The 44,644-nt window shown below is 35.2% G+C and carries 47 protein-coding genes, 1 tRNA gene and 1 pseudogene; 21 read left to right on the top strand and 28 right to left on the bottom strand.

All coding sequences use genetic code 11. The annotated features are described in order from the left end of the window. The first annotated feature begins 130 nt into the window (after nt 1–130). Both JF259_RS15375 and JF259_RS15380 read left to right on the top strand, forming a co-directional pair. The gene (locus JF259_RS15375; protein WP_199116598.1) at nt 131–592 is read left to right on the top strand and encodes a hypothetical protein; all 462 of its coding nucleotides are present in this window, start codon (nt 131–133) and stop codon (nt 590–592) included. A gap of 614 nt (nt 593–1,206) precedes the next feature. After that, nucleotides 1,207–1,875, top strand: coding sequence for an ATP-binding cassette domain-containing protein (locus tag JF259_RS15380; protein ID WP_199116599.1), 669 nt, complete (start codon nt 1,207–1,209; stop codon nt 1,873–1,875). A gap of 98 nt (nt 1,876–1,973) precedes the next feature. Here JF259_RS15380 and JF259_RS15385 read toward each other — a convergent pair whose 3' ends face one another. After that, nucleotides 1,974–2,768, bottom strand: coding sequence for a universal stress protein (locus JF259_RS15385; RefSeq protein ID WP_199116600.1), 795 nt, complete (start codon nt 2,766–2,768; stop codon nt 1,974–1,976). Nucleotides 2,769–2,828: 60 nt separating this feature from the next. Here JF259_RS15385 and JF259_RS15390 point away from each other — a divergent pair, with 60 nt between their 5' ends. From JF259_RS15390 to JF259_RS15400, 3 genes are read left to right on the top strand one after another with little or no spacing between them, the layout of a single operon-like run. Further along, complete coding sequence (locus tag JF259_RS15390; protein ID WP_199116601.1) at nt 2,829–3,329, top strand: GNAT family N-acetyltransferase; 501 nt, start codon at nt 2,829–2,831, stop codon at nt 3,327–3,329. After that, nucleotides 3,326–4,660, top strand: a complete 1,335-nt coding sequence (locus tag JF259_RS15395) for an MATE family efflux transporter (protein WP_199116602.1) — start codon at nt 3,326–3,328, stop codon at nt 4,658–4,660. The genes JF259_RS15390 and JF259_RS15395 overlap by 4 nt, the downstream gene beginning before the upstream one ends. A 25-nt stretch (nt 4,661–4,685) precedes the next feature. Continuing rightward, on the top strand, nt 4,686–4,856 hold the full coding sequence (locus JF259_RS15400; RefSeq protein ID WP_199116603.1) for a hypothetical protein: 171 nt from the start codon (nt 4,686–4,688) through the stop codon (nt 4,854–4,856). 114 nt (nt 4,857–4,970) lie between these two features. Here the strand turns inward: JF259_RS15400 and JF259_RS15405 are convergent, their stop codons facing one another. After that, nucleotides 4,971–5,612, bottom strand: a complete 642-nt coding sequence (locus tag JF259_RS15405) for a 2OG-Fe(II) oxygenase (protein ID WP_199116604.1) — start codon at nt 5,610–5,612, stop codon at nt 4,971–4,973. A 111-nt stretch (nt 5,613–5,723) separates the two neighbouring features. On the opposite strand from JF259_RS15405, the gene JF259_RS15410 reads away from it, so the two are divergent. Together JF259_RS15410 and JF259_RS15415 are read left to right on the top strand one after the other, a co-directional pair. Further along, nucleotides 5,724–6,176: a 6-pyruvoyl trahydropterin synthase family protein gene (locus JF259_RS15410; protein ID WP_199116605.1), complete on the top strand. Its 453-nt coding sequence runs from the start codon at nt 5,724–5,726 to the stop codon at nt 6,174–6,176. Between the two features lie 329 nt (nt 6,177–6,505). Then, nucleotides 6,506–7,258, top strand: coding sequence for a UDP-2,3-diacylglucosamine diphosphatase (locus JF259_RS15415; protein ID WP_199116606.1), 753 nt, complete (start codon nt 6,506–6,508; stop codon nt 7,256–7,258). Here the strand turns inward: JF259_RS15415 and JF259_RS15420 are convergent. Genes JF259_RS15420 through JF259_RS15435 form a run of 4 tightly spaced genes read right to left on the bottom strand, consistent with a single transcriptional unit; the run spans nt 7,255 to nt 12,604 of the window. Continuing rightward, complete coding sequence (locus JF259_RS15420; RefSeq protein ID WP_199116607.1) at nt 7,255–8,523, bottom strand: MFS transporter; 1,269 nt, start codon at nt 8,521–8,523, stop codon at nt 7,255–7,257. The genes JF259_RS15415 and JF259_RS15420 overlap by 4 nt on opposite strands. A 47-nt stretch (nt 8,524–8,570) precedes the next feature. Further along, on the bottom strand, nt 8,571–10,262 hold the full coding sequence (gene recJ, locus JF259_RS15425; protein WP_199116608.1) for a single-stranded-DNA-specific exonuclease RecJ: 1,692 nt from the start codon (nt 10,260–10,262) through the stop codon (nt 8,571–8,573). A 3-nt stretch (nt 10,263–10,265) separates the two neighbouring features. Continuing rightward, nucleotides 10,266–12,170, bottom strand: a complete 1,905-nt coding sequence (locus JF259_RS15430; protein WP_199116609.1) for a peptide-N-glycosidase F-related protein — start codon at nt 12,168–12,170, stop codon at nt 10,266–10,268. Nucleotides 12,171–12,184: 14 nt separating this feature from the next. Continuing rightward, the gene (locus tag JF259_RS15435; protein ID WP_199116610.1) at nt 12,185–12,604 is read right to left on the bottom strand and encodes an OsmC family protein; all 420 of its coding nucleotides are present in this window, start codon (nt 12,602–12,604) and stop codon (nt 12,185–12,187) included. Between the two features lie 58 nt (nt 12,605–12,662). On the opposite strand from JF259_RS15435, the gene JF259_RS15440 reads away from it, so the two are divergent. After that, entirely contained in the window at nt 12,663–13,253 is a 591-nt protein-coding gene (locus tag JF259_RS15440; protein WP_199116611.1) for a carboxymuconolactone decarboxylase family protein, read from the top strand. A 265-nt stretch (nt 13,254–13,518) separates the two neighbouring features. Here JF259_RS15440 and JF259_RS15445 read toward each other — a convergent pair whose 3' ends face one another. Genes JF259_RS15445 through JF259_RS15470 form a run of 6 tightly spaced genes read right to left on the bottom strand, consistent with a single transcriptional unit; the run spans nt 13,519 to nt 17,954 of the window. After that, nucleotides 13,519–14,091 carry a uracil-DNA glycosylase family protein gene (locus tag JF259_RS15445; RefSeq protein ID WP_199116612.1) on the bottom strand — a complete coding sequence of 191 codons (573 nt, stop codon included), beginning with the start codon at nt 14,089–14,091 and terminating at the stop codon, nt 13,519–13,521. Between the two features lie 21 nt (nt 14,092–14,112). Then, nucleotides 14,113–15,213 carry an alkaline phosphatase gene (locus JF259_RS15450; protein ID WP_199116613.1) on the bottom strand — a complete coding sequence of 367 codons (1,101 nt, stop codon included), beginning with the start codon at nt 15,211–15,213 and terminating at the stop codon, nt 14,113–14,115. Between the two features lie 18 nt (nt 15,214–15,231). Then, nucleotides 15,232–15,576 carry a HopJ type III effector protein gene (locus JF259_RS15455; RefSeq protein WP_199116614.1) on the bottom strand — a complete coding sequence of 115 codons (345 nt, stop codon included), beginning with the start codon at nt 15,574–15,576 and terminating at the stop codon, nt 15,232–15,234. Nucleotides 15,577–15,583: 7 nt separating this feature from the next. Next, nucleotides 15,584–16,534, bottom strand: coding sequence for an alpha/beta hydrolase (locus JF259_RS15460; RefSeq protein ID WP_233164327.1), 951 nt, complete (start codon nt 16,532–16,534; stop codon nt 15,584–15,586). Continuing rightward, a complete protein-coding gene (gene rsmI / locus JF259_RS15465; protein ID WP_199116615.1) occupies nt 16,534–17,211 on the bottom strand; it encodes a 16S rRNA (cytidine(1402)-2'-O)-methyltransferase in 678 nt (225 codons plus the stop codon). Before rsmI ends, JF259_RS15460 begins: the two co-directional genes overlap by 1 nt. A 2-nt stretch (nt 17,212–17,213) precedes the next feature. After that, nucleotides 17,214–17,954, bottom strand: coding sequence for a hypothetical protein (locus JF259_RS15470; RefSeq protein WP_199116616.1), 741 nt, complete (start codon nt 17,952–17,954; stop codon nt 17,214–17,216). A gap of 107 nt (nt 17,955–18,061) precedes the next feature. On the opposite strand from JF259_RS15470, the gene JF259_RS15475 reads away from it, so the two are divergent. From JF259_RS15475 to JF259_RS15490, 4 genes are all read left to right on the top strand, one after another. Then, nucleotides 18,062–18,709 (top strand): thymidine kinase, encoded by a 648-nt coding sequence (locus tag JF259_RS15475; protein WP_199116617.1) that lies wholly within the window; start codon nt 18,062–18,064, stop codon nt 18,707–18,709. Further along, complete coding sequence (gene alr, locus JF259_RS15480) at nt 18,702–19,808, top strand: alanine racemase (RefSeq protein WP_199116643.1); 1,107 nt, start codon at nt 18,702–18,704, stop codon at nt 19,806–19,808. The genes JF259_RS15475 and alr overlap by 8 nt, the downstream gene beginning before the upstream one ends. A gap of 71 nt (nt 19,809–19,879) precedes the next feature. Continuing rightward, entirely contained in the window at nt 19,880–20,281 is a 402-nt protein-coding gene (gene mscL, locus JF259_RS15485; RefSeq protein WP_199116618.1) for a large conductance mechanosensitive channel protein MscL, read from the top strand. 280 nt (nt 20,282–20,561) lie between these two features. After that, nucleotides 20,562–21,551 (top strand): aspartate-semialdehyde dehydrogenase, encoded by a 990-nt coding sequence (locus tag JF259_RS15490; protein WP_199116619.1) that lies wholly within the window; start codon nt 20,562–20,564, stop codon nt 21,549–21,551. A gap of 144 nt (nt 21,552–21,695) precedes the next feature. On the opposite strand, the gene JF259_RS15495 is transcribed toward JF259_RS15490, so the two are convergent. The 3 genes from JF259_RS15495 to JF259_RS15505 form a co-directional block, all read right to left on the bottom strand. Continuing rightward, a complete protein-coding gene (locus tag JF259_RS15495; RefSeq protein WP_199116620.1) occupies nt 21,696–22,778 on the bottom strand; it encodes an acyltransferase family protein in 1,083 nt (360 codons plus the stop codon). A 226-nt stretch (nt 22,779–23,004) separates the two neighbouring features. After that, complete coding sequence (locus tag JF259_RS15500) at nt 23,005–23,481, bottom strand: LexA family protein (protein ID WP_394370604.1); 477 nt, start codon at nt 23,479–23,481, stop codon at nt 23,005–23,007. 41 nt (nt 23,482–23,522) lie between these two features. Then, nucleotides 23,523–24,779 (bottom strand): Y-family DNA polymerase, encoded by a 1,257-nt coding sequence (locus tag JF259_RS15505; protein ID WP_199116621.1) that lies wholly within the window; start codon nt 24,777–24,779, stop codon nt 23,523–23,525. 36 nt (nt 24,780–24,815) lie between these two features. On the opposite strand from JF259_RS15505, the gene JF259_RS15510 reads away from it, so the two are divergent. The 7 genes and pseudogenes from JF259_RS15510 to JF259_RS15540 all read left to right on the top strand — a co-directional run. Beyond that, nucleotides 24,816–25,970: an aminotransferase class I/II-fold pyridoxal phosphate-dependent enzyme gene (locus tag JF259_RS15510; RefSeq protein WP_199116622.1), complete on the top strand. Its 1,155-nt coding sequence runs from the start codon at nt 24,816–24,818 to the stop codon at nt 25,968–25,970. A 66-nt stretch (nt 25,971–26,036) separates the two neighbouring features. Further along, the gene (bioD, locus tag JF259_RS15515) at nt 26,037–26,663 is read left to right on the top strand and encodes a dethiobiotin synthase (protein ID WP_199116623.1); all 627 of its coding nucleotides are present in this window, start codon (nt 26,037–26,039) and stop codon (nt 26,661–26,663) included. Further along, on the top strand, nt 26,660–27,925 hold the full coding sequence (gene bioA, locus JF259_RS15520; protein ID WP_199116624.1) for an adenosylmethionine--8-amino-7-oxononanoate transaminase: 1,266 nt from the start codon (nt 26,660–26,662) through the stop codon (nt 27,923–27,925). The genes bioD and bioA overlap by 4 nt, the downstream gene beginning before the upstream one ends. Nucleotides 27,926–27,946: 21 nt before the next feature. Continuing rightward, nucleotides 27,947–29,104 carry a beta-ketoacyl synthase N-terminal-like domain-containing protein gene (locus tag JF259_RS15525; RefSeq protein WP_199116625.1) on the top strand — a complete coding sequence of 386 codons (1,158 nt, stop codon included), beginning with the start codon at nt 27,947–27,949 and terminating at the stop codon, nt 29,102–29,104. Between the two features lie 218 nt (nt 29,105–29,322). Then, entirely contained in the window at nt 29,323–29,955 is a 633-nt protein-coding gene (locus JF259_RS15530) for a hypothetical protein (RefSeq protein ID WP_199116626.1), read from the top strand. Then, complete coding sequence (locus JF259_RS15535) at nt 29,924–31,336, top strand: flotillin family protein (RefSeq protein ID WP_199116627.1); 1,413 nt, start codon at nt 29,924–29,926, stop codon at nt 31,334–31,336. Before JF259_RS15530 ends, JF259_RS15535 begins: the two co-directional genes overlap by 32 nt. A 22-nt stretch (nt 31,337–31,358) precedes the next feature. Then, nucleotides 31,359–31,907: pseudogene (locus JF259_RS15540) on the top strand (beta-ketoacyl synthase N-terminal-like domain-containing protein); the annotation flags it as partial. Here JF259_RS15540 and JF259_RS15545 read toward each other — a convergent pair. Beyond that, nucleotides 31,879–33,084, bottom strand: a complete 1,206-nt coding sequence (locus JF259_RS15545) for an ABC transporter permease (protein ID WP_199116629.1) — start codon at nt 33,082–33,084, stop codon at nt 31,879–31,881. The pseudogene JF259_RS15540 and the gene JF259_RS15545 sit on opposite strands and share 29 nt — an antisense overlap. Beyond that, on the bottom strand, nt 33,085–33,480 hold the full coding sequence (gene rbfA, locus JF259_RS15550; RefSeq protein ID WP_199116630.1) for a 30S ribosome-binding factor RbfA: 396 nt from the start codon (nt 33,478–33,480) through the stop codon (nt 33,085–33,087). Between the two features lie 185 nt (nt 33,481–33,665). Here rbfA and mce point away from each other — a divergent pair, with 185 nt between their 5' ends. Continuing rightward, nucleotides 33,666–34,067 carry a methylmalonyl-CoA epimerase gene (mce, locus tag JF259_RS15555; protein WP_199116631.1) on the top strand — a complete coding sequence of 134 codons (402 nt, stop codon included), beginning with the start codon at nt 33,666–33,668 and terminating at the stop codon, nt 34,065–34,067. Nucleotides 34,068–34,121: 54 nt separating this feature from the next. Next, nucleotides 34,122–34,195: transfer RNA gene (locus tag JF259_RS15560), tRNA-Ile, on the top strand. Between the two features lie 217 nt (nt 34,196–34,412). On the opposite strand, the gene JF259_RS15565 is transcribed toward JF259_RS15560, so the two are convergent. The 11 genes from JF259_RS15565 to JF259_RS15615 form a co-directional block, all read right to left on the bottom strand. Beyond that, entirely contained in the window at nt 34,413–34,895 is a 483-nt protein-coding gene (locus JF259_RS15565) for a hypothetical protein (RefSeq protein WP_199116632.1), read from the bottom strand. Beyond that, on the bottom strand, nt 34,895–35,800 hold the full coding sequence (locus JF259_RS15570; protein WP_199116633.1) for a hypothetical protein: 906 nt from the start codon (nt 35,798–35,800) through the stop codon (nt 34,895–34,897). Before JF259_RS15570 ends, JF259_RS15565 begins: the two co-directional genes overlap by 1 nt. 20 nt (nt 35,801–35,820) lie before the next feature. After that, nucleotides 35,821–36,909 (bottom strand): DNA cytosine methyltransferase, encoded by a 1,089-nt coding sequence (locus JF259_RS15575; RefSeq protein WP_199116634.1) that lies wholly within the window; start codon nt 36,907–36,909, stop codon nt 35,821–35,823. Continuing rightward, nucleotides 36,896–37,936, bottom strand: coding sequence for an adenine-specific methyltransferase EcoRI family protein (locus JF259_RS15580; protein ID WP_199116635.1), 1,041 nt, complete (start codon nt 37,934–37,936; stop codon nt 36,896–36,898). Before JF259_RS15580 ends, JF259_RS15575 begins: the two co-directional genes overlap by 14 nt. Nucleotides 37,937–38,201: 265 nt before the next feature. Then, nucleotides 38,202–39,044, bottom strand: coding sequence for a rolling circle replication-associated protein (locus tag JF259_RS15585; RefSeq protein WP_199116636.1), 843 nt, complete (start codon nt 39,042–39,044; stop codon nt 38,202–38,204). An 89-nt stretch (nt 39,045–39,133) separates the two neighbouring features. Further along, nucleotides 39,134–39,349 (bottom strand): hypothetical protein, encoded by a 216-nt coding sequence (locus JF259_RS15590; protein ID WP_199116637.1) that lies wholly within the window; start codon nt 39,347–39,349, stop codon nt 39,134–39,136. Next, nucleotides 39,343–39,654 (bottom strand): helix-turn-helix domain-containing protein, encoded by a 312-nt coding sequence (locus JF259_RS15595; protein WP_199116638.1) that lies wholly within the window; start codon nt 39,652–39,654, stop codon nt 39,343–39,345. Before JF259_RS15595 ends, JF259_RS15590 begins: the two co-directional genes overlap by 7 nt. A 153-nt stretch (nt 39,655–39,807) precedes the next feature. Further along, nucleotides 39,808–41,037: a site-specific integrase gene (locus JF259_RS15600; RefSeq protein WP_199116639.1), complete on the bottom strand. Its 1,230-nt coding sequence runs from the start codon at nt 41,035–41,037 to the stop codon at nt 39,808–39,810. 9 nt (nt 41,038–41,046) lie between these two features. Next, nucleotides 41,047–41,757, bottom strand: coding sequence for a uracil-DNA glycosylase family protein (locus JF259_RS15605; protein WP_199116640.1), 711 nt, complete (start codon nt 41,755–41,757; stop codon nt 41,047–41,049). Between the two features lie 591 nt (nt 41,758–42,348). Beyond that, on the bottom strand, nt 42,349–42,804 hold the full coding sequence (locus tag JF259_RS15610; RefSeq protein WP_233164329.1) for a hypothetical protein: 456 nt from the start codon (nt 42,802–42,804) through the stop codon (nt 42,349–42,351). Nucleotides 42,805–43,301: 497 nt separating this feature from the next. After that, entirely contained in the window at nt 43,302–44,336 is a 1,035-nt protein-coding gene (locus JF259_RS15615; RefSeq protein WP_199116641.1) for a TlpA family protein disulfide reductase, read from the bottom strand. Between the last annotated feature and the right edge of the window lie 308 nt (nt 44,337–44,644).

A 44,644-nucleotide genomic window follows, 5' to 3' on the forward strand; every position in this document is an offset into this window, starting at 1 on the left:
TATATCCACTTTTGACAAAACACCTATAAATGAGTTGTTTATGGAAAATAAAATCAATCAAAAATTCAAAGAACAACCTAATTTATTCAATAACAATGAATTATAAACGCATCACTACTATAGTTCTGTTATGAATAATTTCCAACAAGAAATAACTCAGTATACTACAATTTATGATTTAGAAGAGCGTAAAATTCGTGTGTATCATTATCAAAATTTTGACACCTTTATTGAATTGGATCTAACCCAAGAGCTCAAGAAAGGAGAACATAAATTAATAATTCCAGAATTATTCCCAAAAAACACAAAGGGACACCAATATTACCAGATGTATAATGATGCTGATGCGGTTGTTAAGCACTATGAATCACTTTGGGAGAATGGAACTAATATAAAGGATGACAAAGCTAAAAAGGTTTTAGAACAAAGAATAACTCATGCCATAACTTATATAGCAACGGATTGGGCATACACAAAAAAGAATAATGAAGGAGCAATTAAAATTTATAAGCTAATAATCAAACTTTTTCCAGAAAATCAGGATGCAAAGAAAATATTAGAAAAATTCCTTGAAACTCAGGGAAAGGATTAAACACAATTAGAAATAAACATTAAAGATTTTATGAATGGAAAAAAATTGGATAATAACAATAGCTATAGTCATATTTTTGATGATGAATTTTCTTTTTTATAAAACTCTTAATGGTTATGTAAAAGAAGAATTTGGTAAAAAGATGTGGAAGATTTGGGGAAACAAAGTTTATTTCTGGCAAAGCTCCATATTTGTTAGTACGGCAAGTACGGTTTTAATAATGTACCTTTTAAAATGGTTGAATGTTTTGACTTTTTAGAAAAACAGGGTTAAAACAGACCTAACCTGTTATCGAGTTTTTAAGACAAAGCATCGTCCAATATGTAATTTACATGTATAGCAAAGCAATTTTTAAATACTTCATAGATATAAATATATTCAATGTCCCCTTTAGTTTGGTTATCGGATTAATATCTGGTGTTTTTTGGAGTATCGTTATTTTTTCCTCCGTGGGTATTTTAATAGGTTCTCTAGGCTATCAAACTTTTAAAAAGAACGAATATTACGCCTATTACAACCTTGGGTTTACAAAAGCTGCTCTTTTAAAAAAAGTATGGATGTTCAATACGATAATCTCTCTTTTGCTCTTTCTAATCTCACTAATGTTCAGATAAATGGATACCTTAAAAGTAACCAACATTAACAAATCATACGGAAAGAATACCGTTTTAAAGAACGTTGAACTTGATTGTAAAATAGGCGAGATTATTGGGATATTTGGCCGTAACGGAACAGGAAAATCAACATTGTTAAAATTAATATTCGGAACGGTAAAAGCCGATACTATCCTTATAAAAATAAATTCAGATAACTTTTTACAAAAAGAAATAATCCCCTCAAAAAAGATAGGCTATCTACCACAAGACTCTTTTTTACCAAAGGAACGGAAAGTAAGAGAAATAATCCCTATGTTCTTTCCTAATGGAGATGACCAAGACGCTGTTTTTTATGCTCCTCGAGTATCAAGTTTTGAAAAAACAAAAGTTGGAAAACTATCATTAGGGCAATTACGCTATCTTGAATTATTAATAATTGGAAACCTAGATCATCCTTTCTTATTGTTGGACGAGCCATTTTCAATGATCGAACCGATTTATAAAGATGTAATTAAGGATTTATTACTAAAGCTTAAGAAATCAAAAAGTATAATTCTAACAGACCATTACTACGATGATGTGCTAGACATAACAGATAAAAATTTCGTTATAAAAGATGCCGAAAAAATTGAAATAATAGATAAGGACGACCTAATAAAATATGAATATTTGAGGTCGAACGAATAACAATATTTTAGATTACCAAAAACTGAATCAACAACCTAACAGTATTAATAAGACTCATTTTAGAGCTAAGGATCATATTTTAAGCCTTACTCCTTACGCTATTTAAGCCCCCTTAAAACCAAAACAGGTATATTACTTGAAAAATCCTTTTTCTTAATAACATTCTTTTCCCATTTTTTGGTAAAGAATCCGCGCTTTCTTCTTACCACACATAGCAAGTCTGGATCATGAGATTCATAATGCTGTAAAACACCTTGAAACGTAGTAGCATTCTCTGTTTTAGTAATACTACTCACAATACCTTCCAAATCTTCATTAAGCTCAAAATCACCATCATTGTAATACGGTGTCTTTACCAACAACAGACTTATTTCTGCTTTGAAACTATCCCTTACGTCAATTAAGGGCATTAAAGCATTTTCCTTTTTAATAATGGCCGATTTTACAGCCAGTAATATACTGTTTATAGGTTTAAACACATAACCCTCTGGTACAATGAGTGCCGGGATTTGTGTTTGCTTTATAATCTTTCCAGACGTTTTTCCTAAAAACACGTCCTCTTTTACAGAGTTTGTTCTGGGCTCCAACAACATTAAATCAATATCGGCGGCCTTACATGCCAACTCCAAAGTATCTACCAACTTTCCTTTTAAGGTCTTTACGATTACATCAACCGATTTACAGTTTACCTGAGCAATTAACTCATTTAAATTCTTTAAACTTTCACGTTCAATGATCTTATCGACATTAACCATAGTTCCTGCCTTGGCATAAACATTATAAACCTGAACAACAAAAAGCTTTGCGCCAACTGCTTCAGCAAAATCTATGGCATATTGCAAATGACTTACTGCATTTTTGGACGACCCTACTGGAACTAGGATATTCTTCATTTAAAACGAATTAAATACTACTTTTATAAAAAATTTCTTAGGCAAAAATACGCATTAAAAATGATTCGCAAAGGGACGTCAGATGATATTCATGCAATTATAAACATTACAGCAGCATGTGCCACGCATATGATCAATAATCATATTTACCAATGGAATGCCTCGTATCCCAATAAAGAAGGCTTTAAAAAAGATGTAACACGAGGAGAATTATATGTTATGGAAGTTGATACCAAAGTAATAGCTTGCATAACCCTATCCGACCTTATGGATGCTGTTTACCTTCCTGTTTCATGGCTCACTCCAAACAAAAATAACCTATATGTTCACAGACTGGCTGTCCACCCAGAACACCAAGGTAAGGGGCATGCACAAAAATTAATGGACTTCGCCAAAACCTTTGCTATAAAAAATAATTATAGCTCTATAAGATTAGACACGTTCTCACAGAACCCCAAAAACTTAAATTTTTACGAACTTCGCGGCTTTAAACGATTGGAGAAAATTTTCTTTCCCAATCAAAGTCATCATCCTTTTTATTGCTACGAACTTGTACTGTGAATACAACTATAAACCTAAAACAGATAAATAAACTCGCTATTCCGGCATTAATTGCAGGAATATCCGAGCCCGTTCTATCGCTTACCGATGCTGCTATTGTGGGGAACATACCCCATAATGCTACCGAATCGTTGGCAGCAGTGGGTATTGTAACAACATTTTTATCAATGCTTATCTGGGTATTAGGGCAAACACGAAGTGCTATATCTTCTATCGTCTCACAATACGTTGGAGCCGACCAACTCCATAAAATAAAAAACCTACCAGCTCAGGCTATTTTTATTGTTACGAGCTTAAGTCTTTTCATTATACTAAGCACTTTTCCTTTTTCGGCAAGCATCTTTAAACTTTACAATGCATCTGGACTCATTTTAGATTATAGCGTCGATTATTACAAAATACGGGTAATGGGCTTCCCTTTTACACTGTTTACCATTGGTGTTTTTGGTGCTTTTAGAGGGTTGCAAAACACCTATTATCCTATGGTTATTGCTATAATCGGATCGATTACAAACATAATTTTAGACGTTGTTTTGGTCTATGGCGTTGAAGACATAATACCTCCCTTGCACATTAAAGGGGCTGCCTATGCCAGTGTTATTGCCCAAATACTGATGGCGCTTTGTTCAGCTTATTATTTACTTACTAAAACACCCATTCCATTAAAACTAAGCTTTCCCTTTAACAAGGAAATTAACCGCTTTTTATTAATGATTCTTAACTTGTTTGTTCGTACCATAGCCCTAAACGTTACCCTTTACTATGCTAGTGCTTTTGCAACTAGTTATGGTGCTAGCTATATTGCTGCCTATACCATTGCCATTAACTTGTGGTTCCTTGGTGCTTTTATTATTGATGGTTATGCTAGTGCCGGAAACATTATGTCTGGTAAACTATATGGTGGAAAAACCTATAAAACCCTCATTGAGTTGAGCAATAAATTAATAAAATATGGCATTGTTGTCGGACTCATACTAGCAGTAACAGGAGGCGTACTGTATTATCCTATAGGCCATATTTTTACTAAGGACACAGCCGTATTAAGAGAGTTTCAAGCCATTTTCTGGATTGTACTGGCCATGCAACCGCTCTGTGCACTAGCATTTATTTTCGATGGGATTTTTAAAGGCCTTGGCAAAATGAGATACTTGCGTAATGTACTATTGTTTTCAACATTTGTTGTATTTGTACCCATCCTGTTTTTCTTAGACTCTATAGACTATAAGCTCTATGCCATTTTTATTGCACTTACCTTTTGGATTATAGCTAGAGGTATTCCCTTAATCGTAAAATTTAGGAAAATATTTATTCCGCTATCCCAAAACAATTAACTTTGTTCCATAGCAAAAAGCCAGTATGAACCTATTATTCACCATACTCCAAGAAGTAAATATTGAAGAAAAAATACGCAACGCCCCCAACACAAGTTATGAGATTGGTGTTTTTATAGGCACGATGCTACCCTTTATAATTCTTGTAGTATTGGCGTATTTAATTTATTATTACAACAAAAAAAAGAATCAATAAACACCTTTGTATGGATATCATGTCATTTGTTAGCGGAAACGGTCTATTTCTTGTATTGGCCATCATTTTAATTGTCGTATACATAGTAAACAGAATTAGAAAACGATAATCCCATTATCTGGTTTTTAACCAACCCGTTATACTTAGCCGCTCCATGTTTACTGGTTTTACTTCATGCTCTATAAGCTGACTTTCAAAAATAACCACGCGCCCCGGAAACGGGTAGATCACTTTTTCTGTTTGCTTTCCATTAGCGTCTAAATACAATACCAGTTCACCTCCATTTTCTGGTTGCCAGTCCTCATCATTAAAATAACACACAAACGATAGTTTGCGCCTGTCGTCATTTTGAAAGGTATCGATGTGTCTTTTATAATAAGTGCCGGGCGGGTAAATAGCATAATGAAACTCTTTTTGTAGAATTCCTAAAAAACATGTACGGTTTAGATAGTTGACCAATTCGTTTATTTTGTTAAAAAATAAACTTTCTGCCACATTAGGCTTATTTTCGTCAATCCATAAGATCACATCGCCACGTACCGATTTAACAATGGTTTCATTAATCTTATTGCCTATAGCCGCCTTTTTAAAAACGTCTGCTTCATACTTTTCTAAAAGAGATTGTCTTAAGGAAAGAATAACTTCGGGAGTGAAGAAATCTTCAACAATACTAAATTGTTGCTTGGCTATGTCTGATATGATTTGCTCATACTTCGGATTTTCAACAAAATCGATCGCCTCAAAAAGGTTATTCATAGCTTAAACACAATAAACTATATGTCCATCACAGACAAAAGTGCGCAAATGTAATCTAAAATCGAATTGCTTTTACAAAATGAATATCTTTGTACCGAAAATATTTAACCCATGAGCAACATTCGCATAACAAAACAATTTTCTTTTGAAACCGGACATGCCCTATACGGATATGACGGCAAGTGCAAAAATGTACACGGTCACAGCTACAAACTGTCAGTAACGGTTATTGGCACCCCAATTACGGACAAAACCAATGTAAAATATGGGATGGTGATAGATTTTAGTGACCTAAAAAAAATCGTAAAAGAAGAAATCGTAAATGTTTTCGACCATGCGACCGTTTTTAATAAAAACACACCGCACATCGAACTTGCCAAAGAACTGGAAGATCGCGGTCATAATGTTATGTTGGTAGATTACCAGCCTACCAGCGAAATGATGATCATCGATTTTGCAAAGAAGATAAAAAACCGTTTACCAGAGCATATAGACCTGCACTCGCTAAAACTTCAAGAAACAGAAACCTCGTTTGCAGAGTGGTTTGCTTACGATAACATTTAGGGCATTACCCAACACGTTGGGAAGGGCTAGTAGTTTAGCCGAAGGGCATATATTTAATTTGTCAACTTATAGAACACTTTGATGAACTCAGCATAACACCTCAGTCAACAAATCAAAAAGGCTTTTTGGGGCTTCATAGCTAGGGTACTTGACGGGAAAAAGTATAAGTGCTTGTTTTTGTATAAGTTTAAACCGTTACTATATCTTTTTCAACTGCAAACTGTAACCGTGACTTTCCTTGTAACTTCCGTCTTCAGGCTTCCTACTCCAAACTTTTCACTTTTCACTCATAGCTTCTGTCTTATGGCTAAAAAAACTATATTTACACCATGCAAATTCCGACGGAAAAAAAAATATACTTTGCCTCAGACAATCACCTAGGCGCTCCAACAAAAGAGGCTTCACTGCCTCGCGAAAAGAAATTTGTTGCTTGGTTAGATGAAATTAAAGATGATGCCGCTGCTATTTTTTTGCTTGGAGACCTATTCGATTTTTGGTTTGAGTACAAAACAGTCGTCCCTAAAGGTTTTACCAGAACACTGGGCAAACTGGCTGAAATTAGTGATGCTGGTATCCCTATTTATTATTTTGTAGGCAATCACGATCTTTGGATGGATGGTTATTTTGAAGAAGAACTCAATATCCCGGTTTACCACAAGCCCAAAGAATTTACATTTAACGACAGTACTTTTTTTATTGGTCATGGTGACGGCTTGGGTCCAGGGGACAAAGGTTACAAACGCATGAAAAAAGTGTTTACCAATCCTTTTAGTAAATGGTTGTTTCGTTGGTTGCATCCCGATTTGGGTGTGCGTTTAGCCCAATACCTTTCTGTGAAAAATAAATTGATTTCCGGTGATGAAGACATCCATTTTTTGGGCGAAGAGAACGAGTGGCTCGTACAATACTGTAAACGAAAACTAGAAGAAAAACATCGCGATTATTTTGTGTTTGGCCATAGACATTTGCCTTTAAACATAACACTTAACGAAACCTCTAAATACATCAATTTAGGCGATTGGATTTCATATTATACCTATGGCGTCTTTGATGGCAAGAATTTTGAAATCAAGGAATACTAATCTTCCCTTTCGTGTGCTTCGATATCTTTGGTAAGGTCTAATTTCCTAAACGAAGGAGACACAATACCAGTAGTAATTACCGTTAACAAAGTCATTGTCCCTCCAAAAACTACGGCTGTGACAGTTCCCATTAATTTTGCCGTTACCCCACTTTCAAAAGCACCTAGCTCGTTAGAGGATCCGACAAACATAGAATTAACCGAAGCCACTCGCCCACGCATATGATCGGGGGTTTTAATCTGTAAAATTGTTTGTCTTATGACCATCGACACCCCATCTGTAACACCACTAAAGAACAAGGCCAATAGCGATATCCAAAATACAGAAGACAATCCAAAAACGATAATACAAATACCAAACCCAAAAATAGCCAGCAATAATTTCATTCCTGCATGTTTACTAATTGGTAAGTAGGCCGTAACCAACATCGTTAAAAACGCACCAACAGCAGGTGCTGCACGTAATACACCAAACCCCTCGCTTCCTACTTTTAATATATCTTGAGCAAAAACCGGCAATAGCGCAATAGCACCTCCAAATAAAACAGCAACCATGTCTAAGGTCATAGCGCCCAGAATAGCTTTTGTTTTAAATACAAACCGTACACCCGCCTTTAAACTTTCTACTACAGGTTCTCCTATTTTAGGGTTTAAAATGGGTTTCCGCTTAATCTGAAATAAAATAACCAGAGCTAAAATTACCAACCCAAAAACGATACAAAGCGACCAATGAACCCCTAACCAACTAATAAAAAAACCGCCAAAAGCGGGTCCTAATACAGAAGCCATTTGCCAGGTAGAACTATTCCACGTAGCAGCATTGGGGTACACTTTTTTAGGCACTATTAAAGCCACTAGAGAAAAAATGGTCGGCCCAAAAAAAGATCTTAAAAACCCGCCAAAGAAAACTAAAGCATAAATGCCATACAATATGGTTTTACTATGCCAATCGCTTACTAAAACAGGCCAAGTAAGCAAAAATAATCCCATGCTAATTAGCGAAAAAGCCGCAATACACCAAGCAAGTAAATTCCGTTTTTCTTTTTGATCTACAATATGCCCTGCAAAGAGCGCCATGGTAAATGCCGGTATAATCTCCATTAAGCCAATAATACCCAAAGATAAGGGATCCTTGGTTAAACTATACACCTGCCACTCTATAACAATAAACTGCATGGACCAACCAAAAACCAAAACAAAACGCACTAATAAAAAGATATTGAATTCTCTAATACGCAAGGCAGCATAAGGATCTTTTTTATCCATAATAATTTTCTTGTAAGTCAGGTGTTTTCTATTTACCCTAAACAGAATTATGCTTTAATATCCCTTAGCTTGAGTTGAAGCGACACATTACCCTGCCATTCATTTTCATCTACCGAATACACTGCTTTAAACGTCTTTTGTCCAGAAATTAAGGGGTATTTTTCTCCCAACCCAAAACCGATACAAACAATGGGGTTAGCTTCTGGTTGCGCAACAGTAATTCTTAAATGTGTTTTGTCTTCACCTACACATTTCCCGTAACCCGTATCCCTTAAATCTGTTGTTAGAAAAATAGGCGTCATATTACCCGGACCAAAAGGAGCAAACTGTTTTAGGATTCTATAAAACCTTGGTGTGATATCACTTAAATGCAATTCGGAATCAATCTTTATTTCGGGAGTCAACAACCTTTTATCAATGGTTTTTGAAACGGCATCTTCAAAGGCCTGCTTAAAGGCTTCATAGTTAGACTCCTGTAGTGTTAGTCCTGCTGCATACTTATGTCCACCAAATTGCTCAATATGCTCACTACAAGCTTCTAAGGCGTTGTATACATCAAACCCGGAAACCGATCGTGCCGAAGCAGCCAATTTATCACCACTTTTTGTGAACACCAGAGTAGGGCGGTAATAGGTTTCGGTTAATCGAGAAGCCACAATACCAATAACCCCTTTATGCCAAGTTTCATTATAAACAACCGTAGTAAAACGGTCTTGTTCATTTTGAGCTTCAATTTGTTGAAGTGCTTCTTCTGTAATTTGTTTATCGGTTTCACGCCTGTCTAAATTATATGCATCTATTTCTGAGGCCAGCTTTCTTGCGGCAGTAATATCGGTCTCCGTTAATAAGGCCACGGCATAATCTCCATGTTTCATGCGCCCAGCGGCATTGATGCGTGGCGCCACGATAAAAACCACATCGGTAATGGTAAGCGTGTCTTTTTTTATTTGCTCTAAAATAGCATGGATTCCTGGTCTGGGATTACCATTAATTACCTGTAAACCGAAATAAGCCAATACTCTGTTTTCCCCTGTAATGGGAACGATATCGGCACCAACAGCCGTAGCCACCAGATCTAAATATTCGATTAGGTCTTCAATTGTTTTACCTTCTTGTAGAGCCAAAGCCTGAATGAGTTTAAAACCCACGCCACAACCACAAAGTTCTTTATATGGATAATTACAGTCCGAACGTTTGGGATCTAAAACAGCGACTGCATCGGGAATGGTATCTCCAGGACGGTGGTGGTCGCAAATAATAAAATCGATGCCCTTTTCTTTAGCGTATGCAACTTTATCGATAGCCTTTATACCACAGTCTAATGCAACAATGAGCGAAATATCATTATCCGAAGCAAAATCAATACCTTTATATGATATTCCGTAACCCTCTTCGTAGCGATCGGGAATGTACGTCGTCACCTTATCTGTTCTGGTTTTTAAATAAGAAGCCATTAAAGCTACAGATGTAGTGCCATCTACATCATAATCGCCATAAACCATAATGTTTTCATCATTGGCAAGAGCACGTTCAATCCGTGTTGCAGCCTTATCCATATCCTGCATTAAAAACGGATCGTGCAAATGTTCTAAACGCGGCCTAAAAAATGCCTTGGCATCTTCATAAGTTTCAATACCACGCTGTAACAATAAGTTTGCTATACCAGCCTCAACTTGGAGTGCATTCTGCAACGCGTTTATCTTTTGTGTATCTGGCTTTGGTTTAAGCGTCCAACGCATAGATTATTCTTTTAATCGTATTCTGTTTTTATACACTTCCTTCTCGTTCATAAACACCTTGATATAATAGCGTTTTTTTGGCAAATACGATAAATTATAAGTAAGCGGGCCTTTGCTAAAATTATTGTATGTATGTGTCTCCAAGACAATACTTTCATCTTCTTGGTCTACGATAAGTACTTTTACATTCGCCAATTCATTACAAAAATAATCGAGTGTAATAGGCCCATTAGTGCGCGCTGGAAAAACAGCTACAGAAGGTGCGTTGTCCAACTCGTAAAGCATATCATTTCGTACCGCAAAATTATAATTGATGTGGCTACCAAAGTCAGATTTAAACTGCTTAATGGCCATACCAAGGGAATCCAGCAGTTTAACTTCGCCGCGTCCGTCTTTGGCCTTAAACCAAAATTCCAAACCATCACCTTTGGTATCATTAAACTTAAAATTATAATTGCCCGGTTTCAAGGTAATTGTATCTTGGTAGACCGTACCAGGCTTCATATTAGTACTGTCCTTAGCAAAAGCGAGCTCTCCAAAACTATTTTGGATACGATACGTGTTTTGACCAGGTTTATTATTGGTTTTGTAATATACGACTATCGTTTCTGGTAATATATCTGGGCGTTCGTAGTCTGATTCCAATGTATTATCTGTCTTAAAAGCATCTTTTTTTCCATTAGGCCTAGAAAGTGCAACATGAAACTTTGCCTGTGCTTTTTTACTGAACACTTCGGTAGGCAATGTTATGGCTGCCATGTCTCCAAAATTAATGTGCCCCGTCCATTGGTGTTTTTGAGGTTTTTCACCTTCAATAAAATAAGTAATGGCCATTTTCTTTAATGGCTTACTGCCATTGTTCTTTACCGTTATTACTGGCAACCCACCAAAAGGATTCTTTCTACTGTGTTCTAAACGTGTTGATGGCTGGATAATGTCAACCAAGGTCACATCATTTTGTGCATTCGGTTTTTCATATTCTATAACAAATGCCGATAGCAGTTCATTTGCACTAGGCTTTTCGGTTTCGTAAGGCTCCATGTTTATATCGACCGTAAAAGGCTTGCCGGGAGCTGTACTTAATAATACCTCATCGGGTTGTACCAAATATCCGGGACACCAATTGGCCCGATCAAAAATCCAAGTCCCAGCTTGTGGAAACAAGGGGTTATCGCCACACTCCATCCACAAATCCTTATGATCCACAACCTCTCCGTTAAATACGATATCACGATACTTACTACAAAACTCCCCACAGCCATTAGCATCCATACCATGACCTGTTTGATGGATTTTAACCTTAGAGAAATTCGTTTTTGTATTGGCATTAAAAGTTATAGGCACCAAATGGTTTTCAATGGGATCGTCTTTGTAACCATATTTAAAGCTCCCGTCATAAACCTTATGAATCGCTAACGGATTGGCTATTGGTGTACCATAAGTGATCTCGAAGTCAACAGTAACTTTCCATCCTCGTGTTTTATTGTCTTCATAACCTGTATGGATATAATCAATCTCAACATCATCTCTCAAAATCAAACTAAAGTCGGTAACATCAACGCGCCACTCAAACCCCCAATCTTTCTGAAAGAAACCACCATAAGGAGTTAACATGCGTGCAATTTCGTAAACAGTCGAATCGTTTTTTTGACGTGCTTTTATATGATCGACATAATCCCAATCGGCACAACGCATCTTATCAGGACATTCGAACTTTAAATTTAAAATGATACTGCGTATTTCTTTTGACTTTTCTGGAAAAACAGCCAACCTCTTATAGCTGTTACTTCCTTTAGATGGGTCGGTAACAATGGTTTCACCATTATGGGAAACAACATGTACTTTTTGCTGTGCATACCCCAGCCATACAAAGCATATACTAAAAACTAAAACACTTAATTTATGCATTCTAAACAACTTGATTACTTATTAAAAAATGTATTCACCTGTACATCCGCAAATTTCTGGAACATGGCCATAACACCACAATATTTCTCAACGGATAAGTCTACTGCTTTTTGAAGTTTCTTCTCATTTAATGCCGCTCCGTAAAAGTGAAAGTCCATCGTAACTTTATGGTAATATTTTGGATGCTCTTCGGTAAGCTCGGCGGCGATCTCAATATTAAAATCGTCTACCTCCAATTTCATTTTTTTTATGAGAGATCCCACATCTATTCCCGAACAACCTGCCAACGCCGACAACATTAACGCTTTAGGACGATATCCTTCTCCATTGCCATCATTCTCTGGACCTGCATCAATAAACAGATTATGCCCAGATGGATTATTGCTTTCAAACTTCATGTTACCTAACCACTTTGTTGTTATATGATTTGCCATTTTTATTAAATTATTTTTGTTACTTGTGAATTCAAAAATACTACTAAAAAATATAATTATGCCTTTAGTGTCACCTTTATCTGCCGACCACGATTCAGAAACTAAAAAGCTAGCAGAGTTCTTTAATGAAACTTTAGGGTTCTGTCCTAATTCAGTACTTACCATGCAACACCGACCTGCCATTAGCAAAGCGTTTATTAACTTAAACAAAGCCGTTATGACCAACGAAGGCCGGGTAACATCTGCATTAAAACGAATGATTGCCTGGGTTTCGAGCAATGCAACAGGCTGCCGATATTGCCAAGCACATGCCATCCGTGCCGCAGAACGCTATGGCGCCGAGCAGGAACAGTTAGATAACATTTGGGAATACCGCACACACCCATCCTTTAATGAGGCCGAGCGTGCCGCTTTGGATTTTAGCTTGGCTGCATCTCAGGTTCCTAATGCTGTTGACGATACTATTAAAAGGCGTTTATACAAATACTGGAACGAAGGCGAAATTGTAGAAATGCTTGGTGTTATTTCGCTTTTTGGCTATTTAAACCGCTGGAACGATAGTATGGGAACTTCTATTGAAGAGGGTGCCGTAGAAAGTGGAGAGCAATATCTAGGGAAACATGGTTGGGAGAAAGGAAAGCATGAGTAGTGCTATGTTATTGCGAATCTTTCGGCTATCGCTCAAGACAGGCTAAAGTGAAGCAATCTCATGAAACGAGCATTAAGAAATTTTAAAAATTACTTCACAAAAGGAATGTTTAAAATTTTTAATGAGAGAACGAGTGTAAGGAGTGGCTGCACACGTTCTTAATTTTATAATTACAATAAAATCAATTAATTACTAAAATTTAAACGTGTGAAAACAGAGTTGTATTTAAGAGATTACTTCAGTCGTCCCTCCTTCGTAATGACGGCTAATAAATCAACTCTTCTACCTTGCTTCTCAATTTCGGTAAAACCTCTATTTCAAACCAGGGATTTTTACTAAGCCAAAAGCGATTGCGCGGTGAGGGATGTGGTAAAGGCAAATATTTTGGCAAATAAGTTTTATAATTGCGAACCGTTTCGGTTAAAGTCCGCTTTGCTTTATCTTTTAAATAATAGTTTTGTGCATACATCCCTATTAAAATGACCAATTCTACTTTTTGTAATGTCTCTAACAATGCTCGATGCCATTGTGGCGCACATTCTGGTCGTGGTGGTAAATCGCCTGTTTTTCCCTTTCCGGGATAACAAAACCCCATGGGTATAATGGCAAATTTGGTGACATCGTAAAACACTTCGTCTGTAACACCCAACCACTTGCGTAGTTGTTTGCCGCTGGCATCATCCCATGGAATACCCGAGGCGTGTACTTTTGTTCCCGGTGCTTGACCGATGATCACAATTTTGGATTCGGGATGTGCCGACATAACCGGTCGTGGTCCTAGCGGCAAATGCTCTTTGCAAATAGTACATTGTTGTATGTCACGTAATAAGCCATCCATAACAATTAAATTAGTTGTCCATTAGTCTCCCCATTGGGTCAAATCAATAATTTTATGGTAAATAGCATTGTTTTCATAAATCCCTTGAAAATTTTCGGCTCCTGGTCCATAAGCAAATACAGGTATTAAGGTAGCAGAATGTCCTCCTGTTGAAAAGCTTCCTTTTATTTTATTATAGTTTCCATTTTCTGAAGCAAGTGTATAGCCTCCAGTTTCATGATCGGCCGTTACAACAACCAGTGTATTGCCGTCCTTCTCTGCGAAATCAAGTACTTCTCCAATAACTTTACTAAAATCTTTTACTTCTTCAACTATATAATCTGAATCGTTTGCATGGCCTCCCCAATCTATTTGAGATCCTTCTACCATTAAAAAAAAGCCGGCTTTGTTTTTAGACAGGTAATCTAGTCCCAAATGGGTTGCCTGACTTAAAAAATCGCCGCGTCCTTCACTCATTTTAGGCATACTCTTTGGAGCTAACAAAAACCCGTATTTTTTATTAACATCAAGGTTTTGTGGTTTATTAAGAGAGACCGTATCGACAACAAATCCATTTTCAGAAAAAGCAGTGCTTAAATCGGCACTGTCCTTACGTTTAAAAAAGAAGTCGTTACCTGCTCCCGCAAAGAAATCTATCGGTGACTCCGGTAACTGTGCTGCAATTGCTTCTTCCATACTTCTACGTTTAACATGGGCGAAAAAAGAAGCTGGCGTAGCATGTGTCACAGAAGAGGTGCTAATAACTCCCGTAGCGACTTGATTTTTTGAGGCCTTATCGGTTATTAGTGGTACCGCCAAGGTATCCTGATCCACCCCAATAGCACCATTATAGGTTTTTACCCCAGCCGAAAAAGCGGTTGCTCCAGCCGCCGAATCGGTAATCAAATCACTTTGGGAAGATGTTTTAATAAAACCTATTTGCTTGAACCGTTCAAAACTGGATGTTTTATTTCCAAAATAAAAACTACTGGAAATCTGAGAGAGTCCCATCCCGTCTCCTATTAACAGGATGACATTTTTAGGCTTTTCTACAATCTCTTTTTTTTCTGTTTCTTTAGCTTTGCAAGCCAATATTAATATAGCGATATTTAACAATATTACAGCTATTTTATAATGCTTCATTGTATTATATTTATTCGTTTATCGTATGCTAAGGGGTTGTCCTTCAAAAACCAACCCTTCAAAACCGGTTTTCATAAAATTTCTAATGTTTTGATGCCCGTTCCCATGGGGGTCTTTTAATACGTCTTCATAATAAAAAGCGCCAAAGCAGGCTAAAGTTTCTTCTTTTGTCAATCCCTGAAGTTTTGCAAATGCAAACAGTTTGCACGAGCCAGAATTCTCCCCAGCTTTATTTTGCAAGGCTCCATTTTTAAATGCCGTAGGCGTAAATTCGTAAGTAGCGTCAATCACCTGCATGGTTTCCGAAAATGCTAATGTTTCAGGCGACTGTTTAAGTTTCTTTTTAAATGTATCTAAAGTCATTTTGCTTCTATTGGTTATCTATGTTTAAAATCCAATTATATAATAAGTCAATCCATGTATGAAGCAGTTTGTTATTTGCAGCTATGCCAAACCCGTGCCCCCCTTCTTGATAAAGATGCATTTCCACCGGAACGCCAACCTCTTTTAGTCTCTGATAAAATGCCAAGGTGTTTTCAACCGGCACGCCACGATCATCTGTAGCATGTACTAAAAATGTTGGAGGTGTCTGGCTATTAACATATTGTTCGTTAGAATAATAATCTAAAAGTGTTTGAGAAGGTGAATCCCCTAGTAAATTATGAATAGACCCTTTGTGGGCATAGGTCGCATTCATAGTTATTACTGGATATAACAATGCCATAAAATCAGGTCTTGCACTCAGTGAATCTTCTAAAACCCTTGGTTGATACATTTCTTCGTGATAATGCACTCCCAAAGTCGAAGCTAAATGCCCTCCGGCCGAAAACCCCATAACACCTATGTCATTTTCAGAAATTTGCCAGTCAGCGGCTTTATGTCGTACAAGTCTAACAGCTTTTTGTAGGTCTTGAAGTGGTGCCTTGTGCGGTGTAACAAGAGAACTTGATGTTGGCAACCGATATTTTAAAACGAAAGCTGCAATGCCTCTTTCCTGAAACCATTTTGCAATGGTTGTTCCTTCTAAATTATAAGCTAATATTTTATAACTGCCTCCCGGACAAATAATAATGGCTTTACGGGTGTTTATGGAATCGGGAGGAAAATAACAGGCCAATGTTGGGGTTTGAACATTACCTATTCGCAGAATATCCGTTTTGGTTGCTATTTCTTGCTCTGAAGTCTTTCGTTGATTGGGAACACTATCATTCCACAGCGGTATAGTAAGATCTTGTGCTTGGCACATACTAACAAAACTTATAGTTACTAGACACCAAGAAAATAAAAGAGATGCCTTTGTGTTGTTTACAGATAGATGCATTAAATTTTACTTTTTCCTCCAACTACAATTACGACCTCTCCTTTTGGTGGTTTATTTGTATAATACTCCAGCACTTCTTTAGCTGTTCCACGAACAGTCTCTTCATATAATTTGGTTAATTCCCTAGAAACAGAAACAGGCCTATCATCTCCAAAATACTCACAAAAATGCCCTATTGTTTTAACGAGCTTATGCGGACTTTCATAAAAAATCATTGTCCGGGTTTCTTCGGCCAATAAAAGCAACCTTGTTTGCCTTCCTTTTTTAACTGGTAAAAACCCTTCAAAAACAAACTTATCGTTTGGCAAACCGGAGTTCACCAAAGCTGGCACAAAAGCAGTCGCGCCGGGCAAGCAGTCTACATCAATATTATTTTCAATACAAGCTCGCGTTAGTAAAAATCCTGGGTCGGATATTGCAGGTGTTCCTGCGTCACTAATTAACGCTACTCTGGTACCGCTTTTTATGCGCTGAACAAGCCCCTCTACCGTTTTGTGCTCGTTGTGCATGTGATGGGATTGCATATGCGTGGTAATTTCAAAATGCTTTAGCAATTTTACGGAAGTACGGGTGTCTTCTGCTAAAATTAAGTCAACATCCTTTAAAATTTCTATCGCTCTAAAGGTAATGTCTTTTAAATTACCTATTGGGGTAGGGACTATATAAAGTTTACTCATTATTAAAACTTCCCTTCAATAATCTCCATAAATCGTGCTTCAAACTCTTCTTTACCAACCCAATTATCGTAATCTGGTTTTACAAATTCTTGTATAAAGCTTTTAGCGTCTTTAAAAGAACCTGCTGTATTTATTTGGGATATTACGCGATCATAATCTTCATTTTTGCCATCAAACAAATGCTTTATAAAGGCTAGTTTGTCATTTAATCCAATAGCAAGCCCCCCTGTTTTTAATTTATCATTTAGAGACTTCTTTTCATCGGCTTGCCCATTTAAGGGTTTTGGAACGGGATCGAAAACGGGGACATCTTTAAACCCTGACGTAATCTCATCGAAGTCGTTTTTGTCATATTTCGGTTTAGGTATGGCTTCTTCAAAAATTGTATCTATTTCTTGAGCCTCTTGGGGCATTTGTGCAACCATATCCTTAATAGTCTCCATTACGGGTTCCATAATATGGTCATCTTCTACCTCATCTAGATTAATATACAATTTGTCTTCAACTTCAATCGTATCGCTTATTTTATTATTAAATGCGGTATCCAACATTCCAAAAAACGAGGAATCACTACCTATAGTTGGCATATCGTCCTCAAAATTTTCGTGCGCAAACTTTAATACCGTTAATTTTTCGAAAAGAGCCGACACCTCTTCATGCATTTTAATAACGTCATCCTTTCCCTTTAACTTAAGAATTCGATGCGCTATACTTATCAACTCAGACTCTAGCTTCTTTTTCATAGGTTTAATTTTTTTGATTAATACGCTTTAGGCTTTTGTTTTTTAATAAATTTACGCCACCTTTATACAAAACAATAATCGCTTTGTTTTAGTGTTAAAATTACAAAATGTTTCTTGAAAATACAGTAAATCATAAAGAACAATTTGGCTGGATTGAAGTTATCTGTGGCTCGATGTTTTCGGGAAAAACCGAAGAATTGATCCGTCGCCTCAAACGTGCTCAATTTGCAAGACAAAAAGTAGAGATCTTTAAGCCCTCTGTTGATGTACGTTATAATGAAGACATGGTAGTCTCTCACGATGACAATGAAATTCGATCGACCCCCGTTCCGGCAGCAGCCAACATACCTATTTTAGCCGATGGCTGCGATGTAGTTGGTATTGACGAAGCTCAATTTTTTGATGATGAAATTGTTCGTGTTTGCAACGATCTGGCCAACAAAGGTGTTCGTGTTATTGTTGCAGGGCTCGATATGGACTTTAAGGGCAACCCTTTTGGGCCTATGCCCTTTTTAATGGCTACTGCCGAATATGTAACTAAAGTACATGCCATTTGCACTAGAACAGGCAATTTGGCTCAATATAGCTATAGGAAGTCTACAAATGAGAATTTAGTTCTTTTGGGTGAAGTTGAAGAATATGAACCTTTAAGCAGAGCTGCATATTATAAAGCAACTATGCGTGATAAAGTTCGAAACATGAAGGTTAATGACGTTGAAGAAATCACCTCTAAACCCAAAGACCCCGATGCCTAAAGCGCAAGAAACTGTACTTGAAATCGATTTAAAAGCACTTAAACATAATTTTGAGTACCTAAAATCGAAATTAAACAACACCACTAAATTCTTAGCAGTAGCTAAAGCTTTTGCTTATGGCAACGATGCCAATACTATCGCCAAATATCTAGAGGGTTTAAATGTCGAATACTTTGCTGTAGCCTATACCAATGAAGGCGTAGCCCTTCGTAAAGCTGGCATTAAAACACCTATTTTGGTACTGCATCCACTTAGTGCAAATTTTAAGGCAATAATCGAACATCGCCTGGAGCCTAGTTTATACAGCTGGAAAATTTTTAATGAGTTCATCTCGGCAGCTTCTATAGAAAATCAAACTCATTATCCAGTTCATATAAAATTTAACACAGGGCTAAACCGACTTGGTTTTAATGAGCACGATGTAGACAATATCATTTCCAAACTAAATGATACGTCCGCCATACAAGTGACATCCATTTTTTCGCATCTTGCAGCCAGCGAAGATCTTAACGAAAAAGCGTTTACTTTAAAACAGGTAGACAGCTTCAAAAACATTATTAATAATGTCTTAGCAAAACTCGACTATAAACCCATGTTTCATTTATGTAACACCTCGGGCATACTAAACTATCCTGAAGCTCATTTTGATATGGTTAGGAGTGGTATTGGACTATATGGTTTTGGGAATTCTAAAAAAGAAAACAAACATTTAAAGCCCATAGCGACATTAAAAACCGTTATTTCTCAAATTCATACCATCAAAAAAGGTGCATCTGTGGGTTACAACCGAGGCTTTAAAAGTGATTCTGAACAGAAAATAGCAACGCTCCCAATTGGTCATGCCGATGGTATTGGTAGACAATATGGACAGGGCAATGGTTTTGTTTTCATAAACAGTAAACGCGCTCCTATTGTTGGTAATGTTTGTATGGATATGATTATGGTTAACGTTACCGATATAGATTGTAACGAAGGTGATGAAGTTATCGTTTTTGGACAAAACGCTTCTGCAGAAGCTTTAGCCGAAACCGCTAACACCATTTCGTACGAATTAATTACAGCCATTTCGCAACGTATTAAGCGTATTATCTTAAGGTAGTCGTACTTCTAATTTTTATTATGTAAGTTTTTTAGCTATTTTAGTTATTCACTAACTAAAAATGTATCATTATGCTAAAAGAATTTAAAGAATTTGCAATGAAGGGCAACCTTGTAGACATTGCAATTGGTTTTGTAATGGGTGCTGCTTTTAAAGAAGTGGTGACTGTTTTTACGGGTGGTATAGTATCCCCGCTCATTGGATTAATCTTCAAAGCAGATTTCAAAGATTTAAAATACGTTATTAAAGAAGGGGTTACTAATGCTGGAGGTATTATTGAAGGAGAAGTATCTGTAATGTGGGGTGCCTTTTTAACCAGCGTTATTGACTTTGTTATTGTTGCATTTGTTATGTTTATGCTAATTAAAGGCATTAATAAATTAAAAAAGAAAGAAGTACCAGCTCCAGAAGCACCAAAAGGACCTTCCCAAGAAGAATTACTTGCTGAAATACGTGATTTGTTAAAAAAATAACAAATTGTTGCATATACAACACTGTGTTATTTGTTGTTAAAAAGGCCTCCGTTTTAAAAATTGAGGCCTTTTTTTCAATTTTAAAATAGAATTAATACTTAGTTTTGCATACTTAATTATCTTAAAATAAAACACATGAAACGAACATTAATAAATTTTAAAAATTTCGTCGTAAAAGATAATGCTTAAAATTTTTAATGTGAGAGCGAGTGCAACGATAGTTTACATTCGTTCTTAATTTCATAATTAAATATCAAATTATTACTAAAATTTAAAACGAATGAAAATAGCTGTTGTTGGAGCCACTGGTATGGTTGGCGAGGTTATGCTAAAAGTATTGGAAGAACGTAATTTTCCTATTACCGAATTATTATTAGTCGCATCAGAGCGTTCTGTTGGAAAAAAAATGACTTTTAAAAATAAGGAATATACTATTATTGGATTGGCTGATGCCGTTGCTGCCAAGCCACAAATAGCTATTTTCTCGGCCGGAGGAGATACTTCTTTAGAATGGGCTCCTAAATTCGCTGAGGTTGGCACAACTGTGGTTGATAACTCTTCTGCTTGGCGTATGGATCCTACTAAAAAGTTAGTAGTTCCAGAAATTAATGCACAAGAATTAACTAAAGATGATAAAATTATAGCAAACCCAAACTGTTCGACCATACAAATGGTAATGGCTTTAGCTCCGCTTCATGCAGCATACAAAATGAAGCGCGTAGTCGTTTCTACTTATCAATCGGTTTCTGGTACTGGTGTAAAAGCTGTAAAACAATTGGAAAATGAAATTGCAGGTGTTGAAGGTGAAATGGCATACCCATATCCTATTGGCAGAAATGCATTACCACATTGCGATGTGTTTATGGAAAATGGCTATACCAAAGAAGAAATGAAGCTTGCGCGTGAGCCGCAAAAAATATTTAACGATAGTACTTTTTCGGTTACTGCTACAGCTGTTCGTATTCCAACAGCAGGAGGGCACTCTGAGTCTGTAAATGTTGAATTTGAAAATGATTTTGATCTATCGGATGTTCGCAAAATGCTTAGTGAAACCCCTGGCGTTGTATTACAGGACAACACAGAGACCAACACCTATCCAATGCCAATTTATGCGCATGACAAAGATGAGGTTTTCGTTGGGCGTCTTCGTAGAGATGAAACGCAACCCAACACATTAAACATGTGGATTGTTGCCGACAACCTACGGAAAGGAGCTGCTACGAACACGATCCAAATTGCAGAATATTTACTTGAAAACAATTTGGTATAAAAAGCATCCCTGTTTAATCTTACATAGATGATATCGGCAACCTAGATTCGTTCTAAGTTGCCAGTATTTTTGTTTTAAGTAAATCCTTATCAAAACCGGAATAATAGACTTTGCTAGTCGACCCTTTAAAATTAAAACCTAAACTTACACCTTAATAAAAATCTTTTTCTTATAAAGAAAATAACCTAAGAACATGTATGCCAGTACAACTGTTAAAGCATACATTAAAGAAGACAATTTATCGCTTAAAAAATCATGAACAAACAAAGTGTTATAAAGCCATGCATGCACATTGGTGTCTCCTACTTTAGTTAAATAAAAGGTTTTTGAAACAAAACTGGATAAAAAATAAATAGTAATAGCGTTCATACCAACATATTTATAGATTGAACCAAATTTAAGTTGTTTAACATCGGTTAAATAGTAAATACATGCCAATATTAAGGTGCCCCATCCTGCGGTGACTAAAACAAAACTACTACTCCATAATGCTTTGCTGATAGGAAACCAAACATTCCAAATGTACCCAGAGAGCAAGAGAAGAACAGCTACTACGAGTAAGGGCTTTATATCCCTAAGACCATCCAGTAGCTTTCCAACAAGAACTCCAATTATACACGTAGCTATTGCAGGTAAGGTACTTAAAAGGCCTTCAGGATCGTAATCGGCTTGCCACATATGTTTTCCTAAGAGATTTGAATCAATATACATGGCCCAATTATTAGGTGATCTGTCAAAAGTTGGCAATGTGCCATCTGGCAAAGGAACATAACCCAAACACAACCAATAAACAATCAATATAATAGTTCCTATCCCAAATAAGGTTTTCCAATTACAGTTAAGGTATAGTATTGCTGAAAACAAAAAAACGATACCAATACGCTGCAATACTCCCAAAAACCTTAAGGTTTCGAATTCTTTCACAAAAGGCGCAGAAGGCAAAAACAACCCCAAAAAGAGCCCCAATCCTATAAGTTTTAGGCTTCTTACTATAATCTTTTTATAAGTAGCTTGGGCATTAGGTTTATTTTTATACGCAAAATAAATAGAGATCCCCACAATAAACAAAAAGAATGGAAATATTAAATCGGTTGGTGTTAGGCCATGCCATTTGGCATGAAGTAAAGGGGGATATACATAACTCCAACTTCCGGGAGTATTAACAAGTATCATGGCCGCTATGGTAAACCCTCTTAAAATGTCTACAGACTCGATGCGTTTTTTCATCTGTTAATATTTATTATTTTTTAGTGGTCAGATGCGATGCCTAAATTATCATATTTGCTGGGTTTGCAACTTTTTGTTAATAGGCATTTCATATAAAAGCTTTATATAATTAAAATGTATTTTACATAGCACGGAACTATACTATTTAGCACTTAAATATAAAGCAATACTATTCACATCACACTGTTAACAATGCTCTAATCAAGAAAAATAGTTTTCGTTAAACTCATACCTTTTTGATAACATTGGTAACAATCCCCCAGATAATAAAGTCATTTTGTTGGGTAATTTTTATAATGGGGTAATCCGGGTTTTCCGGCTGTAACCAAACTTCCCCTTTGTCTACCCTCAAGCGTTTAACAGTAAACTCTCCATCCAAGAAACAAACGGCTATCTTATTATTTGCCGGTTCCAAACTTCGGTCTATCACTAAAAGATCGTTATCATCAAGCCCAGCACCAATCATAGATTGTCCGCTAACACGCGCAAAAAAAGTAGCTTCTTTATTTTTTATAAGTTCCTTATCTAAGGACAAACGTTGCTCCTTAAAATCTTCGGCTGGCGATGGAAATCCAGCTGAAATTCCCGCATCAAAAAAAGGAGCTCCCGAATTGTTTGATACATTCGGAATAAAAAATGTAAGATTTTTTGTTTGTTTAACTAACATAATGTGCTTTGGAGAGAATAGTGAATCTCTCGCCATAAAGTTACTAAAGATTCATTTACTATATACAAATGACTCTATTATTTTGCCACAATAATATCATTAATATTAGTTGTATACCTTGGCGACAAGCGTTCTTGACGCATTTTCCAGGTGCGTTTTAAGTCTTGATTACCCAATTTTATCTTATAATCTGAATATTTAGAATTCAAATGATCTATAGTATGCATTAAATGTTTATGCTTTTCATTTTCCTGTTCAAACAAATCCAACTGATAATTATTTTCCGGCACCAAGCCAGTTACAATCACGCCTGCCCGCTTGTATTTTATTCCCCGTTTAAAAATTGAGGCTACTGCTTTTACAGCACAATTACTGATTACCAAAGATGAATTGGTTGGACTTGGCAAACTTACTACTCTACTCGCTCTATGCTGTTCCTCCTGTTTTTTATGTCTATCACTGCTTAGCATCACATACACCATATGACAACTGGAATGTTGCTTCCGTAATTTTTCTGAACAGCTCATGGCAAAAGTAGAAATCCGCTCTTTAATATTATCAAAATCAGAAAACGTGTACTCAAAACTTCTTGTCGTAGCAATAGCCCGTTTTGTTTTAACCTCATCCAACGTTAAGGTAGAAATACCTTCTAAATCTTTTTTGAGCTTCCATTCGGTAATTGAAAAACTTTTGCGTACCCAATCATCCGATAGCTGCACAAAATCGAATGCTGTTTTACAGTTTTTAACTTTCAGCCGCTTTTGCAAACCACGGCCAATGCCCCAAACATCTTCTAATTTAATCCACTGCAGTGCTTTTATCCGTTTCTCTTCAGAATCGATTACATAAACGCCTTTTGTTTGTTCCGGAAATTTACGTGCAATTTTATTGGCGACTTTACTTAAGGCTTTCGTTGGCGCAAGTCCGACACAAGTTGGAATACCTGTCCATTTTAATATCCGACCTCTTATTTGATGACCATAATCATCAAAATTATGATTATCAAATCCCTTAAACTCTAAAAAAGCCTCATCAATGCTATAAACCTCTACATCGGGTGTAAACTGCTCCAATAGTGCCATAACACGACTACTCATATCACCATACAACGGGTAGTTAGAAGAAAACACTTGAACATTATTTACTTTACAAAATCCCTCCCATTTAAAAATAGGCGCTCCCATGGGTAAACCAATTGCTTTGGCTTCATCACTTCGTGAAATGACACACCCATCATTATTACTTAAAATAGCAATAGGCTTGTTGCGTAAATTCGGATTAAAAACCCGTTCGCAAGAGGCATAAAAATTATTACAATCTACCAAGGCATACATAAAAGTAAAGATATGATTTTTACATACATTTGTTAAATGGATTTCCCTAAAAAACTACAACAAAAACTGGAAGCCCGTAAAGCAGCTAATGCCTTACGGAAATTAGGGGCACAAAACAATCTAATCGATTTTTCATCTAATGATTATTTGGGCTTTTCGAAGAATAAAACTATTTTTAAAAACACCCATGATTTTTTAATGGAACACCATATCCAGCAAAATGGTGCTACGGGATCCCGCTTACTGTCTGGTAATCACCAATTATTTAATATCACAGAAAACATGCTCTGTAATTTCCATAATAGTGAAACTGCACTTGTTTTTAACTCTGGGTACGATGCCAATGTTGGTTTTTTTTCCTGTGTTCCCCAAAAAGATGATATTATTTTATACGACGAATATATACACGCTTCCATTCGTGATGGCATTACTATGAGCCACGCAAAAAGCTATAAATTTATACACAATGACATTGAAGACCTAAACAAAAAGGTGCTTCGCCTTGCCCAACATAATAAACAAACTGTTTACATAGTTACCGAATCGGTGTTCTCGATGGATGGGGATACTCCCAATCTAACAGCCATGGCCCAACTAAGCCAAAAGTACAATGCCTTTTTAATAGTAGACGAAGCACATGCCCTTGGAACTTTCGGGAATCGAGGCGTAGGACTGATCCAGGATTTAAAACTGGAATCACAAGTTTTTGCCAGATTAATAACATTTGGAAAAGCATTAGGATGTCATGGAGCTGCCATTCTTGGTAGTAATTCCCTAAAACAATATCTCATTAATTTTTCGCGTAGTTTCATTTATACCACAGCCTTGCCTCCTCACAGTTTAGCAACTATCAACACGGCCTACAATGAACTTATTTCAACCCAAAACAGGGCGCTACTGAAAAAAAACATTTCCCATTTTAAATCTGAAATCATCAAGAACAGCCTTCAACAACTGTTTATTATAAGTGATTCTCCCATACAATGTTGTATTGTTTCAGGAAACGAACGGGTAAAATCGATCGCAAAAAAATTACAGGAACTCAATTTTAACGTAAAGCCCATTTTGTCGCCTACCGTTCCCAAAGGTCATGAACGCCTACGTTTTTGTCTGCACAGCTATAATTCGACAAAGGAAATCTCGGATGTATTACAACAGTTAGCTACTTTTGCAACTACAATGACGTGTTAAGCATAGCCAAAAACACAGTGTTAAGTTTCTTATATCAATTAAAATTAGATTTCTACCAGTACAAGAATGACAAAAATAAAAACATATTTTATCACAGGGATATCAACAGATGTGGGAAAAACAATTGCATCGGCCATTGTTACCGAAGCATTAAAAGCCGATTATTGGAAACCCGTGCAAGCAGGTGATCTGGACTATAGTGACACGCATAAAGTGCAAGCATTGGTATCGAACAACAAATCTGTATTTCATACAAACAGCTATGCTTTGCACACGCCCATGAGTCCGCATGCCGCTGCAAAGATTGATAATGTAACTATCAATATAAATGAAATTACACCTCCAAAAACAACGAATCATCTGGTTATAGAAGGTGCTGGAGGCTTACTGGTTCCCTTAAATAATAAACAAACCGTTTTAGATCTTATCAAGCTTAACTACAGGGTTATTGTAGTATCCAGACATTATCTAGGAAGTATTAATCATACGCTCTTAACGGTTAATACATTAAAAGAAAAAGGTTTTAATGTCACTATTATTTTTAGCGGCAACGAACATCCCTCAACCGAGGATATTATTAAGAAAATGACAAACGTTCCAGTTATTGGACGCATTGATGAAGAACCTTATTTTGATAAAAATATAGTAAAAGAATATGCTGAATTATTCAGGAAAAATTTGAAAGATCTATGACATTACAAGGACGCGATAAAAAACATCTTTGGCACCCATTAACACAACACAAATTACACCCAGAAGCCATTGCAATTACGAAAGCCAAAGACTGTATTTTAACCGATGAGAACGGCAACGACTATATAGATGCCATTGCTTCGTGGTACACCTGCATGTACGGCCATTGCAACGACTATATTACCAGCAAGGTATCAAACCAAATGCAACAATTGGATCAAGTGGTTTTTAGTGGGTTTACCCACGAACCAGCCATCAAGCTGTCGGAGGCCCTTATAAACATCTTACCAAAAAACCAGAATAAGATATTCTTTAGTGACAATGGTTCTACTTCTGTCGAAATTGGCATTAAAATGGCTTTGCAATACCACTTTAACCAAGGCGAAAAACGCAATACATTAATTGCTCTTGAAGATGGCTTTCATGGCGATACCTTTGGAGCCATGAGCGTATCGGGGCTATCTGTTTACAATGGACCGTTTGAAGATTTCTTTTTAGAAGTTAAACGCATTCCAACTCCTAATGGCAAAAACCATGAAACCATTCTAAAAATACTAAAGCACATTACAGAACACCATAAGGTTGCTGGTTTTGTTTACGAACCCTTGGTACAAGGTGCAGCTGCCATGAAAATGTACAATGCCAATGGTTTAGAACAGATTCTCAAGTTCTGTAAAACCAACAACATTATTACTGTTGCTGATGAAGTTATGACAGGATTTGGTAAAACGGGAAACTATTTTGCCTCGCTACATTTGGAAACCAAACCAGATATTATGTGTTTGAGCAAAGCCTTAACGGGAGGTTTATTGCCTATGGCCTTAACCACATGCTCTCAAAAAATTTACGATGCGTTTTATAGTGACGACATTGGCAAAGGCTTGTTTCACGGCCACACCTATTCGGCTAACCCACTTGCCTGTACCGCTGCACTCGCAAGTATAGAGCTTTTAACATCAAAAGAAATACAAAATAATATAACACGTATCGTAGGTTCGCATCAAGTTTTTGGAGCACATATTAAGAAACACCCTAAAGTAAAATCGATTAGACAATCGGGGGTTATTTTTGCGCTTGACTTAAACGTTGAAATGGAGCGTTACGGTAATCTAAGAGACCTATTATTTAACTTTTATATGGAACGCGGCGTTTTCTTACGCCCACTAGGAAATACTATTTATATACAAGCTCCTTATATAATCACAGAAGAGCAACTGGAAAAAGTATATAAAACCATAGAAGATTCCTTAGCAATAGTTTAAATTTGCACCAAAACCAAGCACTTGCAAAAACCCATTTCCATAACAGCTGTCGCATCTATTTCTCCCTTAGGAAAGACCTTAAAAGAAACTTGGGAAAGCTACCAAAACAGCGCACATTGCATCACAGAGTTGCCTTTAAAAAAGAAAGGAGCTTTGGTTTCAAAAATTCCTGAAAAAGCACAAAATGCTATTAAAACCATACGCCTGTCTGATCCCAAATATAAAACACTCGATAAGACGGTTTTATATGCTATCTATGCTTCTCGATTAGCCATCCAACAAGCTGGTTGGAACGGGAGCGATAATTTTGGAATTAATATTGGGTCGTCGCGAGGGGCGACACATCTTTTTGAAACTTACTATGATGATTTTCTAAAAAACAACAAAGCCAAGACCTTAAGTTCACCAACAACCACTTTAGGAAACATATCTTCTTGGGTAGCCCATGACCTGCAAACCAAAGGTCCCGAGATCAGTCATTCCATTACTTGCTCTACAGCATTGCATGCTATGTTAAACGGTATTGCTTGGATACAATCGGGTATGTGCAATAAATTCCTAGTCGGAGGAAGCGAAGCTCCTTTAACACCTTTTACCATTGCCCAAATGCAAGCTTTAAAAATTTATGCCAAAGAAGATAATAGCCACTATCCGTGTCGGGCTTTAGACCTTTCTAAAAAACAAAACACCATGGTTCTGGGAGAAGGCGCTTCGATGACCTGTTTGGAAGCGGGCAAACTCTCTAATGCTTTAGCAACTATAGAAGGTATTGGCTATGCAACGGAAATCCTAGAACATAATATTTCTATTTCTAGTGACGCCAAATGCTTTCAAAAATCCATGCAAATGGCTTTAAGCAATACCAATCCAGAAGTTGTAGACGTTGTTGTTATGCACGCCCCGGGAACCATAAAAGGAGATTCCAGTGAATTAAAAGCGATTGAAACTATCTTTAATGGCAAGGTTCCTGCGGTGACTTCCAACAAATGGAAAATTGGGCATACTTTTGGGGCATCGGGAGCGTTGAGCCTAGAACTAGCGATACTAATGCTCCAACATCAAGAATTTATAGGTGTACCTTATTTAGAACATCAAAAAGTGCCGGATCAAATAAAAACAGTTTTAGTCAATGCTGTTGGTTTTGGTGGTAATGCTGTTTCCGTTTTACTAAAGAAGTAAAGTCTCGACTACAATAACTAAAAGAAATTATTACACTTTTTGTAACAAAATTTTATTGACGACTACTAACTGTTATAACCTTTAAAATGGCTACTTAAAATGAATGGTGGATAAATGCCATACTTTAAAGAGTTGCCTTCAATTTTCTTACAAATATTATTGTAGGATTATTCAAAAGGTCTTACATTTCAGCTTTAATCTTTAACACTCTATTTAAAATGGTTTGGTTTTCAGAATTGGATTTGTTTTCAAAATTTTACTGGATTATTGCGTCGATAAGTTCTTTGCTATTTATCTTTATAATAATAACTACCTTTTTAGGTATTGATGGCGCTGACAACATTGACGATATCGACACCAGTATAGATGCTGATACCGGCATTGAATTCCAATTCATTACTTTTAAAAATCTTATTGGGTTTTTTACCATTTTTGGATGGAGCGGTATCGCATGTATGGATACCGGACTTTCAAATGTACTAACCATTGCTATTTCCGTTTTTTGCGGTCTTATAATGATGACCGTCATGGCTGCTATGTTTCATTATATGAACAAATTAAGCCATAGCGGCACTTTAAACTATAAAAATGCTATTGGTGCTATTGGAGAAGTTTATCTCACTATTGGTGCCAATCGTACTAGAATGGGTAAAGTTCACATACGTGTCCAAGGGGCACTTCGTGAACTCGAAGCTCTGTCCGATTCACTTACAGAGCTTAAACCCGGAACCATTGTTAAAGTTACCGAAATTACCAACAATGATATTTTAATTGTTAATACAACACAAAAATCCATAGAACCTATTAAATCAAAAACTTATGAAATACCTGCTAATACAAGGAACATCTAATTTGGGATTACCAATTACGGTCATTTTTGCTGTACTATTTGTATTCATCTTTTTAATCATCCTGATTAAACGCTATAAGCGTTGCCCTTCGGATCGCATTTTAGTTGTTTATGGTAAAGTAAGCGGAGGGCAATCGGCTAAATGTATACATGGTGGCGCTGCCTTTATCCTACCTGTTATACAAGATTATGAATTTTTGGATCTAACCCCTATTTCTATTGAAGTAAATTTGGTTAATGCGCTTTCCAAACAAAACATACGGGTTAATGTACCATCCCGTTTTACTATTGGGGTCTCAACCGAACCCGGTGTTATGCAAAATGCTGCAGAACGTTTACTCGGACTTGGGCTTCAAGACATACAGGAGTTGGCCAAAGAAATTATCTTCGGACAATTACGTTTAGTAGTTGCTTCTATGGACATTGAGGAAATTAACTCAGACAGGGATAAATTCTTGACCAATATTTCACAAAGTGTTGAATCTGAACTTAAAAAAGTAGGTTTGAAACTAATAAACGTAAACATCACCGATATTGTTGATGAGTCTGGTTATATAGAAGCCTTAGGTAAAGAGGCTGCGGCACATGCTATAAATGCTGCCCGTAAATCGGTAGCCGAGAAAAACAGGGATGGCTCTATTGGTGAAGCCAACGCGGTACAAGATGAACGTACACAGGTTGCAGCTGCTAATGCTCAAGCTGTTGAAGGGGAAAACACAGCCAAAATAGCAGTTGCTAATTCAGATTCTTTACGCCGCCAAAGAGAAGCCGAAGCCGAGCGTGTCGCTATCGCTTCAGAAAAAGTACAGGCAGCCAAAGCATTGGAAGAGTCTTATGCAGCTGAAAAAGAAGCTGAAACAGCTAGAGCAGAAAGGGAGCGCTCATCACAAGTTGCTGACGTAATTGTTCCTGCTGAAATTGACAAAAGAAAAGTGGAAATTGATGCCGAAGCGGAAGCTGAAAAAATAAGACGACGTGCTAAAGGTGAAGCCGATGCTATTTTATTTAAAGCACAGGCAGAAGCACAGGGACTCTATGAAGTATTGACTAAACAAGCTGCCGGATTAGACGAAATTGTTAAAGCTGCAGGTAATAATTCCAAAGATGCTGTTTTATTACTTATTGCTGATAAACTACCTGAATTAGTTAAAATGCAATCGGAAGCTATCAAGAATATTAAAATCGACAAAGTTACTGTTTGGGAAAATGGAGGTAATAAAGATGGCAAATCATCTACCGCTAACTTCCTTTCTGGAATATATAAATCGGTTCCTCCATTACAAGATATGTTTAATATGGCAGGTATGGAACTGCCTGAATATTTAAAGGGAAAAGAACCTACTTCAGAAAAAATTGAAGATACTGCGGAAGAAGAAGAATAACATCAAATTAATTTCATTATAAGCTTTAAAAATTTATGCCAAAGAAGATAATAGCCACTATCCGTGTCGGGCTTTAGACCTTTCTAAAAAACAAAACACCATGGTTCTGGGAGAAGGCGCTTCGATAACCTGTTTGGAAGCGGGCAAACTCTCTAATGCTTTAGCAACTATAGAAGGTATTGGCTATGCAACGGAAATCCTAGAACATAATATTTCTATTTCTAGTGACGCCAAATGCTTTCAAAAATCCATGCAAATGGCTTTAGGCAATACCAATCCAGAAGTTGTAGACGTTGTTGTTATGCACGCCCCGGGAACCATAAAAGGAGATCCCAGTGAATTAAAAGCGATTGAAACCATCTTTAATGGCAAAGTTCCTGCGGTGACTTCCAACAAATGGAAAATTGGGCATACTTTTGGGGCATCGGGAGCATTGAGCCTAGAACTAGCCATACTAATGCTCCAATATCAAGAATTTATAGGAATACCTTATTTAGAACCTCAAAAAGTGCTGGATCAAATAAACTTTGATATTAGCAACTTTAATAAGCTTTTAAAAGACTTTTTGTAATACGTACCGATGCTATTTTAGAGGCTATAACCCCTAGAATGGAAATGGTTACAAATACGATCAAGAAATTTTCTGGTTTTATTAAAACCGGATATGGAATCGTTACAGTTATCAAGACCAAGTTAAACGCTTTTTGAAGCAGTACAACAAGTAAGCCTAAACCTAAACCTATTAAACCACCAATAATACTCATTAAACTACCTTGGAAAAAGAAGATTCTGCGAATATCCTTAACTGTTATTCCAATATTAAAGAGGGTATTTAAGCTTTTTTTCTTATCGAGGATCATCATGATTATTGAACCAATAACATTAAATAGGGCTATAATTAAAACTAAAGTAAAAATGAGATAAACGACCAAGTTTTCGGTGTTTAGCATTTTGTAGAGTGCATCATTAAGCTGTGCTCTGTTCTTTACAATTACTTTATCGCCCAGAACTAGTTGTATTTTCTCCTTTGCTAGCCCCTCATCACTGCCTTCTTTTAGTTTAAATTCTATAGCCGATATCTGATTTGGGTGATAGCTTAAAAGGTGTTGTGCCAAGTCGATCGGAGCATACACGTACGTGTCATTAAGCGTTTCGTTAATATAAAAAATACCTACATTAAGGGTATTTACCATTTCAAATGCATTTTTTGTAGAGGTTATTTGCCCCGTCCCGGGTTTGGGAACATAAATGCTTACAGGTTTGGTGTAATCCAGAACACCAAGGGACAAGTTGGTAGCTATGCCCCACCCCACGACTATTTGGTTTGACTTTTGGTCAAGCCAGTTCCCGGTTTCTAGAATGGAATCAACTTGAACAACTTGTTTAAATTGTTCATCAACCCCTTTTATAGTAGCTATATAATTTTTATTGTCAAAGGATATTATAACGCGTTCTTCGACGGTTTTAGAGTATACGGCCATTTCTTCTATACCATTAAGTTTAGCAATGGTGTCTTCTGTTAAGTTAAATGATTTGCCTATAGCGATTTCTGCTTTTAAATCGGGGTCAACAACTGACGAAAATTGAAGCGTAAAGTCTTTTAAACCAGCAAACCCCGAGAGTACTATAAATAGAGAAGCAGCTCCCAAAATAACACCAATTATCGCTATTATAGTAATAAAGTTAATAGCATTATTACTGCTTTTGGAGCGTATATAACGTTTTGCTATATATAAAGGGACGTTCAATTAGGATTTTTTTCTTTTGTCTAAAATAGTAGGATCTTTAATAGGGTTGTCCTTACCTTTTAAGGATTGTTCAATTTTATCGATATATTCTAAGGAATCGTCTATAAAAAATTCCAGTTGTGGCATGCGCCTTAACTGGTGTTTAGTACGTTGGGCTAATTCATGGCGTATTAAAGGGGCGTTAGACTTTATCCCTTCTAGAATTTCTTTGCCTTTGTTATTCGGAAAAACACTTAAGTATACTTTAGCTATAGAAAGGTCTACCGTTACAGTTACTTTTGTTACCGAAATTAAAATTCCCTTCATGCCTCCTTGGGTTGCAGCTCCTTGAAGGACTTCTACTAAGTCGCGTTGTAGTACCGATCCTATTTTTTTTTGTCTTTGACTTTCTTCCAATTGATTGTTCTTTTCTAGTTTATACCAAATTAGGGCAGAGGTAAGATACTAAGTTAATACAATTTACCAAATTATCATATAAGTTGTAATGCTTCAAGGTATATTGTAGTGCAAAAATAAAGGATATTTAAAGATTATCTTACTTTTGGTTTGCAAAATTTGTATCTTACTGTAAAGTATTTTTAATGAATAAAATTGAACACATAGGTATTGCCGTTAAAAATCTTAATGAGTCTAATAATTTGTTTGCCAGTTTATTTGGAAAGCCGAGCTACAAAATAGAAACGGTTGTTAGTGAAGGTGTACGAACGTCTTTTTTTAAGGTAGGGGATAATAAGGTGGAATTACTGGAAGCAACCCATGAAGATAGCCCCATTGCTAAGTTTCTTGAAAAAAGAGGGGAAGGGGTTCATCACATTGCTTTTGCTGTAGATGACATTAATGCTGAGGTTAAACGGTTGGTGTCAGAAGGCTTTAAAGTACTTAATGAAATTCCTAAAAAAGGAGCTGACAATAAACTGGTTGTTTTTCTGCATCCCAAAGACACAAATGGGGTACTTATAGAGCTTTGTCAGGAAATTATTTAAACAATAATTTTCTTGTAGAGTTTTAAAATAAATAGTAGATTTGCAGCCGATTTTGGTCCCATAGCTCAGTTGGTTAGAGCACCTGACTCATAATCAGGTGGTCCTTGGTTCGAGCCCAAGTGGGACCACTTCTTAAAATTATTAAGCCTTGTAAGCGTTGAGTTTACGGGGCTTTTTTGATTATAGGGGACGATTCAGGGGACGGATTAAATTAAAAAAATAATTTTTACTTGTTGGTTTACTAACGTTTCGTGTATAGTGGCTTGACTGATGTTAGGAAACCATGCACAATACATTGTTATGCCACGAGTACTTTTTTGTTCAGTTTGTTATTAAGCATTAATTTTACGCTATGCTATTCATGAAATCAATATCTTGTTTTTTTTCGTCCCACTTAAGAACTTCAATTTTACGGCCAGGTCTAAACTCTAAAATATCTTTTCTATTAAAAGAAGTTAGAAGTTTTGCTAGAGTTGAACCCATGCCAGCAGGTGCAATTAAAATTGAAAAAATAGGTAAGGCTATACAAGAATATCCAATTAATTGAGATAAATCAATAAGTTTAAGTTGACCTATTTTAACTTCAACGAATACGAGTTCTACCTTATCTTCATATTCAATAAAACCAGTTATGTCTTGTCGAATTTTATAAGTAGGGAATTCAGAAAAAAAACGTTGATATTCTAATTTTATGATAAAATTAGATAAATTACTATCATGAGTATCTAAAACAGTGATGTTTTTAGCTTTTCTACCAAAATCCCCTTTAAGTCTATTCTCAAGCCAAATTATTATGTCTGGATATATTTCTATTTCATTACTATACATCAGTTCTTCATATAACAGTTTAAACAATCACAAATTTCTTTGAATGCATCGAAGTGTTTACCTCTTATTTCGGTAGGTAAATTAGAATCGTTTTCATCAGGATGAATTGGCTTTGTCTTTATTCTTTGAGTTGTTCCATCACACAACGGAATATTGGAATCAAAATTTGATTTGTTTGTTGATGCTAATTCATTTAACGCCTGTTGCTTATGAGAAATATAAAAACCAATTTTTTGATAATCTTCAGCAAAAATTTTCATTTGATGTTCTTTAGCCCAAGATCTACTCCCTTTATTATTATTCGGGTCTCTTAAATTGGGATGGCCATAATTTATATTTTGAATTGGTACTTGAATTGACTGTAAAAGACGACATAATTGAGGTGGTAGACTCCAATTATTTTGCGTTATTTCTATATATACTCGATGCCTGTATGGTTCTTTAAAACCATAGTAATTTGAAGGTCTGACATATCCAGTAACATCTCCAATACCTCGAATAAATTCTTTCTTATTGATTTCTGTCGATTCAAATATTGGTTCTGGAACTTGAAAATCGTGATAACTAAATCTCGTGCCGTTAATTAAAAACTTAATGAATAGCCAAGCAATGTCTTCTTTGTCCCATTTTAAGACTAAAGAGATGCTATTTTCTAAAACGTTTTTTGCTACATTAATCCCTATGTTTTGGAGTCTAACGATTACTTGGTCAAGACTAGTCTGAATATGTAACTTTTGATCTAAATCTATTGATCTACCTACTGTTACTTTTTGACTTTTATATTCAAAATCAATGATGATTTTTTTAACATCCTGATTATATTGGATTTCTCCTCTACCAGTTATAAGCCCTAGTAAATAGGAAATATCAGGTGTAAGAAAATTAGAGATTTTATTTTTTTCCATTTCAGAATTTTTTTTATAGTCTATTTTGATTGATGTGTGATTAAATCCTCATAAATTTTGTCAGCAATTGCTTTTGCCATAAGAGGTGGAACAGCATTGCCAATTTGAGCTCTAACGGCTACTTTTGGTCCATAAAAAATATAGTTATCATCAAAAGACTGTAAACGTGCAGCTTCCCTCGGAGTAATAGTTCTATGAAGAAAAGGATGATTATTTGTTCCATTTGATGCAGCATCAAATCTGGTATCAATCGTAGGGGAAGGTTTGTTCCATTTCAATCGACCCCACGTAGACTTAAATTGTTGTTTTCCCAATAATTCTTTTGGTAAATATTCTTTTCCTTTTTCAGGTGGTATCATTTTAAGTTTTTCTACAGCTATAGAGGCATGATTTGATGCTTTATGATTGTATAGTTTATTGCTATTTTCTCTCATCATTTGTTGGTATTCAGAGTTAGGCTCATTGAGATAATCTTGCTCAAATTCTCCCTCATTGGAATTCAAATATGCTAAATCGTAAATTGCATCTCTGACTGTAACTAATTCATTTGATGTAGGTAGCGGTAATGTAATTTTCTTGTTTTTACAACATATAAAAATTGCTCTTTCTCTTGTCTGAGGAACTCCAAAGTCAGTAGCTTTAAGAATACCAACATCTACATGATAACCTAGTTTTTCAATTTCAGAATTTATTTCATTTTTAAACCATCCTTTTGAAGTTGAAAGTAAACTCTTCACATTTTCAATAACAAATACCTCTGGCTGAAGTCGTTTAACTAAGTTTAAAAATTCTATAAATAAAAAATTACGAGGATCTTTAAGCCCTAGTTTTTTCCCTTTCATTGAATATCCTTGACAAGGTGGCCCACCAACAATCATATTGACGCCTTTTTTTATTGATAAATCAATTATATTCTCCCTTACGCAATCATCTTTTATATCGCCGACTATAACTTTTACCTCAGGCATATTATTTTGTAAAGTTATTGCTAACCTTTTATTTATATCTAAAGCGACCATAGTCTTAAAATGCGGATTTTTATGCATACCATGTGACATACCTCCAGCACCACAGAATAAATCCAATATTTTAAAATCAATTTTTTTCAACAACATTTTTGTTTCTTATTAGAATTCTTTTGAAGGTTTCTTTTCCATTAACTATTGGTTTAAATAAATCAAATTCATTGTCTGAACCATGATTTGCTTCTCCGATTATTTCAAATTGTTCTTCGTTATGATATTTAAGAAAAGTTATAGGGACACCCATTATTCCCGGGTAATCCATTGGTATATCAACTACTTTTGAGATATTAATTGCATCGTAGTTGTCATACTTAGGGTGTTTTTTGGGACTGTAAAAAGAAGTAAGTACCAGATCTTTGTGCTTTCTTTCGTTATCTAGGTTAGTTAGCCACATTGCGTTTCCTAAACTTCTCCATTTTTGACCATTATCATCAATCCAAAAACGTGTTTTTCTTGGTGGAGTATCATTGGGAACTTTGAAGGCCATATCACCGAATCGATATCCAATCCATGCTTTTCCATTTTTTATGTAAGGAAACACATCTTTATAAGTTATGGCATTTTGATTTCCAATTAACAAATATTTTTTATTGTATTTCACGAGAAGCGAGAACAAAATTGTAAATTTTGAAAAAGGCGGATTAGTCACTACAATATCTGATTCTTTTAAGTATTTAATACATTCTTCACTTCGAAAATCACCGTCACCTTTTAATTTTTTCACATTCCCCTTCTCCTTTAAATAGCTTAAAATATCTTCATCTCTTATTGGTTTATCAAAATCTCCAGAAAGCTTTTTAACAATTAAAACATAGGCTGACTTATTATTTACTCTAGTATTATTGTTATCTAATATGTTGTGATTTTCAATTAAACGAGAGCCTATATATGAAGTGCAAATCAATTTTTTTAATTTCAAAATATTGAAATATTTCAAAAAATATTTTGCAAAAGCAGATTCATAAGGATCATCACAGTTACACAACACTACTTTTCCATCAAAATGATTTGCATATTGACTTACTTCTTCTTTTACAGTTTTGTAGTCAGTATACCATTCATCTGTATTATGAGAATGTTTTGCTTTATTTAAAATCGAATTACCCGACATGAAATATTTCTTCTATTCTATTTGTTAAACTAAATGTCATTTAAATCTGAAATTAAATGTTAAACTCTCGCAATATAATCTATTTTTAGAGCTAGAGTTCCCAATACCAAATATTAAATTTTTTTATTTATTTTTTATGAAAATGCCCAAATAAAATATCTCTTTAATTTCGAGTATTTGGTACTACATGTGTATATACTCCCTAGAGAGTATAATTTTAGCTTTATTAAGATAAGTCTTGTAAAGTACGCTTATAGAAAACGCTTTATTTTTTTAGTGCACTTTTATTCTTTTTATCTAGACGCTTATACATAGGAATTGTTTGCCTGTTCAAATCAATCATTTTAACGTTAATTACGGGGCTTTTTTTGTCTGTGTTTGTTATTTCGCTTAAAACCGCATTCATGCGTTTAAATTGGTCTGTAAACTCTACAGTGGTATAGAAATCAGTATAAAGTTCTGAAACTCTTCTTGAGCAGTTCCATACTTGGCACTTAAACTTTGCATTATTCTTGGTTACATATTTTGTAACATAGGAAGCAATAGACCTAATATTGTTTGAGTTTAATTGTTTTACATCAAAAGCTGATGAGGGTTTAAAGTTCTTGTCCCTTGGAGATATACCGTTCTTTTGTTGTAGTTTAATCCAATAATTCCACCATTTATCGATTTTCCAATATTTGTTGGTTATCATGTGAAAGTGAACATTGCCCTTAAAAGCATCATTTTTGGTTTGTCGCTCTGCTACCCAAACATACTGGAAGTCCTCACTTCGTTTTTTAGCATTATCAACAAACTTTCTAAGTAAATTAACCGCTTCTTCATCACTCACCTTGTTTAAAAAGGTGAGTGTGACAAAGCTTAATCTCTTATAGCATCTAGCAAAACAGGTTATCTTTTTTCGAATCTTTTGTTTCGAACGTTTGGACAAGGAGCGCTCCTTTTTCTCCTTGTCCTTACTGCTTTCCTTTTTTTTTGCTTTTGTATTCTTTGTAGGCTCTTGTTTTTTGCGTTGCAATGCAGAGCCTGTAAACTCATGTTTTGGCTTTTTTCCGTATGGTTTTGTTGTAAACGCTACGCTCGTTCCGTATGTATTCTTGACTATCATAATCTGAATCGTTGTACATTAATAAATACCATTAAAAGGTTATTATTAAAGGTTTTTAAGTTTTTAAAGGTTAAAAAAAAGAAAGACGTTTATTCAAGGAAGGCAGGAACAAACTCGCCTTTCTTGATTTGTTTCATAAAGGTTGCTTCTCTTCGGTTGTAAATGTTCATATATAACCAAGTAGGATGGTTTTTGGATAGAAACATTGAAAACCCGTTTAACTTATGAACATAAGTCCATTTTTTAGGTTTTGATTGATTTTCGAAGAACACTATAACGGAGTAATCATTTTTCTTTTTTAGCATGATTTACCTCCTCTCTTTACTGAAGTTTTAACTTCTTTTAAAGCGGCGTTTATGTCTTCCAATTTGTAGAGTACGCGATTGCCAATTCTAAAAGCTTTTATGATGCCGCTTTTGGTCCATTCGTTTAAAGTAGGAAGAGATATGCAAAGCGTTTTTGCAGTTTCTTCCCGAGAGAACAAAGAGATAAATTTTTTGTTTGGAGAGATTTGTTCTTTAACAGATTTAATTACTGTTTCATGCAATACATTTTTTATTGCTTGTTCTAAGTCTTCAACATTAAAGTTGTTAATTTCAATTTTTCCCATATTTAATTTTATTTAATGATTTATGGGAGCAAATCAAATCATATAATTGAAGTGCTTTTTCAAAATGACACCTTTTGATACCTTTTGATACTTTTTGATACCTTTTGTTGGTATTGTGATTAGGTGTTATTTATTTCAAATGATTATTAGCTCTTAATTAAAAAATGGGTGAGTCAAAAGTTTGTCTGCATTTTCTTTTTGGGAAACTCTAATATACTGTAAAAAGGAGCGTTCGGTTTTATGCCCGGTAATTTTCATTATGGCAATGGTTGGTACTTCTGCCAAGTATAGATTCGTAGCAAAGCTTCTTCTGGCTGTATGAGTTGAAACCAATTTGTATTTTGGGAGTATGTTTTTTTCAATTTTGCCCCCTTTTGTAATTGTGGTTTCTATAAGTTCTTTAATACCCGCCAAGCTAATAACATCCTTTAAATATTCGTTCATTTTTTGATTAGAATAGCTTTTAGGTAATTTGTTATTGTACTTTTTTAATATGGTTCTGACGGTTTTATGTAATGGAATAGCAACTCTTTGACCTGTTTTTTGTGTTCTTACTTCAATCACCTTATCATCAATGATATTTTCGGGGCTTATTTGTGTGAAATCTGAAAACCGTAAACCTGTATAGCAACCAATTAAGAACAAATCTCTAACTTTTTCCAGTCGTGGACTGGCTTTTAAATCTATCTTTTCAATTTGCTTTAATTCTTCTATGTTTAGGTAAACAGTGTCTGCTTCTTCTCTAATTGTTTTAAAGCGTTTGTTTTTAAACTCTAGATTCGTATTTAAACCTCTTTCTGTGGCTTCGTTCATAAAGGATTTAATAGTCTTTATGTGTTTGCCAACAGTATTGTTGGATAGGTTATGTTCGTGCTTTAAAAAGCCTAAATATTGGTTATAAAATTCCAATGTAACTGTTTCAAAATTTATAGGCTTATACTTTTTTGCGTATTCTTTTAGATACTTGAAAGTCGTTTTATAAACTTTAATTGTTCCAGCTGTTTTGTTGAGTTTGCTTTCCTCAATATAGCTGTCAATAAATTCAAAAAATGTAACCCGATTTGATTTAACAATATTGTCGTCCAGTTCGTCTTCTAAAGCTTGTTTTAGAATTGTATTATTGGGTTGAGTGCCATCATTAAGAAGCTTTCTAAAAGCATTGTTTATGCCGTTTTCAATTTTATCTAAACGAGAATTGAATTCGGGATATTCGGGAAACTGTTTTGTTGTTTTTACTCTTTGGGCCGTTTTATTCCAAAACTTTGGGTTTATGGTTTCTCCCGTTGAGTATTTAAATCTTTTATATTGATAATTATAAACCAAATAGATCAAAGTATCTGATTTCGAATTTGGTTCTTTGAGTATGAATTTCGCTTTTGCCATTCTAACATTTTATCGTTTTAAATTGCCTCTTAAAATTTCGTATTCTTCATTTATTTGTTCACCTAGATTTATCCATTTTTCATTATTGTTTATTTTGCCTAGTGTTTTGAATATTTCAGATACTGTTGGGATTTTTGATATGTTTTGATTGGACGGGTGGGGAATTACTTTAAGTTTAAAGTTGTATTTAGCTTGAATGCATTTTAAGTGCTGTATTAATGAGTTTTGTTTTGAGATAACTAAAACTTCTTTTGGTTTTATAATGTCAATTTCTTCAGATAGATAGTTTTTGCAGTTTTGAAAGGCTTTTGAAAAAATTGATTTATGACTATAACATTTTGTGCCGTCTGTTATATAGGTTGTTTCTCTGTTTAAATTTAAAACATTGAAGAAGTAATTCTCATATTGTTTAATCATTCCTTTTGAGTTCTCTTCGAAATATTCCCAGCCAAAAACATGACCTAATTTCCCTTTATCAATTCCCTTTGCAGGAGATTCTGCAACGACGAATGTTTTAATGTTCTCAATATTTTTTAAGTAGGGTATATCTTGTCTGTTTCCAAAAGAAGCGCATTTATTTCGACATTCTTGATTATGACATTTATCTGTAATTTGTTTTTCTTCTTCTTTCTTGGATTTAAGATAGTCAGGTTTAATCGATTCAAAATTACCTCCGTAAATCGTTGTGAATAATTTTTTAATTTTAGTTTCTTTGTTCATATGTCGAAAGTGTATACTCACAAATATAAACTAAATAAGTATTACAGGGGACGAATAAGGGGACGAATAATTTTAATTTGGTTTGTTTTAGCCTTATTTTTATTAATTCAAAATCATAGGTTTTACAGTGTTTAAAAGCTTAAAATACAGTAAAATAAGATAAAATATAAGAAAAAATATAGGAGACCAAGTGGGACCACAAAAAACAGAAAGCTGTTTCAATAATGAAGCAGCTTTTTTTGTGCCGTAAAGGTTTAGGGCGAGAAGCCTGTCCCGAGGGAAGCCCTAGCGGAACCACTTTTTAAGCATGTAAAACCTGTAAATGTTTAATTTATAGATCTTTTTAGTTATGGGAAACGACTCAGGAGACGAATAATTTTGGTTAAGTATAAAACTTATGTTTTTAAGGATTGATAGGTTATATGCCTTAAAGAAAGACAAGTGTTGAATTTGTCTTTTACATTAATATAACACTAATGTCATTACAAAAATTATTAAGACAACAAAAGCTAAGTTCTTGGATAAATTAAAGAAAAAAAGCCTAACATTTCTGTTAGACTTTCTGTAAAAAATATAAGCTTTTAGATTTCTTTAAGTTCCTGCACTTAAAGAAAAGCTACCGTCACCTTTAAAAGAAGTTAAAGTAATTGTAACAGTCCAAACACCAGGTGTTCCGCTTGCAGTGACTCCATCAATAGAATCAGGTTCAACAGAACCACTTAAAGATTTGTCCAATACAACAGCTCCATCAGCATCTTTAACAACTATTCTAAATGCTCCATCTGTAGTAGCTGTTATATCAGCATTATAATCTGCTGTACTTAAAGAGTTTTGCCATTCAAATACTCTAGTAGCACTTCCTCCTGTTCCTGTAAAGTCTCCATCCACATCACCATTAAAATCATCACCATCATCAAACAATACTGTACCGTTTACTCTTACTTGAATAGTTGTCTCATCATCATCACTACTACATCCAGAAAAAGTTAGGAATGTAAATGCTGTAGCTAAAATAAATAAATTTCTAATTAATTTAATTTGTAACATAATATAGGTTTAAGTTATACAGATTTGGGATATAACAAGTTATTCTATATAATTCCTACCACTTTGGGTTAATTATGGAGCAAAGATATTAAAAAAATCGTCAAAATGCGTGTTTTTTACGTTTAAATGCATTTGTCTTTCTATGAACGAGTTCTTTTTATCAAAATTAACTTAGCTTTCTACTTAATCACTGCATTAAGAGTGTATCTATTATTTATTCTACAAACGGCTAGTTATTACAAACTATTCAATCTAAGTGGAACCACTTATAAAAATCGTTAAGCCTTACAGGAATGTGAGGCTTTTTTATTTCCGCTTTGTTATAGCTGCATTGTGTATTAGGTATATTTTTTTATACCAACTTACCATGTTTTTAAGTAAAAAAGACTGCCTTTGTTAGGCAGCCTTTTTGTGATCCCTTTTACTGGTTGGTATTGAATGACTAATTCAAACTAATTATAAAAATGCTTACTTAGTGAAAAGGGATGTTTACTTTGTTATTCAACAATCGATAACAATGCTGTGATTGCTTCTTTGTTTGATGGTCTAGGCGCATCAAAATCTACAATTTTTCCTTCTGGGTCAATAAGGATAAATCTTGGAATTGCATTAATCCCATACGCACGTGTAAACTCTGATGCTGTCTGATTTGGAGCAAGAATTTGAACACCTGACATTTGCTTATTTTTAACCATAGACCTCCACTTATCATAATCTTTTTCTTTATCGACAGACATACTAATAAATACTATATTTTGATCCTGATATTTCTTTTCAAGTGCTTCCAAATGTGGTATCTGTGCCTTACATGGCCCACACCATGTTGCCCATACATCTATATAAACATACTTGCCTTTAAAATCTGAAAGTGATGTTTTGGATCCATCGTAGTTTTCATAATTCTTAAAGTCTGGAGACAGTGTCCCTTTGGATAGCTTTGTAGATAAATCATGTTCTTCTTCATGCTTGTCGGATAATCTTTTAATATAAGACTCAATATATGCCTTTTCACTTTTCACCTCTTTTTCAGGAATATTGGCATAAGAATCTAAAACATTATGAAGTTCATTTTTAAGTGTTGTGATTTTATTTTCAAAAGCTTCTTTTTCTAGTCTGTACCATATTTTATTAAAACCAATTTTAGATGATAGAATTAATGCTTTTTTGTTTGCATAATTATTATAATCACCATTGTCCAAACTAAAAACAACTGTTTCTTTAAAATTACTTGCATCTGCCTTTATTGAAATATCATCTCCGTTTTTAAATTGTAAAGAAGACATAATGGTATCCTCCATCAGCATAAATTGGAATTTGTCATAATCCATTTTCAACATCAAAGTATCATTAAAAGTACCATCCCTTTTTAATGGGATTGCCTTTTTATATCCCCCTAATCCATATATTGATATTTCTTTTGATTTTGCTTTTTCAATTTTACCTGAAATAGTAACATACTCTGGATGTGGTTTTTTGGTTTTACAAGAAAACATTACAATCATGAGCACACAATAAATAAATACTCTTTTCATTATTTAATTTTTAGTGATTTTGTTTATTCCCTATTACGGTTTTCAGTTTCTTTTATCCCTTTCCTATATCCTGTTTTTTTCCCAATAAAGAAACCTAAAATGAAAATAAAGTCCGATTAGAATTATTAATAACAAAAAAATCATTTCAATTGGTATAAATGCAAAATGCTATTATATTTTATATATCAAATTAGTAGTGATGCGTTTATAATTCATTGTTATTGAATAAATTAGGTTGTTCTTTGAATTTTTGATTGATTTTATTTTCCATAAACAACTCATTTATAGGTGTTTTGTCAAAAGTGGAT

Source organism: Snuella sedimenti (genome assembly GCF_016428595.1).
In the GTDB taxonomy this organism is placed as follows: domain Bacteria; phylum Bacteroidota; class Bacteroidia; order Flavobacteriales; family Flavobacteriaceae; genus Snuella; species Snuella sedimenti.

Coding starts and splice junctions, on each gene's coding strand:
- JF259_RS15505 (WP_199116621.1), bottom strand. CDS start 24,779: ATGTATGCCTTGGTAGATTGTAATAATTTTTATGCCTCTTGCGAACGG.
- JF259_RS15390 (WP_199116601.1), top strand. CDS start 2,829: ATGATTCGCAAAGGGACGTCAGATGATATTCATGCAATTATAAACATT.
- JF259_RS15410 (WP_199116605.1), top strand. CDS start 5,724: ATGAGCAACATTCGCATAACAAAACAATTTTCTTTTGAAACCGGACAT.
- JF259_RS15455 (WP_199116614.1), bottom strand. CDS start 15,576: ATGACTTTAGATACATTTAAAAAGAAACTTAAACAGTCGCCTGAAACA.
- JF259_RS15565 (WP_199116632.1), bottom strand. CDS start 34,895: ATGTATAGTAATGAAATAGAAATATATCCAGACATAATAATTTGGCTT.
- JF259_RS15405 (WP_199116604.1), bottom strand. CDS start 5,612: ATGAATAACCTTTTTGAGGCGATCGATTTTGTTGAAAATCCGAAGTAT.
- JF259_RS15590 (WP_199116637.1), bottom strand. CDS start 39,349: ATGCTAAAAAAGAAAAATGATTACTCCGTTATAGTGTTCTTCGAAAAT.
- JF259_RS15600 (WP_199116639.1), bottom strand. CDS start 41,037: ATGGCAAAAGCGAAATTCATACTCAAAGAACCAAATTCGAAATCAGAT.
- JF259_RS15385 (WP_199116600.1), bottom strand. CDS start 2,768: ATGAAGAATATCCTAGTTCCAGTAGGGTCGTCCAAAAATGCAGTAAGT.
- JF259_RS15495 (WP_199116620.1), bottom strand. CDS start 22,778: ATGAAAAAACGCATCGAGTCTGTAGACATTTTAAGAGGGTTTACCATA.
- JF259_RS15380 (WP_199116599.1), top strand. CDS start 1,207: ATGGATACCTTAAAAGTAACCAACATTAACAAATCATACGGAAAGAAT.
- JF259_RS15610 (WP_233164329.1), bottom strand. CDS start 42,804: ATGTTACAAATTAAATTAATTAGAAATTTATTTATTTTAGCTACAGCA.
- JF259_RS15445 (WP_199116612.1), bottom strand. CDS start 14,091: ATGGATGGCTTATTACGTGACATACAACAATGTACTATTTGCAAAGAG.
- JF259_RS15500 (WP_394370604.1), bottom strand. CDS start 23,481: ATGGCGAGAGATTCACTATTCTCTCCAAAGCACATTATGTTAGTTAAA.
- JF259_RS15420 (WP_199116607.1), bottom strand. CDS start 8,523: ATGGATAAAAAAGATCCTTATGCTGCCTTGCGTATTAGAGAATTCAAT.
- recJ (WP_199116608.1), bottom strand. CDS start 10,262: ATGCGTTGGACGCTTAAACCAAAGCCAGATACACAAAAGATAAACGCG.
- bioA (WP_199116624.1), top strand. CDS start 26,660: ATGACATTACAAGGACGCGATAAAAAACATCTTTGGCACCCATTAACA.
- mce (WP_199116631.1), top strand. CDS start 33,666: ATGAATAAAATTGAACACATAGGTATTGCCGTTAAAAATCTTAATGAG.
- JF259_RS15615 (WP_199116641.1), bottom strand. CDS start 44,336: ATGAAAAGAGTATTTATTTATTGTGTGCTCATGATTGTAATGTTTTCT.
- bioD (WP_199116623.1), top strand. CDS start 26,037: ATGACAAAAATAAAAACATATTTTATCACAGGGATATCAACAGATGTG.
- JF259_RS15510 (WP_199116622.1), top strand. CDS start 24,816: ATGGATTTCCCTAAAAAACTACAACAAAAACTGGAAGCCCGTAAAGCA.
- JF259_RS15470 (WP_199116616.1), bottom strand. CDS start 17,954: ATGAAAAAGAAGCTAGAGTCTGAGTTGATAAGTATAGCGCATCGAATT.
- JF259_RS15605 (WP_199116640.1), bottom strand. CDS start 41,757: ATGAACAAAGAAACTAAAATTAAAAAATTATTCACAACGATTTACGGA.
- JF259_RS15460 (WP_233164327.1), bottom strand. CDS start 16,534: ATGCATCTATCTGTAAACAACACAAAGGCATCTCTTTTATTTTCTTGG.
- JF259_RS15400 (WP_199116603.1), top strand. CDS start 4,686: ATGAACCTATTATTCACCATACTCCAAGAAGTAAATATTGAAGAAAAA.
- alr (WP_199116643.1), top strand. CDS start 18,702: ATGCCTAAAGCGCAAGAAACTGTACTTGAAATCGATTTAAAAGCACTT.
- JF259_RS15595 (WP_199116638.1), bottom strand. CDS start 39,654: ATGGGAAAAATTGAAATTAACAACTTTAATGTTGAAGACTTAGAACAA.
- JF259_RS15490 (WP_199116619.1), top strand. CDS start 20,562: ATGAAAATAGCTGTTGTTGGAGCCACTGGTATGGTTGGCGAGGTTATG.
- JF259_RS15530 (WP_199116626.1), top strand. CDS start 29,323: ATGGTTTGGTTTTCAGAATTGGATTTGTTTTCAAAATTTTACTGGATT.
- JF259_RS15415 (WP_199116606.1), top strand. CDS start 6,506: ATGCAAATTCCGACGGAAAAAAAAATATACTTTGCCTCAGACAATCAC.
- JF259_RS15450 (WP_199116613.1), bottom strand. CDS start 15,213: ATGAAGCATTATAAAATAGCTGTAATATTGTTAAATATCGCTATATTA.
- mscL (WP_199116618.1), top strand. CDS start 19,880: ATGCTAAAAGAATTTAAAGAATTTGCAATGAAGGGCAACCTTGTAGAC.
- JF259_RS15440 (WP_199116611.1), top strand. CDS start 12,663: ATGCCTTTAGTGTCACCTTTATCTGCCGACCACGATTCAGAAACTAAA.
- JF259_RS15430 (WP_199116609.1), bottom strand. CDS start 12,170: ATGCATAAATTAAGTGTTTTAGTTTTTAGTATATGCTTTGTATGGCTG.
- JF259_RS15535 (WP_199116627.1), top strand. CDS start 29,924: ATGAAATACCTGCTAATACAAGGAACATCTAATTTGGGATTACCAATT.
- JF259_RS15580 (WP_199116635.1), bottom strand. CDS start 37,936: ATGTCGGGTAATTCGATTTTAAATAAAGCAAAACATTCTCATAATACA.
- JF259_RS15585 (WP_199116636.1), bottom strand. CDS start 39,044: ATGATAGTCAAGAATACATACGGAACGAGCGTAGCGTTTACAACAAAA.
- JF259_RS15570 (WP_199116633.1), bottom strand. CDS start 35,800: ATGGAAAAAAATAAAATCTCTAATTTTCTTACACCTGATATTTCCTAT.
- JF259_RS15475 (WP_199116617.1), top strand. CDS start 18,062: ATGTTTCTTGAAAATACAGTAAATCATAAAGAACAATTTGGCTGGATT.
- JF259_RS15375 (WP_199116598.1), top strand. CDS start 131: ATGAATAATTTCCAACAAGAAATAACTCAGTATACTACAATTTATGAT.
- rsmI (WP_199116615.1), bottom strand. CDS start 17,211: ATGAGTAAACTTTATATAGTCCCTACCCCAATAGGTAATTTAAAAGAC.
- JF259_RS15435 (WP_199116610.1), bottom strand. CDS start 12,604: ATGGCAAATCATATAACAACAAAGTGGTTAGGTAACATGAAGTTTGAA.